Below are 57,671 nucleotides of genomic sequence, written 5' to 3'. Positions count from 1 at the left end.
CGCCGCCGCCGCGGTGTCGCATGCAGCCAGCGCCGCGCGCGCCAGATCCTGGGCGTGCACCGGCTGACGCAGGCCGCGCCCGGCCGGCAATGGAAACAAGCGCGTGCGCATGGCGCGCTGCGCGATCGGCGTAAGGCTCTTGTCCAGACCCGCGCCGTAGACCAGGGTCGGTCGCAATACGGTCCAATCGCTGCCGTGCCGCGAGCAGGCGGCGGCCAGCATGGCTTCGCTATCGCGCAAGCTTTGCGCCAGTTCGCGCTCGGCGGGAACGTCCGACGCGCGCTTGCTTTCCGCGCTCATCGAACTGGTGGCGATGATGCGCGGCGCGTGCGGCAGATCGGCGCGACTCAACCACGCGGCCAGCAACGACAACGGTCCAAAGCTGAAAATGGCCGAGACGGACGGCACGGCCGGCACTTCGCCGGGAAGGCTCCCGGTCATCCAGGTCACGCCGGCGCTGTCCTCGTGCGGCAGGCGGCTTAAGGCCACCACCGGTTCGTCGCGTGCGCTCAGCAGCGGCAGCAGATAGTGCCCGACCTGACTGCTCGCACCGAAGACCAGTACGGTCATCCACCGCCCTGCATGCGCACCGTCAGCTGCTGTACGCGCTGATCGTTCGGCATCAGCTTGCGCCCCTGTTCCAGCGACAAGGCCGCGTTATTGCGGTCCCCGCTATCGAGCTGCTGCTCGGCCTGGTCCAGCCATGCGTCGGCCAGCCGCTGGCGCGAGCGCAGCAAGCCGGCATCGCCCGGCGAAAGATTGCTAAGCGCATCGAACAGATTGCCGGCCTTGTTGAGGTTGCCGGCATTGAGTGCCTGGTTGAACTGCTGCTGCACGCGGCCGGACAGCCCCTGCAAACCCGCCAACGCGGCCTGATTGTTGCCATCGATGGCCAGTGCGCCGCGATAAAGGTCATAAGCGCAATCGCCCGGCGGCGACATGATGTCGCCGCGCTGCTCGGCCAACTGCGCCCGCTGCACCATGTTGGCAACCTGCGACTGCTGCTGTGGCGACAAGGTGATCGTCGCCGTGGTGGCCACGGTATCGCCATTGGCGCCTTGCACGGGATTGCCGCCTTGCACCGGTGCGACAGGCTGGCCCAGTCGCGCGCGCGCGGCGACCAGGTCCGCCGAACCGGGGGCCAGCGCCTGCGCCTGGTCGAGCAAGCGCCTGGCCTGGTCGGTATCGCCACTGTCGGTGGCGGCATTGGCTTGCACGATCAAGGCTTCGGCCACCTGACCCAGGCCGGCCTTGGCCTGCGCGTTGTTCGGGTCGATCGCCAGCGCCGCCTTGAAATGCGCCAGCGCCGTGTCGTCGCCATCGCCCACGACCCGGCCGGCACGCAGAGCGTCGTTGCCTTGATTGATGGCATCGTTCAGTGCACCGGAAGCCTGCGCCTGCAGCGCCGACAGCGATGCGCGCAGCGCCGGCAACTGTGAATAGTTGGGGAGCAGCGCGGCCAGACGATCCACGCCTGCCGACGCGGTGGCCAGATCGTTCGCCGTCAGCGCTTTCTGGATCTGCGCCGCCATCGCGTCGCCCGCCTGGTCCATGCCATGGCGCGCCACGGCATTGTCCGGATCGGCCGTCAGCACGCGCTGGTACAGCGCCGCCGCGCCGTCCGCACCATCGAGCTTGCCGTCGCTCAATGCCTGCTGCGCCTGCGCGATGAGGTTGGCCGTTTCGCCCGACGCGACCTGCGCCTTGGCAATGGCCTGGCTCAGGCGATCGACATCGCTGCCGCCGCCCAGCAATTCGCGCGCATTGGTCAACGCCTGTTCGGCGTCATCCAGATGTCCGGCCTGCAAGGCGGCGTCGGCGCGTGCGATCTCCGCGCGCCCCACGTCGTTCAGACCTTGCCGCGCACTGTCGTTATCCGGTTCGAGCGCACGCGCCGCTTCGAACAGCTCGCGCGCGCTGGTGCCGTCGGTGCCATCCAGGTGGCCTTGCTGCAAAGCGACCTGGGCGCGATGCAGCACATCGTCGAAATCCGTGCGCGGCACCAGGCCGCGCAGGCGATTCTGGTTGAGCCACAACCCTGCGATGACCGCCAGCAACGCCACGATCAGCAACGGCATCAGCCAGCCCGGACCGCTCTTCTTGGGTTTGCGCGGCGCAGGGCGGCGGTACCCCGGATCGACCTTCATCCGCGGCAGATCGTCATGGGATTCTGCCGACGGGCGAGGGCGGTCCAGATGATCCAGATCGCCCAGCTTGGGTTCGGTACGGCCTGAATATCCGGGGTCGTTGAGATCGCGATTTCCGCTCATGGCTCGTGAGCTGTCAGGTGAAGGCATGGAGCTTAACATCGCCCCACGCGGCCGCGCTGACGACAGGAAGTTGCGTTCAACTGGCGGCAAGGACAAGGCGCGCGCCACGTGCGCCAGCATCTGGGCCTGGGCCTTGCCCTTGGCCCTTGCTCTTTAGGCTTTTCTGAAAATGCGCACAAAGGGCGCTGCGCTTTCCGGGCCCCGCAGGCGGCGAGTGGACTGGGGACGATAAGGCTCACTGGAGCATCGGCATGGATGCCGATGCCAAATTCGTCAGGGCAGGATGCCCGGTCAGCAAGCCCGGCCCCGACTCACGCCTCGGCGGGCAAGGCAGCCGCTACCCAGCCCCCACCCTGCGCGCCTCCACGACATTGGGCAGTGCCACCAGCCGGTCCAGCAACGCCGACAACTGCTCGAAGTCGCGCACGCGCAACGTGTAGCGCATCTCGACCTCCCCCGTCCGCGCAAACAGCCGGCTGGAGGAAGCGATGATGCCTACGCTGGCATTGCTGATCACCCCCACGACATCCTTTTGCAAACCCTTGCGGTCATAGCCATTGAGCTGGATCGTCACCTCGTACGCCTGTGCTGCGGCTTGCCCCCAGCTCACCTCAATCACCCGATCAGGGTCGCGCCGCGCCAACCGCGCCAGGCTGGTGCAATTGGCGCGATGCACCGATACGCCGCGCGTACGCGTGATGAAACCGCGCACCGGGTCGCCCGGCAGTGGCTGGCAGCAACGCGCCAACACCGTCAGCAGGTTACCCACGCCTTCGATGCTGATCGCGCTGTGATCGAACACCGTCGGCCGGGCGGCCAGCGGTACGCTGGGCGGCTCCGGCGGCCATTGCGATTCCTGCAGCACGCGCGCCACCTGGCCGGGGCTTATTTCGCCGAGCGCGAGCGCAATCAGCAGTTCGTCGTGCGTCTGCAGATTGAACAATGCCGGCAACTTCGCCATCTCCGCATCCGGCATCGCCAGGCGTTTGAGTTCGCGCTCGAACAACGCGCGCCCGGCGGCAAGATTGGCCTCGTGCGCGCTGCGGCGGAACCATGCGCGCACCTTGTCGCGCGCGCGGCTGGTGTTGAGATAGCCATGGTGCACCGACAGCCAGTCGCGGCTGGGCTCGGCAACCTTGGCGGTGAGGATTTCCACGCGGTCGCCGCTGTGCGGCTGGTGCGTCAAGGGCACGATGCGGCCGTTGACCTTGGCGCCGCGGCAACGGTGCCCCACCTCGGTGTGCACGTGGTAGGCAAAATCGAGCACCGTCGCGCCATGCGGCAGATCGATGACCTCGCCGCGCGGCGTGAGCACGTAGACGCGGTCTTCCAGCAGTTCGGTCTGCAACTCTGCGGCAAGTTCTCCTTCGTCGCCGCGCGGCTCCAGCAACTTGCGCATCCAGGCGATCTTCGCCTCGAAATCCGCGTCGCCGCTGCCGCCTTCCTTGTAGCGCCAGTGCGCCGCCACGCCCAGCTCGTTGGCGTGGTGCATGTCGTGCGTGCGGATCTGCACTTCCAGCGTCTTGCCATGCGGTCCGATGACCGCCGTGTGCAGCGAGCGATAGCCGTTGCTCTTGGGCCGCGCGACGTAGTCGTCGAACTCGCCCGGCAGGTGCGGCCATAACGCATGCACCACGCCAAGCGCGCCGTAGCAATCGGCGACCGAATCCACCAGCACGCGCACGGCGCGGATGTCGTAGAGATCGGAGAACTCCAGCGCCTTGCGCTGCATTTTCTTCCAGATCGAAAAGATGTGCTTGGGCCGCCCGGCCAGATCCGCACGGATGCCCTCGCGGAGCAAGGCCTCGCCCAGTTCACCCAAGGTTTCGCGAATGAAAACCTCGCGGTCGCCGCGGCGCTCGTCCAGCAGCTTGGCGATACGCTTGTAGGTATCGGGCTGCAGATAACGAAAGGCCAGATCTTCCAGCTCCCATTTCAGCTGCCAGATACCGAGCCGGTTGGCCAGCGGCGAATGGATGTCGCGCGTGAGCCGGGCCAGCTCCTGCCGTTCGTTCTCCGGCAGCGTGGCGGCCGCCCGCATCCGCGCCAACTGGCGCGCCAGCAGGATGAACACCACACGCAGGTCGCGGATGATCGCCAGCAGCAACCGCCGCAGCCCTTCGGAGCCGCCCTCAGGCGGCCGCTGCGCGTGCAGCGCCCACACGCGCTCGGCCGCCATCTGGCCGGCGACCAGGCGCTGTAATTCGTCCCCCAGTGCCGGGCCGCGCTGCTCCCACACGGGCGGGTGGCGGTGGGCGATGTCGAACCACAGCGCCGCCGCCTGCGTGTTTGCGTCGCAGCCGAGCATGGCCAGCAGATCGAGCACGTCGCCGCACTCGCGTTCGTTCACCCCATTGTGCGCGCACACCGCCAGCACGTCGGCCAGCGAGGCGGGCAGCGAGCCCGCACGCGACTGCCACGCCGCGAAGTGCCCGGCAGCGGTGGTGGTGGCGTGAACCATGTTGCGTGTTCCCTTGGTGTCGCGGCATGCGCATCATGCCGGGCGGACGACCAGCATAACGCCAGCCGGCGGCCACGGGGGTAGGCTCAGCGTATGGCTTCCAAGGCCCTGGCCAGCCGCTTGGCCGACACGGGCTCGGGTGTTTTCAATTCCTGTGCAAACAGCGAGACGCGCCATTCCTCGATCAGCCAGCGCAACTCCTCCAGGTCTTCGCTGCCGGCGGCACGATGCTTGAGGTATTGGCGCCAATACGGCAACACCTGCAGCATGCGCTGCTGGTCTTTGCCCGGGTCCTGGCGCAGTCGTTCGGCGCGCAGGCGCATGGCTTTGAGGTAGCGGGGGAAATGCGCAAGCCGCGCGGTCGAAAGCTCGCGCAGGAAGCCGGGCGCCAGCAGGCCATAGAGCTGTTCGTTGAGATCGTCGTAACTGGCGCGCGCAAAACCCATCAGCGGCGGCTGCAACCATGGCTTGAGATCGGCCTGCGCCTCGATCACCGGTTCGGCCAGCTTGAGGCGTTCGACCGCCGCGCCGAACAGCTCGCGCGCGGCATGCGCGCGCAGTGCCTCGAAGGCCGCCGCGCTGCGCACGTTCATGTCGTGGATGGCCAGCAGATCGATAAAGCCGCCTTCGACCAGGTCCTCGCGCAGGCCATCGATGCTGCCCAGTGGGGCGTACTTCAGCGACAGCGCATTGGCGATCGGCAGGCGCCTGCGCGCCTGTTTCATGTCGCTGGACAAGGCATGGCGCAACAGCCGCTCCACACCCTTGAGGTGCACGGCCGTCGCTTCGTCGCGGCGTTCGAACACGCGCAGCGCCACCGCGTCGCCGAGGTCGACCAGGGCGGGAAAGGCGAGCAGGCCGCCCTCGGAACGCACTTGCTCGGGGATCTGCTCGAAGTCCCAGGCGGTGACGTCTTCGCGGGTAAGCTCGATATCGGTCTTGCGCGAGAACGCCTCGCGCGCCTGGCCTTCCCATTGTGCGCGCAGCGCGGCAAGATCGCGTCCGCTGCCGAGCGTGCGGCCGTTTTCATCGTGCAATCGGTAGCGCATCGCAAAGTGCGGCGCCAGCGCCACGCTGGCGAAGTCGTCCGCACCGATCTCCACGCCGGTGGTACGCCGCAGGAACGCGGCGAGTGCCTTGTGCAACGACTCCTCGCGCGGCGTTTCCGCCTCGACGAAGGCGCGCGCGAAATCGGGCGCGGGCACGAAATTGCGGCGCAGGGTCTTGGGCAGGCCGCGAATCAATTCCGCCACTTTTTCGCCGAGCAAGCCGGGCACCAGCCACTCGCAGCGCGGGGCGGGCAGTGCGTTGAGCATGGCCAGCGGCAGGTGCAGCGTCACGCCATCGGCATCGTCGCCGGGCACGAACCGGTATTCCAGCCGATAGCGTTGCGGCGGCAGCTGCAGCGCGGCGGGAAACGCCTTGGGATCGAGCCCCGCGCCGCCCACCATCACATCGTCGATCGACCAGCGCAGGGCCGCCTGCTCGGCCGGACGCGCACGGCGGTACCAGGCATCCAGTGCACGGCTGCTGGCGATCTCTTGCGGCATTTTCCCGCGGAAAAAATCCACCAGTTCGTCTTCGTGACGGATCAGCCCCTCGCGCCGCTGGCGCGCCTCGATGCCGCGCGCGTCGTCGAGCACGCGCTGGTTGGCGCGCACGAAATCGGCGCGTGCATCGATGTCGCAGCGCGCCAGCGCCTCGCGCAGAAAGATGTCATGCGCCTGGGCGGGATCTTGCTGCTGGAAGGTCACCGGCCGGCGCTCGGCCAGCACCAGGCCGAACAGGCTGACTTGCTCGTAAGCGACCACGGTGCCGCGCTTTTTCGACCAGTGCGCATCGCGACAGCTACGGCGCAGCAGTTGCGCGGCCTGCTGCTCGATCCACAGCGGCTCGATGCGCGCGCACATCATGCCCCACACGCGGCCGCCGACGTCGAGAATCTGCGCGGCGAAGACCCAGTTCGGCGGGGTCTTGACCAAGGCCGAGCCGGGAAACACCTGAAAGCGGCGCTCGCGCGTACCGCGGTAAATGCCTTTTTCATCCTTGTGGCCCACTTGCGTGGGCAGCCCGGCGAGCAGGCTGCGGTGGATGGCCTCGTACTGCCGCTCACCCTCATCGCGGCTCCCGTCCCCCTCGGGAAGGAGGGTTGGGGCGAGAGGCCCGGGTTCATCCGCACGTTGGCCCGGGCGACGTTTACGCGGCGCTTTGACCGCGGCACTCGATCCGCCGCGCAAGGGTGCGCCCTGATCCGGACTTTCTCCCTGGGACGCTGGCGAAAAGCGCCAACCAAGCTCCTGCACCACCAGCAGCAACTGCCGATGCAATTCGCGCCATTCGCGCATGCGCAGAAAACTGAGGAAGTGCCGCGAGCACCAGTCGCGCAGCTTCGACTGCGTCAGTTCCTCGTGCGCGCGGTCATACTCGCGCCACAGATTCAACACTCCCACGATGTCGGACTTCGGATCGGCGAAGGCCGCATGCGCCGCGTCGGCCTGCTGGCGCGCGTCGGCGGGACGCTCGCGCGGATCCTGGATGCTGAGGAAAGCCACCACCACCAATAGCTCGCGCAAACTGCCCAACGCTTGCGCCTCGACCAGCATGCGCGCCAGTTGCACGTCGATCGGCAACCGCGCAAGCGAGCGGCCGATCGCGGTGAGCGCGCGCGCATCGTCGATCGCGCCGATCTCGGCCAGGCGGCGGTAACCGTCGGCGACCACGCGCGGATCGGGCGATTCGAGGAACGGAAAGTCGTCCACCTCGCCCAATTGCAGCGACAGCATGCGCAGGATCACATTGGCGAGCGAGGAGCGCAGCAGTTCCGGATCGGTATACGCGGCACGTGCGGCGTAATCGGCCTCATCGAAAAGGCGGTAGCAGATGCCCGGACCCACGCGCCCGCAGCGTCCCTTGCGCTGATCGGCGGCCGCCTGCGCGATCGGTTCCACGTGCAAGCGCTCAAGCTGGCTGCGCTGGCTGTAGCGCTTCACGCGCGCGGTGCCGGTGTCGATCACGTAGCGGATGCGCGGCACGGTCAAGGAGGTTTCGGCCACGTTGGTGGCCAGCACCACGCGCCGCTTCGGACCCGGCTTGAACACGCGATCCTGATCGGTGGCGGACAGGCGCGCATACAGCGGCAGGATTTCCGTCTCGCGGTACTGCCGCCGCGACAGCAACAGATGCGCATCGCGTATCTCGCGCTCGCCGGGCAGAAACACCAGCACGTCGCCGCGCGGGTCCTCGTGGGTGATTTCATCGAGCACCGCGGCGATGTGCTCGGCGCTGCCCTGCTGCAGGTCGCCGCTACGCTGGCCGCGGCGCGCTGCCGTGTCCTCCACCGAACGCCAGCGCACCTCCACCGGATAGGCACGCCCTTCCACCGATACCACCGGCGCGTTGCCAAAGTGCTCGGCGAAGCGCGCGGTGTCGATGGTGGCGGAGGTGACGATGATTTTAAGATCCGGCCGCTTCGCCGCCAGCCGCTTCAGGTAGCCAAGCAGGAAATCGATGTTGAGGCTGCGCTCGTGCGCCTCGTCGATGATGAGGGTGTCGTAGGCCGACAGCCACGGATCGCCCTGCGTTTCGGCGAGCAGAATGCCGTCGGTCATGAATTTGACCAGGCTCTGCTCGGATACCTGATCGGTGAAGCGCACCTGGAAGCCGACCTTGTCGCCCAGTTGCGTACCCAGCTCCTCCGCCACGCGGCGCGCCACCGAGCGCGCAGCGAGACGGCGCGGCTGGGTGCAGCCGATCAGCCCCGCCTCGCCGCGTCCGGCGGCCAGACACAACTTGGGCAGCTGCGTGGTCTTGCCCGAGCCGGTTTCACCGGCGATCACCACCACCTGGTGATCGCCAATCAGCTTGACGATGTCCTCCGCGCGCGCGGTGATCGGCAGCGATTCGTCGAGCCGGATCGGCGGCTTGGCCTGCGCGCGCCGTTGCCGCCGCGCGGCGGAGAGGGCGATGTCGGTGGCCAGCGCCTCCAGCTTGTTGCCATCGGGACGGCGCGACAAACCGCGCCAGCGGCCGAGCAGGCGGCCAAAATCGCGGCTGGAAACCAGTTCCAGCGATTGGCGCAGTGCGCGCAGGCGGGTTTCCGGGGAAACGGGCGACGTGGGGGGAATCGAATCATTCATGCAGACGCCCATGATAGCCGCAGGACCTGGCCATCACCGCCCCCGCCGATCTCCAGCGCCACCCGCGCGCCGCGATGGAAGGTGACCGGCGGTGCGCGATCGAGCTGCCGACCGGGTCACCGGCCGCTTGAAGAAACCGCCTGCATGCTGCCCTCGCTACAGAAAGCATCCTGTGGCGACGCCGCCGCCTTTGCCGCCCGCGCCGGGGAAGGAACCGCCCGTGTCCGCGCGATGGGCGGCCAGGCGCATGCGCGCCTGGCGCGGGCATGCCCGATCCCAAATGGACGTCCAAACGAATCGGGCGTCCCCGCCTGCATCGAAAACGGCGGCGCCATTGGAACCTCATCTCGTCGTGACGACAGTACGCCGCATGCAGCGCCGCATCACGCGACATCGACAGGCGTGCACGCTTGTTCCGTTGCGGCGGCGCCTCGCGCACCGGAGGAAAGGCGAGCCGCCGGCACCGCTGCCCTGTGTACCGGAGCCATCGATCGACCAGGCCCCTGCCCCGACGCCGTGTCGCCGCCATCGGCGGCCCGCCGCCGTTTCCCGCCCCCGGCCGCGCCACCCCTGACCTCGTGCTGACCGCTCCCATCGCAATTTATTGAGCCCGCTACCATTAATTGGTTAAGCTCCCCGGGCTTCATGTGCCTCGAAAGAGGCCATCCTGACGGGGATTTTCTTGAGCGCCACACCCACCCAACCCAAAACCTGGCCGTCGATTTTCACCGCCATCCTGCTGGCTCTGGTGGTCGCCGCGCTGAATATCGGCCTGTGGTGGTGGAGCAATCTCCCGAACGGTCCGGAAGACTGGCACGGCCAGTTCAACGGCTTGTCGGTATCGCTCTACCAGCGCTACCAGAGCCCCTTCACGTTCGATTTCCCCAGCGACCAGGAGATCGACAGCGACCTGAAGCTGCTGCGCCGCTATACCGGCCGCATCCGCACCTATTCGATGCAGGAAAACCCCCAGGTCATTCGCCTGGCCCAAAAAGAGGGCCTTAAGGTCATGGCCGGGGCGCAGATCGACACGCGCCTGGACAACAACGAACGGGAGATGGATACGCTGATCGCCATGTCGCGCCGCTATCCGGACACCATCGAGCGCGTGATCGTGGGCAATGAAACGCTGTTTCGCCATGACCTGCCGATCGACAAGGTGATCGCCTACCTCGACCGCGCCCGCGCGCATATCCGCCAGCCTGTGTCGATCGCCGAGCCGGAGTACATCTGGCTGAAATACCCCCAGCTTGCCGACCACGTGGATTTCATCACCATCCACCTGTTCCCGTTCTGGAACGGCATCGCGGTCTCGCAGGACCCCCGGCAGGGCGCGGTCAGGGCGGCCGAAGACAGCTACACGATGATCCGCGAGCGCTTTCCGACCAAGCATGTGGTGGTCGGCGAAATCGGCTGGCCCTCCAATGGCGACCGCCACCAGCACGCCTATCCCTCCGTATCCAACGAAGCAATTTTCGACCGCGAATGGCTGATCTGGGCCAAGGCCCACAACGTCGATTACTACCTGCTGGAAGCGTTCGACCAGCCCTGGAAGGAAAACCTCGGCGAAGGCCGCACCGGCGCGTACTGGGGCATCTTCAACGCCGACCGCCAGCTGAAGTTCCCGTTCACCGGCCCGGTGATCGAAGACACCAGCTGGCCGTGGAAAGCGCTGGCCGCCAGCCTGCTGGCGCTGGTGCCGATGATCTGGTTCGGCATCGGCTTCCGGCGCTTCCGCCTGCTGGGCCGGCTGTTCTTCGCCATGCTGATCCAGCTGGCCTGCGGCCTGATCGTGTGGTCGGTGACCCTGCCCTTCAATTTCTACCTCGACTGGATCGACTGGAGCATGCTGGCGCTGCTGTTCCCGGCGCAGGTGGCGATCCTGTCGATCCTGCTGATCAACGGCTTCGAATTCACCGAGGTGCTGTGGCGCCGCAGCTGGATTCGCCACGCGGGCATGCTTGAGCCCGATCCGGTCGAGAAGCAGCCCTTCGTATCCATCCACCTGGCCTGCTACAACGAGCCGCCGGAGATGGTGATCGTGACGCTCGATTCGCTGGCCGCGCTCGACTACCAGAACTACGAAGTGCTGGTGATCGACAACAACACCAAAGACCCGGCGATCTGGAAACCGGTGCAGGAATACTGCGAAAAGCTCGGTACGCGCTTTCGCTTCTTCCACCTGGAGCCCTGGCCGGGCTTCAAGGCCGGCGCGCTCAACTTCGGCCTGAAAGAGACCGATGCGCGCGCCGAGGTCGTGGCGGTGATCGACGCCGACTACGTCGTGCGCGCGGACTGGCTGGCCGCCCTCACCGGCTATTTCCACGATCCGAAGGTAGCCGTAGTGCAGTGCCCGCAGGCGCACCGCGATTTCGAGCACAACCGCTTCCGCCGCATGACCGCGTGGGAATACGACGGCTTCTTCCGCATCGGCATGCATCACCGCAACGAGCGCAACGCCATCATCCAGCACGGCACCATGACGATGGTGCGCCGTACCGCGCTGGAAGGCACCGGCGGCTGGTCGGAGTGGACCATCTGCGAAGACGCCGAACTGGGCCTGCGCCTGATGCACGCCGGCTACGAGCTGGTCTACGTCGATGAACTGATGGGCAAGGGCCTCACCCCCGCCGATTTCAAGGCGTACAAGAGCCAGCGCTACCGCTGGGCCTTCGGCGCGATGCAGATCCTCAAGGGCCGCTGGAACTGGATGGTGAAGAAAGGTCCGCTGAGCAGCGGCCAGCGCTTCCACTTCCTCACCGGCTGGTTCAGCTGGTTCGCCGATGCGCTGCACCTGATCTTCACGCTGATGGCGATCTTCTGGACCGCGGGCATGGTCGGCCTGCCGCAGACCTTCAGCCTGCCGATGGAGCTGTTCCTGGTGCCGGTGATCGGGTTCTTCTTCGCCAAGGCGATCTTTGGCTTCGTGCTGTACCGCGCGCGCGTGCCATGCAACTGGTACGACACCATCATGGCGTCGCTGGCCAGCATGAGCTTGAGCCACGCGATCGCGCGCGGCATCCTGCACGGCCTCACCCGCCAGAAAACCTCGTTCGTGGTGACCGCCAAGAGCCGGCGCCTGGGCGGCAGCAACTTCGCCGCGTTCGCGCCGGTGCGCGAAGAGTTGCTGATGTTCTGCGCGCTGATGCTGTGCATTATCGGCATGTCGATGAGCCCCTTCTCACGGTTCATCGAAGGCCAGTTGTGGATCTTCATCCTGGCCGCACAGTCGATCCCGTATTTTTCGGCCATGGTCGGTGCGTGGATCGCGCACAGCTCGGGCGACGCGCCGGGCTGAGGCCCTCGCCATCCTCAGGACACCCTCTTGCGCATGCGAGAGGGCATATCGCCCCGAGTAAGCCTGGATACCTTTCGCCGCTCCCCGCGATCGGCTTCGCCCGGCGCGCACCTGAAAACCACAGGATGCCCAAGGGCGAACGACCCGCCCGGAAATAAGCGCAGACTTAAAGATGCTCTGATTTATTCTTCGCAGGTGTCACCCGCACCATAAATTGACTAGATGGGGTGATGTCCAGAAGGCCCCCTGCGAAGAATAAATCAGAACATCCTTAATACACGGTCCACGCGCAACTCGCTAAGCTGCACCTTGCGATGCCGACACGAGGATGGAACCCCGACGCATGCGCCGGATGTACCGCTACAACCTGGCTGTGCTGTTGCTGCTCCCCACGCTGAGCCACGCCGGGGTGCAATTGGTCGTGGATGGCGTGGACGATCCGCTCAAGGCCGCCGTCGTCGCTGGCGTCAGCCTGTCGCAATACGCCGCCCGCGAGGCGAGCGAGGCGCAGGTTCGCCGCCTCTACGAGCGTGCCGACGCCCAGGTGCAAACGGCGCTGCAGCCCTATGGCTACTACGACGCTCGCGTCACCGGCAAACTCGAACAGGTCGGCAAGGATTGGCGCGTCACGCTGCACGTCATCCCCGGCCAGCCGGTGAAGGTCGCCTCGGTGCAGATCCAGCTCGATGACGCCGCCGCAAGGCTCGCGCCGATCCGCACCGCGCGCCGCGGCATCGAAAAGCTCAAGGGCCAGCGGCTGGACGACAACGCCTACGACAGCGCACGCGATGCGCTGAGCCAGGCCCTTACCGCCCATGGCTTCCTCGACGCGCGCCTCACCGTGCACCGGGTAGAGGTCTACCGCGCCGAACACACCGCCGATATCCATCTGGCCTGGGTGGTCGGACGCCGTTACAAATACGGCAAGGTGCACTTCGAAGGGTCGCAGTTCAAGGAAAGCTTTCTCGATCGCTACGTGCCCTTCAAATCCGGCGATTATTTCGATCAGAACCAGTTGCTGAAATTCCAGCAGGCGCTCAATGGCGCGGACTATTTCTCAATGGTCAACGTGATGCCGCAAATGGACAGCGCCAAGAACGGCATCGTCGATATCGACGTCGAACTGGCGCCGGCCAAGCGCACCATCTACACCGCCGGGCTGTTCGTCGGCACCGATACCGGCATCGGCGTTCGCGGCGGTATCGAAAAACGCTGGGTGAACAAGTACGGGCACAAGTGGAAAAACGACCTGGTGCTGGCGCAGCGGCTGAAAATGGCCTCTACGCAATACACCATCCCCCTGCCCGGCGACAACGAGCGCAGCCTCAACGTTGGCGCGACCTATCGCGACGCCAACACCGTCACCTCGCAATCGCGCACACTGGAGCTGGTGGCCAACGAAAGCGAGCTGTGGCACAACTGGGTGCGCACGGTCGGCCTGCATGCACTGTCAGGCACCTTCTCGGTCGGCAAAACCCCCGACGAGCCGGAAAGCACGCCGGGCGTCGAACATGGCAGCAGCACGCTGGTTTATGCCGAAGGCTCGCTCACGCGCAAGCAGGCGGACGACCTCGACTTCGTGCGGCGCGGCTGGTCGCTCAACTTCACCGTACTCAGCACCGCCGACGAGTTGCTTTCGTCGGCACGTTTCAGCCAAGTCACCGCCGACGCCAGATGGATCCGCGCGTTCTGGCGCAACAACCGTTTGATCCTGCGTGGCAGCTACGGCCATACCTGGACCAACGACTTTGCCTCGCTACCGCCGCAGCTGCGCTTCTTCGCCGGCGGCGACCAGTCGATCCGCGGCTATGCGTTCCAATCTGTCGGCCCGGAAAACAGCTATGGCCGCGTGATCGGCGGCACCAACCTGGCGATCGCCAGCGCCACGCTGGAGCATTACTTCACCCCACGCTGGGGCGTCGCCACCTTCATCGATGCCGGCAACGCATTCAATGGCACCAACGTGCAGCCCAAGGTCGGCGCCGGTATTGGCGTACGCTGGCGCTCGCCGGTCGGCTTGATCCGGGTCGACGTAGGCACGCCCGTCAACGATGCGCAACGCCATGGCGTGGAACTGCATCTGGTGATCGGGCCGGACCTGTGAGGCACATGTGAACAGCACACCCGCACCCGCTCCTCGACGCCGCCGCTGGCTACGCGCCATCGCGCTGCTGGCGCTGGCGACGCTGGTATTGCTCTGCGGCGGCGCAGCCTGGCTGCTGTGCACCGGTGCAGGCCTGCGTTTTGCCTTGGCGCGCGCGCAGGACGCCACGCATGGCGCGCTTGAGGCGCAACAAGCGCAGGGGCGCCTCATCGGACCGTTGGACATCGGCTCGCTGCGCTACAGCGATGGCGAAGGCACCGACGTCGCCATCGCCCACCTGCACCTGGATTGGCATCTCGCCACACTGCTCTTCAAACGCCTGCACGTCACCCAGCTGCGCGTGGACCGCATCGACGTCATGCTACCCACGTCGCAGGCACCGTCGTCATCGGGCAGCTTGTCGCTGAAGCCGCCGCTGGCGCTGGTGCTGGACGACGTACACGTCGGACCGGTGACGGTCATGCGCAATCATCAACCCCTGTTCGCCTCCGACCAGCTCGACCTCGCCGGCCGTTGGACCCGTGCCGGCATCGCCGTGGACCGGCTGGCACTGCGCGCGCCCGATGGCTATGTGCATTTGGATGGCCAACTCGGCATCGGCCGGCGCTATCGCGGCAAGGGGCATGCACAAGCGGCGTGGAAGGTCGGCGGCATCGACTACGCCGGCGACATCACCGCGCAAGGCGACGGGCGCAAGGCGCAGTTGCAACTGTCCTTGACCGAGCCGATGCTGGCGCAATTGCAGCTCAGCATCGACCAGCGCAAGGACAACTCGTGGAGCGGCAAACTCGACGTACCGGCGTTCAACCCCCAGGCGCTGCTCGGCGATAGTTCAATCACCCGCCTTGGCGCAAACCTGCAAGGCAGCGGCGATGACCATGCCGGCAGTATTTCCGGCTCGCTGGCGCTCAACGACTATCGCCTGCTGCTGCAGCCGTTGCAGGCGCAACTCGACCATGACTTCAACACGCTGACCCTGCAACGGTTGCAGGTTGCATCGCCGCAGATCAAAGGCACGATCGATGCCACCGGAAGCGTGCAACTGGATGCCCATCCCATCAGCGCCGATCTCGCCATCGACTGGAACGGCCTCGAACTGCCCGCGAGCCTGGTCGGTCAAACGCTGGACAGCCAGGGGCACCTCATCGCCAAGGGCAGCGCCGAGCGCTATCACGCCGAAGGCGACATCGCGATCGGGCCGCCGGGCAAACCGGCCAAGCTCGCCTTGAATCTCGATGGCACGCCGCGGCAGATCCAGCTGCGCACGCTCGATTTGCTGCAACCGCAAGGGCGTCTCGCGGCAAGCGGCGAGCTGACATTGCAACCGCTATGGGGCTGGCACTTCCAAGCCACCGCCAGCAAGTTCGACCCGGGCCAATTGTTTGCCGCCTGGCCGGGCCTGCTGGACGCGGACTTTGCCACCGAGGGCCTGCTGAGCAAGGACAAACCCGATGTGACACTCGATCTGCGCAAGCTTGAGGGTACGCTGCGCCAACGACGCCTGCACGGCAGCGGGCACCTGCACCTGTCGCCGAACGAGGTGGTGGACGGCGCGCTGGAACTTGCCTCCGGCAACAGCAGCGTAAAGGTCGTCGCACGTGCAGGCGAACGCAACGATGCCGACGTCACCTTGGCGATCGCATCCCTGGGCGACTGGCTGCCGCAAGCCGGCGGGCAACTGGATGGACGCTTTCAAGTCCGCGGCGCGTTTCCAAAACTTTCCGTCGACGGCAACCTGCAGGGCCGGGCACTGGCGTGGCAGGGGCAGAACGCAGGCCGGTTGCAACTGCAAGCCAACATTCCGGACATCACCACCCCGGGTGGAAAACTTGCACTGGATGCTTCCAGCGTCGAACTGGGCGGTCTCGCCTTTGATCAGATTCGGGTGAACGGCCAGGGCACCGCCGCGCAGCACCAACTCACACTGCAGGCACAGGGCCGGCCGCTCTCCGCTTCGCTCGCGCTGAGCGGCTCGCTGAAAGATGCGAACTGGAACGGCACGCTCTCGGCGCTCACGCTCGACCTGCAAGGCCTGCCGCGCTGGCGGCTGCAACAGGCCACGCGGCTGGGCTGGAACCAGGGCGCCGCAAGTCTCGGTTCGCTCTGCCTTACCGCCGGTGACCCCTCGCTATGCGTCAGCGGCACGCAGGACAAAACCGGCAACATCGACGCCAGCTACCAGTTGCATGCGGTGCCGCTGACGCTGGTGATGGATGCGCTGGGCAACGCCGACATTCCCGTCAGCGCCGAGGGTACGCTGCAAGGCCAGGGCAAGCTCCATCGCAACGCCGCCGGCACACTCACCGGCAACGCAACGATCACTTCGCAGCAAGGCCGCATCATCTACCGCGAACATCCCAATCAACCCGCACTCACCTACGACAACCTCGCCGTGAATGCGACGCTCGCGCCGGGTCATCAACAGGTCACGGTGCATGCGGGCATCGACGGCAGCGGCCAGGTGGATGGCCAGGCTACCGTCAGCGGCGCTCAGCAAGCGCTCGCCGGTCAACTCCGCCTGCATCTGGACAACCTGTCCTTCATCGAACTTTTCACTGACGAAGTGGCAAACGTGAAAGGCCGTCTGGACGGCAATTTCCGTTTGGACGGCAGCCTGCAGGAACCGGCCATTACTGGCCAGGCCAGCGTGATCGACTTCGCGGCGGAAGTGCCCGACGCGGGTCTCAAGCTAACCCAGGGCCGCGTGACGATCAGCGCCGCCAACACGCGCGAGCTGCGCATCGATGGCAGCGTGCAGTCGGGCAAGGGTTCGGTCACGCTTGCCGGCGTGGCGGGCCTGGATGCGCAGACGCCCACCACGCTCACCCTGAAAGGCAGCCAGTTCACCGCCGTTGACATTCCCGCCGCGAAAGTCATTGTTTCGCCCGATGTGTCGGTGCGCCGCGATGCGCAGGGGATCAACGCCACCGGTTCGGTCAAGCTGGACTCGGCCGACGTCAATCTCGACAAATTGCCGGGCAGCGGCGTCAACAAAGCCTCGCCCGATATCGTGATCGTCGATCAGCCCCAGCAGCCGGCCAGCGGCAACGCGATGCCGATCAATGCCTCGATCAGGGTTGACCTGGGCCAGCACACTCACCTGGCAGGCATGGGACTGGACGGACATTTGAGCGGCGTATTGACCGTCAACGAACGGCCCGGCCGCCAGACCACCGGACAAGGTCAGATCAGCGTCAGCGGCACCTACAAAGCCTATGGCCAGAACCTCAAGATCCAGCAAGGACAATTGCTGTTTGCCAGCACGCCGATCGACAACCCCGGCCTCAACATCAAGGCCGTGCGCAGCCTCACGCCCAACGCCACCATCGATCAGGGCCAGCAGGTCGGCCTGCAAATTTCAGGCACCGCGCAACGGCCGGTGTTGACGGTGTTTTCCAATCCGCCGATGGAACAGTCCGACGCGCTCTCCTACCTCGTCACCGGCAAACCGCTGTCGCAGGTGAAAGGCGGCGAAGGCAATACGGTCAATGCCGCCGCGCAGGCGCTGGGCTCGGCCACCGGCAACTATCTTGCCAAGAACGTGGGCAGCAAACTGGGCATCAGCGACATCGGCGTGTCCAGCAGCGACGCACTCAACGGCAATTCCGCCTTCACGGTGGGCAAGTATCTGTCTCCGCGGCTTTATCTCAGCTACGGCGTGGGGCTGTTCGAACCGGGCCAGGTCATCACCTTGCGCTATCGCTTAAGCAAGCGCTGGAACTTCGAAGCCCAGAACGCCACGGATTTCAACCGCGCCAGCCTCAACTACCGTATCGAAAAGTGATCGGCCGCGCTCCGCTCATGCTTTGTGCACCGCGCATGTACAGGCTTGCGCGTGATAACGGCCCGTAAGTTCCACCGTGCCATGCTCGCCGTACATGTCGTGCGGCCGGGCCCAGTCGCCAAGGCTGTGATGCGGGCCGTGTTCCGCCCGGCCCTTCGGCGCGATGTCGAAGAAACCGTAGATGCCGAGAAAACGCTCGCAACCACGGCCGAAGGCGGCATAGGTCTGGAAAATCTGACCGTCTTCGTCGCGGTAGAACACGCTGTCGCCTGAAAGATCCTCCAGGCCTGGATCGCATTCGCGGAAGTTGTAGAACGCCGTTTTCGTGCGCACCTGCTCCGGCGTGAACGACACGTTGAAGTCGTAGTTGAAATCGCTGCGATAGGAGGACACAAACGGGAATTGCCAACCCATGCGCTGGCGCAGCACTTCGATTTCCTCGATCGGCGCGCGGGCGATGGCGACGTAGGAAAGATCGTGATGCTGCATATGCGTCAGAATCCCTTGCACATGATCCACCTCCAGCGCGCAGCCCACACAGTGATGCTGTTGCCCCGGCGACAGCATGTAGTGTTTGACGAACAGCTGGCTGCGTCCGCCGAAGAGATCGGACAAGGTCAGCGTTCCTGCCGGACCATCGAATTGGTAATGCTTGTCGATCCTCACCCATGGCAGGGCGCGCTGTGCGGCACTGAGCTCATCGCCGCGACGCATGTGTTCCTTTTCTTTGACCATTAAGGCGCGGCGTGCTTCCAACCATGCTTCGCGCGAAACCACTTGGTGATTCATACCTGTCTCCGATGGAATCCATGTCAAGGTCGAACGCTATATGTCGATCACTCCGCCGCCACCGCGTGCTCGTCCATGCCCGGCTGCCGCATGCGCAACAGCGCCGCGCCCAGCAGCGCACCCAGCGCAGCGAAACAGGCGCCGGCCAGAAATGCCCATTGATAACCGCCGGTCAGTGCAAAGCTTTGCGCAACGCCCGCGCCCAGCAGCACCTGCGTACGCGCCGCGGCGAGACTGGCCAGCACCGCCAACCCCAGCGAACCGCCCATCATGAACGCGGTGTTGACCACGCCCGAAGCCAGTCCCGATTCGGACGGCCCCACGTCGTTCATCGCCGCCAGCAACACGGGATTGAAAGCGATGCCCGCGCCAAGCCCCAGCAGCACCATGCCAGGCAGGATGTCGGGAAGAAAATGCCCCGCCACCGGCGCACGAGCAAACAACAACAGGCCAAAGGCTGCCATCGCCAAACCCGCCGTCAATGGGCGACGGATGCCAAACCGCATCACCAGCTTCGCCGACAAGCCCAGCGAGAACACCGCCATGATCAGATTGGCCGGCAGGAACGCCAGCCCCACTTCCAGCGGCCCATAACCGAGCACCAGTTGCATGTACAACGCCGAGAGGAAGAACCAGGCAAACATCGCCGCCGCCCACAGCACGCCCACCACGTTCGACACCGCCAGGTTGCGCAAACGGAACAAGCGCAACGGCATCAGCGGCACGCGCACGCGCGTTTCGATCCACAGGAACGTCAGCAGCAAACCCAGCGCCACCGCCAGCTCGCCCAGCGTGCGCGGCGACAGCCATCCGCGCTGGCTGCCGTTGATCACGGCATAGACCGCCAACATCAGCGCTGCCGTCACGGTGATGGCGCCACATACATCGAGGTGGCGCGAGGCCGCGGTGCCGGACGCGGCCGGCAGCAAACGCAGCGACATCGCCATCACTACCGCGCCGATCGGCAGGTTTACCAGAAACACCCAGTGCCAGCTCAACGTGCTGGTCAGCAAACCGCCGAGCATCGCGCCTAGGCTTCCGCCACCCGCGCAGACAAAGCCGTAGACGCCCATCGCCTTGGCGCGCTCGGCCGATTCGGTGAACAGGTCCATGATCAGCGACAGCGCCACCGCCGTCACCACCGCTCCGCCCAACCCCTGCACGCTGCGCGCCACTACCAATGCCAACTGCGTCGTGGACAAGCCACAGGCGAGCGAGGTCAGCGTGAACAGCGCGATGCCGAGCAGAAACAGGCGCCGATGGCCATAGAGATCGCCCAGCCTGCCGCCCAGCAGCAGGAAGCCGCCGTAAGTGAGCATGTACGCATTGACCACCCACGCCAGCGCGGTATCGCCGAATTGCAGATCGGTCTTGATCGAAGGCAGCGCGACGTTAACGATGGTCGTATCCAGCACGATCATCAATACGCCCAGGCACAGCACGATAAAGGCCAGCCAGCGGCGATCCGGGTGTATCGCCACGTGCGCTGCGGAAACGTTGGTCATCATCTCTCCTGTTATGGGTTTGCCGCGCGTCCTGCCCTAACGTCGAACGAGCGACGCCGGAATCGACATACCCCGGCGCGCCGGCTGGCGCAAGAAATGGCATGCTGCGCTGCGGTTTGACAGCCTCGATTTAGATCGATTCAAATGACTGATTACGCGCGTTCCTACCGGTCGTGCCCGGCACGACCCCCACAGGGGTGACAGATGTATCAGGCACCAGGCAACTCCACCGGGCGTTTTCGCCTGAATCTGCTGTTGGCGGCCCTCGCCTGCTTCACCACCGCAGTGTGCGCCGATCAGAACGACACGTTTTACAGCTCCTTCGAAGCCGGCGAGCCCGCACCGCTTGCTGCCCATACGGGTGACGCATTCGCCATCGAGGTCGCCGGCGGCCCCTCGGCCGCCGATGCGTACACCGCCAAGCCCGGCGTCGGTTTCACGGGGTTGCATTCGCTGCACTATCACGGCGACGCCGGCGGCAAGCAAGAGGCCGCCATTTTCGATGTGGATCTACCGGTTTCGGCCGATACGCAGCTTTCGTATCTGTTGTTCCCCTGCATCGTTGCCAACGATCTGCGCGATCCGTCGACCTACGTGTCGGTGGACCTGGTGTTCGACGACGGCAGCCGCCTTTCGGCCACGGAAGCGCGCGATCAGCATCGCATCCCTGCCAACGCCCATGCGCTGGGTGCCAGCCGCACCGTCTACGTCAATCAATGGAACAAGCTGTCGATCGATCTCGGGCGCGTCGCGGCCGGCCGTCGCATTCGGCACATCGTGCTCGTGCACAACGGCCCTGCGGCGCATATCGAGGGCTTCCTCGACGATCTGCGCATCGGCCCGGCACCGCAGGTTTCGGACCAGCATCCCAGTGACGATGTCTATACGCTGCGCGGCACCAACTCCGGCTTCGTGTTTTCGCGCGGCAACAATGTACCGGCCGTCACCTTGCCGCACGGCTTCAATTTCTGGGCGCCCGTGACCGACGCGGGTTCGGATTGGATGTACCAGTACCAGCAGCGCAACGACGCCAACAACCGCCCGCGCATCGAAGCCTTCTCGCTTTCGCACGAACCCAGCCCGTGGATGGGCGACCGCCAGACCTTCCAGCTGATGCCCGCCGCTGTGGCCAGCGGCGCGCCAAGTGCCAACCGCGCCGCGCGCGCGCTGAGTTTCAGCCACGCCAACGAAATTGCGCACGCGCACTACTACAAGGTGCGCTTCGACGACGGCATCGTCGGCGAAATGACGCCCACCGATCATGCCGCCGCGTTGCGCTTCACCTTTCCGGGCAAACGCGGCCAGCTGGTGTTTGACAACCGCACCAATGACGGCGGCATCACGCTCGATCCCGCGCATCGCGGTTTCAGCGGCTATTCCGACGTAAAAAGCGATCTCTCCACCGGTGCGACGCGGCTGTTCTTCTATGCAACCGTCGATCAACCCGTCACCGAAAGCGGCCGCCTGACCGGCGAAGGCCGCGACAAGGTCACCGCGTGGTTCGGCTTCGATACGTCGAAAAACAAAACGGTGAATGTGCGCATCGCCACGTCGCTGATCAGCCTCGACCAGGCCAAGCGCAATCTCGCCATGGAAATAGGCCCGCACGAAAGCTTCGACGACGTGCGCAACAAGGCGCAGCAGATCTGGGACAAGCAGCTGGGCATCGTGAAAGTGCAAGGTGCCAGCCATGGAGAACTAGTCACGCTTTATTCCAACCTGTATCGCTTGCTGATGTATCCCAACTCGGCGTATGAAAACACCGGCACCGTCGACAAGCCGGTGTATCAATACGCCAGCCCGTTCTCGCCTGAAACCGGCACCGATACGCCCACGCATACCGGCGCGCGCATCATGGATGGCAAGGTGTTCGTCAATAACGGTTTCTGGGACACTTATCGCACGGCCTGGCCGGCCTACGTACTGCTGATGCCGCAGCAGGCCGGCGTGATGATCGACGGTTTCGTGCAGGAATACCGCGACGGCGGCTGGATTGCGCGCTGGTCTTCGCCCGGCTACGCGGACCTGATGGTCGGCACCAGTGCGGACGTCGCGTTCGCCGATGCATGGCTCAAGGGCGTGCATAACTTCGACGTGCGTTCGTTCTACCAAGCCGCGCTCAAGGACGCCACGGTGGTCAGTCCGCTGGCCGGCACCGGGCGCAAGGGCCTGCAGCGTTCGATCTTCAACGGCTACACCGACGACGGCGTGAAGGAAGGGCTCTCCTGGTCGATGGACGGCTATATCGCCGACTTCGCCATCGGCAACCTTGCGCAGGCTCTATCTACGCAACACCCAAGCAGCGACCCCTATGGCGCGCAATACGCAACAGATGCGCGCTACTTCCTCGATCGCGCGCTGGATTACACGAATCTCTTCAATGCCGGCATCGGCTTTTTCGTCGGCCGCGACGCCAGCGGCAAGTGGCGCTACACCAAGCAGAATTTCGACCCGCTGCGCTGGGGCGACGACTACACCGAAACCGATGCCTGGAACATGGCCTTCCACGCGCCGCAGGACGGCGCCGGGCTCGCCGCGCTCTACGGCGGACGCGCGGCGCTGGCCGCCAAGCTGGACCAGTTCTTCGCCACGCCCGGCATCTATCACGTCGGCGGCTACGGCGAGCCGATCCACGAAATGCGCGAAGCGCAGGCCGTGCGCATGGGCCAATACGGCCACAGCAATCAGCCCTCGCATCACATCATCTACATGTACGACTATGCGGGCGAACCGTGGAAGGCGCAAGACAAAGTGCGCGACGTGCTCTCGCGGCTCTACCTGGGCAGCGACATCGGCCAGGGCTACCTGGGTGACGAAGACAACGGCGAGATGTCCGGCTGGTGGCTGTTCAGCGCGGCCGGCTTCTATCCGCTGCGCATGGGCACGCCCGAGTACGTGATCGGCGCGCCGTATTTCCCGCACATGGACATCACGCTGGAAAACGGCAAGCACATCCTGATCAACGCACCTGAAGTGAGCGACACCAACCGCTATATCCAGAGCCTGCGCGTCAACGGCCAGCCCTGGCACAAGGTCACCTTGCCGCATGCCTTGCTGGCGCAGGGTGCGACGCTGGACTTCACCATGGGGCCCAAGCCGTCCCAGTGGGGCAGCGACGAACAAGCATTGCCGCCCTCGCTTACCCGCGATGGCAAGCCCGCACCGATGCACGACCTGGCCGGCCCGGGTCAAGGCACGGCCGGCAGCGAACCTTCGATCGCCGATGTCGAGGCGTTGTTCGACCACACCAGCGATACCCAAGCGCAGCTGCCTGGCGTGCCGTCCACCGTGAGCTGGCAGTTCCCGCAACCGCACGCGGTGGCGATGTATACGCTCACCTCGGCGGCGCACGCGCCGGCGCCTTCCGGCTGGACGCTTGAGGCATCCGACGACGGTCAACACTGGACGGTGCTGGATACGCGCAAGGCCGAACGCTTCCCGTGGGCGCGGCAGACGCGGGCGTTCGAGATCCGCCAGGCGGGCGCGTATCGCTATTACCGGTTCCAGTTCGACAACGGGTCGCCGACGGCCCTGGCGGAAATCGGCTTGCTGGGCCACTGACGCGGCGCCGATCCCGGCTTCGACCCGCGCCTCCACGTCGTTCCGGCGAAAACCGGTTGGCGTAGCCCAAAAGTCATGCTCACAACCCCTTCGCCGGGGACTATGGTGGGGAACTGTTTCCCCACATAGGTGATGGCCATGCAACGGCTTAAGAGGATTATCACAGCGACGGTACTGGGAAGTGCCACCACCCTGATGGCGGTGCCTGCCGTATTGGGCGCGAATGCGGGCAGCCAGGTTCCGCCGGGACCCGCCATCGGCATCGACCTGGCCGGCATCGACCATGCGATCAAGCCGGGCGACGATTTCTTCGGCTACGCCAACGGCACCTGGTTGAAAACGGCGCAGATCCCCGCCGACCGCTCCAGCACCGGCACCTTCCTGCAGGTGTACGAACAGGCCGAGAAACACACCGCCGAACTGATCAAGAACATCGGCAGCGCGCACGCGGCGCCCGGTTCCAACGAACGGAAGATCGCCGACTATTACGCCGCGGTCATGGACACGGCCAACATCGAAAAACGCGGCCTGGCCTCGATCAAGCCGCAGCTAGAGCAGATCGACGCGATCAAGACGCGCGACGATCTGGCTACCGTGCTCGGCAGCGAACAGCGCGCCGACGTCGATCCGATCAATAACACCAATTTCCACACCGAACACCTGTTTGGCCTGTTTGTGACGCAAGGCCTGGAAGACCCTGCGCATAACATGGCATATCTGCTGCAGGGTGGCATCGCGATGCCCAGCCGCGAGTACTACCTCTCGCAGGACGCGCAGATGGCCGCATTCCGGGCCAAGTACCAGACCTACGTCACGTCGCTGCTGAAACTGGCCGGCACACCCGACGCCGACGCGCAGGCCAAGGCGATCATCGCGCTGGAAACCAAGATCGCAAAGGCGCAGGAGAGCCTGGTCGACAGCCAAGACGTGCACAAGGCGAACAATGTCTGGAGCATGAGCGACTTCGCGCACAAAGCGCCCGGCCTGGACTGGACCGCCTATTTCAAGGCCGCGGGCCTGGGCGATCAGCAACACATCGACGTGTGGCAACCATCGGCAACGACCGGCATCGCCGCGCTGGTGTCGAGCGAACCGATCCAGACCTGGAAAGACTTGCTGCGCTACCACCTGCTCGACAGCAGCGCACCGCTGCTGCCCAAGGCTTACGACGAACTCAACTTCAACTTCTACGGCACCACGCTGCAAGGCACACCCAAGCAGCAGGAACGCTGGAAGCGCGGCGTGGCCATCACCAATGTCGATCTGGGCGATGCGGTAGGCCAGATTTACATCAAGCACTACTTCCCCGCTTCGTCCAAGGCCAAGGTGCAGGCGCTGGTGAAAAACATCATCGCCGCCTTCGCCGAGCGCATCGACACGCTCGCCTGGATGACGCCCGCCACGCGTGCCAAGGCCAAGGAGAAGATCGCTACCTTGCGGGTGGGCGTGGGCTATCCGGAAAGCTGGCGCGATTACGCCTCGCTTGAGATCAAGCGCGACGATCCGCTCGGCAATCATCGCCGCGCGGAACTGTTCGAATACCGGCACCAGCTCGCCAAGCTGAACCAGCCGGTCGATCGCGGCGAGTGGTGGATGACGCCGCAGACCGTCAACGCGGTGAATCTGCCGTTGCAGAATGCGCTCAATTTCCCGGCCGCGATCCTGCAACCGCCGTTCTTCGACCCCCGCTCGGACGATGCCGCGAACTATGGCGCGATCGGCGCGATCATCGGTCACGAAATAAGCCACAGCTTCGACAACACCGGCGCCGATTTCGACGCGCAGGGCAAGATGGAAAACTGGTGGACGCCCGAGGACGCCGCGCACTTTCAGGCTGCCACGCAGAAGCTGGTCAAGCAGTACGACCAATACGTGGCACTGCCGGGCCTGCATGTAAACGGCCAGCAGACGCTTGGAGAAAACATCGCCGACGTGTCGGGCCTCACTGCCGCGTTTGCCGCTTACCATAAGTCGCTCGACGGCAAGCCTGCACCGGTGATCGATGGCTTGACCGGCGACCAGCGCTTCTTCCTTGCATTTGGACAGGCATGGCGCTCGAAGATCCGCGATGCCGCCTTGCGCCAACGCCTGGCCACCGACGTACACGCACCCGCCAACTTCCGCGCGCAGACCGTGCGCAATATCGACGGCTGGTACGATGCGTTCAACGTAAAGCCGGGCGAAAAGCTTTATCTGGCGCCCGATGAGCGCGTGAAGATCTGGTAAGCCTGCGATCCGCGAAACGTACGGGCCGCACCGTCACCGGTGCGGCCTTTTTGCTTACGCGCTCGTCAACGATGTGGCGCCATCATGCGATGCCCAATCCATCGATCCCGGTGATGGCCTTGCCATCGAACCCGGCGATATCGGCGAAGTGCCGGCCGCGCTCGGCGTAATCGTGGAACTGGTCGAAACTCGGGGCACCCGGCGACAGCAGCACGACGCCGCCTGGTGGCGTGATGGTGCGTGCCATCTCGATCGCGTCGTCAAGCTTGTCGACATCGCCCCGTGGCACGGACGACCTGCCCGCACGTAAAGCCGCCGCGATGCGCGGGCCGTTGGCGCCCTGCGTGACCACGCGCAACGTCGCGCGTCCCGCAACCGACTGCACGAACGGCGACCAATCCAGACCGCGGTCGTGACCGCCCACGATCACCGTCACCTCGCGACCATGCAGACTGTCGAGCGCGGCCAGGGTCGCCAGCGGCGTAGTGCTGATGGAATCGTTGACCCACTGCAAACCATCGCGTTCGCCCAAGGGCTGCAAGCGGTGCGGCAAGGCGCGAAAATGGGCAAGCGCAGGCGCCGCCGCCACCGCATCGAAACCCATGATATCCAACGCCGCGAGCGCCGCGCAGGCATTCAACGCGTTATGCGCGCCGGGAACGGAAAGCTTGTCCAGCGCAAACACGCCCGTCTCGCCGCGCCGGATAAATCCCTCGGCGACATGCCAGCCATCCGGATGGCCGAACAGCCGGCGACGCGGATGCGACGCGGTTTTTTCCAGCAAGCCGGACTGCTCGGCGTTGACCAGCAATTGGTTTGCCGCTTGGGCCAGCTTCAGCTTGTCGGCGACATAGCGTTCGCGCGAACCGTGCCAGTCCAGATGCTCCTCGTACAGGCTGGTGACCACACCCAGCTCCAGCGCACCGGCTTCGCCGGTCTGGAAACTGGAAAGCTCGATCGCCCATAGATCGGCCTGCCGATCGAGCAGTTCGAGCAAGGGCAATCCAATATTTCCCGCCAGCGCGGTGCGCACGCCTAAATCACGTGCCAGGTGCGCGAGCAATGCCGTGGTGGTGCTTTTGCCTTTGGTACCGGTAATGGCAACCACGCGTGCCTGCGAATTTTCCGCAAACCACAACGCGGTGCCGGAGGTGAATCGCGTGCCTTGGGCCTGCGCGGTGACGATGGCCGGCTTATAGGCGGAGATGCCGGGCGACTTGATCACTACATCGTAAGCGCTCAGCGCAACGGCATCCGGTTCGTGCGCATACACGCGCAAGGCGGGGTCCAACGCCTGCGCGTCGGCCGCCTCGGCCTGGCCGCAGTACAACGCAAGCGAAAGTTCCGGAACGCGCAGGCGCAAGGCGTGGATCGCGGCGCGGCCTTCGCGCCCGAAGCCCCAGATCGCCACGCGCTGCCCGGCAAGCTCGGCGATGCGCATGTCAGCCGACGGCCGCGAGCGCCGGCTGCAGGCGGTCTGGCACGCGATGATCGCCGGCCGGCTGCAACCAGGGTTCCAGTGCCAGTTCGGCTACCTCGAGCTGCGGCAGGATCTCGTTGCCAAAGCGCGCCACCAGGGCATCTTCCTGCCATTCCGGCCGCTGGCTCAGTGCGTACATCGCCGCACGCGCCTCGGCGCCTTCGCCCACGCACTCGAACGGTTTGTGGTCGCGGTATTCCAGCAGGGCATCGAAGCCGGCCGTCTGCGTTTCGTCATCGAGCAGGTTGCGGCCGAAGATCGCCAGCAGGCGCGGCTTGGGCAGGAACGGCGCCAGCGCCAGGAATACGAAGTGGCATTTCGGGCACTCGCCGCACCAGCGGTCGGCCGGCCTGGGACCGAGCAGTTTGAAATTGCGATTGCAACTGGAGAACACGTCGAAGTACGGCGTGAGTTTGGCGAACGCGCGCGTAATGGCCAATTCGGAATACGGCCGCAGCAGCGAGCAGTAATGCAGATCGGCGGCCACATGCGTGTACAGCCAGTCGCCCAGCGCCCGCTCGAAGGCGTAGCCCTTGCTCCATTGGTGGTTTACCTGCTGGCCGTCGTATTCGAGCGTGGCCGCGGAGGCGGAACGTTCGTTGGCGAAGGCGATGCTGTCGTAGCCGTAAAGAATCGCCGCGACCGCGAGTACCGCCGAATTCACCGCCGTCACGGGGATATGCCCGTTCCAGGCGCCGAGCCGGTTCAGTTCGAACAGGCCCGGCGCCAGTTCGCGTTGAATGTTGAGCGTGGGAAGCCCCGTGCGTTCGGCGCACGTGGCGATCAATGGCGAATTGCCCACCCACACGGCGGTCGCCGCGCCACCGGCCTGTTTGATCGCTTCGACCGCGACCAGCGAATCCTTGCCGCCGCCGATGGGCACCAGGGTGCGCGGCGGCAGATGCAGCGCCGAAGCCAGCACCATGCCCGAAGGTTCGCCCGAGCGTGGGAACGCGATGCGTCCGCGCAGGTCCAGGCCGTTGCGGTAGGCAAATTCGGCCAGGCCATGCAGGTACAGGGCATCGAGCAGATCGGCCGTGGCATCGTCCAGCGGCCCGCTGCAAAGCTCGATCTTCGGCGGCACGCCGGCCTTGTAATAGCTGACGCCGGCGATCAGATGCAGCAGCGTCAACGCCGCTTCGAAAGCGTGCTTGCGCTCGGCGGTAACGGCGGGGGCGGCCGGAAAACGCACGCGCTCGATCAGTTCCTCGCCCTGGTCGAAGGCATACACCAGCTCCGCGACGCCGTCGGCGTAACTGCAGCGCACGAAGCGGAAGACCTGAGTCAGGCGGGGTTGGATCGGGTTGGTCACTCGCAAAGCTCCGGATCTGTTTCTAACGTGTTGCAATGGCGGCCCCTCACCCCCGCCCGTTCCTCGGGGGGGGTAGCGGGAGGAACCGCGTCGCGCTGTGCCCCCTCTCCCCTCCGGGGAGAGGGCCGGGAGTGAAAGGTCGCTCCTGCCAGAGCCTCCAAAATCACCCCAAGCACTGCTTCGGTATTTTTCAATACATCATTGTTCCAGAAACGCAGCACACGGTAACCCATTCCTTCAAGTCGATACGTACGATCGGCATCCTTTGCCATCATTTCCACATGTTGTCCGCCGTCGAGCTCCAGAATCAGGCAGTATCCGGACAGATGAAATCGACGATATAGCGATCGATTCCATGTTGGCGGCAGAATTTCCATCCCAAGCAATGGCGATTGCGCAAATGGCGCCAGAGCAAGCGCTCGGCATCGGCCATATTCCGCCGCAGCTTCCTCATCCGATCCACGTGCAAACGTTTCATCCTTGCGACTCCGCGCTTTTCCCCTTCTCCCCCTCCGGGGAGAAGGCCGGGATGAGGGGATAACCTTGCGAGAAGGCATCCTCAAACCGGCTTCGATTTTCCTTCATCGCAAGATTGTCCCCTCACCCTCCCCTCTCCCCGAAGAGGAGAGGAAAGAGCGCGGCGTCACTCCAGGATGATCTCTTGCGCCTCGTCCCGCAGATTGTACGGCGAGGACATCACTTTCCCGTAGGCGCCGGCCTGGGCGATCAACACCACGTCGCCCTCTTTGGCCTCGGGCAGGCGGCGATCGGAGCCGATCACGTCGCCGCTTTCGCAAATCGGGCCCACCACCTGGTACAGCGCCGTCGCCGGCTCGTCCAGGCGGGTGAGATTGACGATTTCATGCCAGGCGTCGTACAGCGCGGGACGGATCAGGCTGTTCATGCCGGTGTCCACGCCCAGGTAACGCCAGCTGCCCTTGCCCTTCTGTTGCGTGACGCGGGCAAGCAGCACGCCGGCATCGGCCACCAGGTAGCGGCCGGGCTCCATCCACAGCTGGTAGTGCGGGTAGGCCGCCTTGACCTTGCGCAGCACCTCGTCCAGCGCGGCGATGTCCAGCCGTGCTTCGCCCGGATGCGAAGGCACGCCCAGACCCCCGCCGATGTCGAGGAACGCCACGCTGCCGATACGTTCGGCGAGACTGGCCAGCTGGCCGTACACCTCGCCCCAGTGCTTGTCGTCGAGGATGCCCGAGCCCAGGTGCGCGTGCAGGCCGCGCACGGTGACATGATGCGCGTCGGCCAGACGCAGGAATGCGTCGATCTGGTCCACCGGCAAGCCGAATTTGCTACCGCTGCCGCCGGTACGCACTTTTTCGTGATGCCCCAGCCCACGTCCGAGATCCACGCGCAGCACGATGTCGCGTCCGCGGAAAACCTCGCCCCAGTGTTCCAGCGGATAGAGCGAATCGAGCGAGACGGTGGCGCGGGTGCCCAGCGCCCATGCGTAGTCCTCGCGCGGCGCGAAATTGGGCGTGAACAACAGCGGTGCCGACTCGGGAACCGCGGCCATCACGGCCTTCAATTCGCCCGGCGAGACGCATTCGAAACCGAAGCCCTCTTCGGCCAGTGCGCGCAGGATGGCCGGATGCGTGTTTGCCTTGACCGCGTAATGCAGCCGGTCCACGGCCGCCAGCGTTTTCAGATTGCGCGCCTGCTGACGCACCGTGGGCAGGTGATACACGTAGCGTGGCGTGGCCTGGGTGCCCAGTTGCAGCAGCCGATCGCGGCACGCCGTGCGCCACCAGGCGTCGCCCGCGGGCGCCGCTTCGCCGCTGCCGTACAGGCTTTGCCAGCTGGAGCCGAACAGGGCGCTGTCGTCGGTGCGCAACGCGCCGGCGGCGATCAGCATGTCGTGCAGGCGTGGGATCAGCTCGTCCACCACGCTCTCATCCACCACGAAGGTGAGGTTGAGGTTGTTGGACGATTGCGAGATCAGGTGCACGCGCAACTGGCCAAATTCCGCCAGCACGCCCGACAAGGTATGCAGCATGGAGCGCATGCCGCGCCCGACCAGGGTGATGGCCGCGCACGGCGCGATGACTTTCACGCGGCACACCTTCGCCAGGTCGCTGGCCAGCGCGGCGACCGCATCGGAATCGAGCAGGTTTTCGGTGGGATCGAGCGACACGGTGACGTTGGTCTCGGCCGAACTGATCAAATCCACCGACAGCCCGTGTTGCTTGAATTGCGCGAACACGTCGGCCAGGAAGCCGACCTGCTGCCACATGCCCACCGACTCCATCGATATCAGCGTGATGCCCTTGCGCGCACTGATCGCTTTGACGCTTGGCGCGTGTTCGCGCACTTCGGGCCCGATCACCGTGCCCTCGAGTTCGGGCCGGTTGGTGTCCTTGATCAGCATCGGTACGCGCGGCTCGCGCAGTGGCGAGAGGCAGCGCGGATGCAGCACCTTGGCGCCGGTGGAGGCGATTTCCTGCGCCTCTTCGTAATCGAGCTTCTGCAACAGGCGCGCACCGGGCACCTGGCGCGGATTGGCGGTGAACATGCCGGCGACGTCGGTCCAGATCTCCACCCGCTGCGCTTTCAGCAACGCGCCGAAATAGGAGGCCGACGTATCCGAACCGCCGCGGCCGAGCAGCACCGTGCGCCCCTGCGCTTCGCGCGCGATGAAGCCCTGGGTGATGAACACCTCGCCTTGCGCGGCCAGCCTTTGGTTCAAGCTGGGGTCGGGTTTGGCCTCGACCATCGCCGACAGCAACTTGGTGCGCTCGTTCTGGTTGGGCAGCGCCACCGCCGCCAGGCAATCGCGCGCATCCAGCCACCGCGTGGGCAGGCCGCTGTGACTGAGAAATGCCGAACCCAATGCGCTGGACATCAGCTCGCCATGGGCCTGCACCAGCGCCGACCATGCCAGCTCGCCCAGCACCGCCGGACCTTCATCGGCCAGCCGTGCCAATTCGCTCAAGCGCGCCGCGAGGGTGTCGGGAACGGCCAGCTGCATGTGATCGAGCAGGTCGTAGTGACGTTGCGCGATCGCCTTGGCAGCCTCGATTCGTTTGCCTTTGTCTTCCTGTGCGCACAATTGTTTGAGTGCGTCGGTGATGCCGGTGAGCGCGGACACGACCACCAGCACGCGCGCGCCTTCGGCACGGCGGCTGGCGACCAGCTCACGGATGTTCTGCCAACGTGGCAAGGTGGCGACACTGGTGCCGCCGAACTTCATCACGATCCAGGGAGCGCCGGCGGAAAGCGGCGCGGAGGCGTTGGAGGTCACGGTTTCTCTGTCAGCGTTGCGGGGAAAACATTCCTGCCAGTGTTGCGCTGCATCAGCCGGAATGCAACCGCTGATTGGTACTAAGGGTTTGGACGGCTAAATGCCCCTGCGCATCTTGCCGCAGACAGCTCCTCCCCCTGCTTCGCAGGGGGAGGTTGGGAGGGGGTGCTCTTAAAACTTGCATCGAGGCAAGATTGCTTTACCCCTCCCCAGCCCTCCCCTGCGCGCAGGGGAGGGAGCAGTGCTCGGATTTATTCGACCATGACGGGAATCTTGCCGATCTTCGCCTGCCACTCGCGCGGACCGGTCTTGTGTACCGAGGTGCCGGCCGAATCCACCGCCACGGTCACGGGCATGTCCTGGACCTCGAATTCGTAGATGGCCTCCATCCCCAGGTCTTCGAACGCCAGCACGCGGCTGGCCTTGATCGCCTTGGAGACCAGGTAGGCGGCACCGCCGACGGCCATCAGGTACACCGACTGGTGCCGCTTGATGGCCTCGATCGCCGCCGGTCCGCGCTCGGCCTTGCCGACCATGCCCAGAAGGCCGGTCTGCGCCAGCACCTGTTCGGTGAATTTGTCCATGCGCGTGGCCGTGGTCGGGCCGGCCGGGCCTACCACCTCGTCGCGCACCGGATCGACCGGGCCAACGTAGTAGATGAAGCGGCCGCGGAAATCCACCGGCAACGGCTCGCCTTTGTTCAGCATGTCGACCATGCGCTTATGCGCAGCGTCGCGGCCGGTAAGCAGCTTGCCGTTGAGCAGCAGTACCTCGCCGGGTTTCCAGCCGGCGACGTCCTCGCGCGTCAACGTGTCGAGGTTGACGCGACGGCCCTTGGACGCGTCGTAGGTGAGCTTGGGCCAATCTTCCAGCGAAGGCGGATCGAGCATCACGGGGCCCGAGCCGTCCAGCGTGAAATGCGCGTGGCGCGTGGCGGCGCAATTGGGAATCATCGCCACTGGCAGGTTGGCGGCATGGGTCGGGTAATCCTTCACTTTGACGTCGAGCACGGTGGTCAGCCCACCCAGGCCCTGCGCGCCGATGCCCAGCGCGTTGACCTTTTCGTACAGCTCGATGCGCAACTCCTCGGCGCGATTACGCGGGCCGCGCGCGATCAGGTCCTGGATGTCGATCTCTTCCATCAGCGCCTCTTTCGCCAGCAGCATGGCCTTTTCGGCGGTGCCGCCGATGCCGATGCCCAGCATGCCCGGCGGGCACCAGCCGGCGCCCATGGTCGGCACGGTCTTGAGCACCCAGTCGACGATGGAGTCGGAGGGGTTGAGCATGACGAACTTGGATTTTGCCTCCGAACCGCCGCCCTTGGCCGCGACGATCACATCGACGGTATCGCCCGGCACGATGGAGACGTTGATCACCGCCGGCGTGTTGTCCTTGGTGTTGGCGCGCTTGCCGGCCGGATCGGCCAGCACGCTGGCGCGCAATGTGTTGTCGGGGTGGTTGTAGGCACGGCGCACGCCCTCGTTGACCATGTCCTCCAGGCTCATCGTCGCATCCCAGCGCACGTTCATGCCCACCTTCAGGAACACCGTCACGATGCCGGTGTCCTGGCACAGCGGACGATGGCCTTCGGCGGCCATGCGCGAATTGATCAGGATCTGCGCCATCGCATCCTTGGCGGCCGGCGACGCTTCGCGCTCGTAGGCTTTGGCGAGGTTGGTGATGTAGTCGACGGGGTGGTAGTAGCTGATGTACTGGAGTGCGTCGGCAACGGACTGGATCAGGTCGTCTTGTTTGATGAGGGTCATGGCGGCTGCTTGGACTGGAGGGACGAGACCCGGCGAGCCTTGCACCCGCGGGACGTAACCTCCTTATTGTGCCCCATTGGGCCCTGCCGTTAAAAAAACGGCCGCGCCAGGCGGCCGCAAAGATGGGGCTTAACCCCTTGAATCAGAAGCGATATTCGGCTTGGAGCGAGTACATGCCGATGCGGGTGCTGTAACTGTTATCGGCGTTAGGCGCGCGATAGGTGTCGTAGGCAAGGCCCAGGCTGAACGACTTGTTGACGTTGTAGCCGCCGCCGACGCCGAAGTATTCGCCCGTGGCGACTTCCCAGCCGCGGTAATTGGACGGCTGGCCGGACACATTCGTATAGCGCTCTTCATAGCTGGTACGTGCGCGGAACCAGCCCAGGCGACCGCCGACGTACCAATGCTCAGCGATGTTGTAGTTAAGGTTGGCGCCAAGCAGCCAGCCGCGCGTCTTCACCTGCTGGCGGTCGATGGAGCCGTCCGGAAACGCGGCGCGCGCGGTGGCGTTGCCAAGGTAGCCATAACCGGCCTCGACGCCGTAATCGACCACGCTGTTCCAGCGATAACCCGCGCGCAGCGCGCCGGCCTTGCCGGTCTTGCTGAAGCTGTTGTCATAACCGGTAAAGGGGTTATCGACCTGATAGTGGGACGCGCCGAGATTGGTGTTGACGAACGCATTGCCATCGGCAAGGGCGACGGACGAAACCGTACCAAGCGCCATGGCCATAGCGACTGTTGCGAACTTCCGCATGTTGAGTACTTCCTTATTGAGGGTGGGGAAATCGACCGCCCGACCTGATGGCATGCCAGCGATGCCGTCGCGAGCTTTGAAAAAAGCCGCGAAAAGGTACCCAATTGCGCGCCCGGCGCATAAAGGCATTTCCTACATGGTTGTAGGTCGGCGCTTACGCAAAATGCGTTCGCGAATTTTCCTCACCGCGTACAGACTTAGGCCTACAGCGATGGACTACCTTTACTGACACAACAGTGCGCACAACCGGACGAAGCGCACGAGCCATTTTCCGACAACGAAGCGGCTCCAAGTGCTGATTTTTTCAGCGCGGAATGATTTATCCGACATCTGTCGATAGTCATCGTATTAGACGGCTGATCAGCGTCTTCCCCTACCTGAAATCAGCGAATACCTACATGACGTGCGGACACTTCCCCGCCCGGCGATAGCGTTATACGCTGGTCCAAGCGGTGTGACGGCAGTCATCAGGGGAGACGGACGCCGCCGCGGGGAAAGAATTCTCTTCACGTTAAATGCCTACCGGTCTTGCCGGAGCAGGCCTGGCCGCGTGCATCGCTTGGCACGCACCACGTCGATTCGGCCAACCGCTTCGCCTCGCAAAGGAGATACACCATGTTCGCGAAGTTGCACCGCACATCGCTTTCGTTGTCTCTGGGTTTGTTGTTGGCCGGCTTGAGCGCCGGCGCCGTGGCGGCCACCGCAACGCCTGCCGTCGATACAGGTGCGGCGGCGTCCAACCAGGTCGTCAACGTTACGCTGGTACTTAAGTTGCGCAATCAGGCTGCGTTGGAGAATTTCATCAAGCAGACCGTGACGCCGGGCAATCCCAATTATCAGCGGTTCCTCACCACCAGCCAGTTCGCGGCGCAATACGGCGCCACGGACGAGGCGATCGCACGCGTGCAATCGGTACTCAAGCAGCAAGGCATCACCAGCGAAGTGCTGCCCAGCCATCTGGCGATTCGCACCAGCGGCACGCTGCGCCAGTACAACCAGTTGTTCCAGACCTCGGTGCACAACTTCGTGTCGCGCCAGGACGGGCACAGCTTCCACAAGCCGGTTTCGGCGCCGCAGATTCCTTCGGCCATCGCCGACGTGGTGGATGCAGCCAGCGGCCTGAGCAATGAGCTGATCTATCGTCCGCATCACGTCTCCTCGTCGGCATTTACCTCACTTGCCGCGCAACATCCCAAGACCAGCGCACTGGCGTTCGGCGCGGGCGGATCGAGCAGCAATCCCACCGCCACAGGCATACCCGGCGAATACACGGTGGGCGACGTGGCCAATTTCTACGACATCAATCCGCTCTATAAGCGCGGCGTCGTGGGCAAGGGCTCCACCGTCGCCATCGTGACGCTGTCGAACTTCTATCCCTCCGACGCGCAAACCTATTGGAACGATATCGGCCTGGCGACCAAGCCCAACCGCATCACGCAGGTGCATGTAGATGGCGGCGGGGCCATTGACGGCGGCAGCGGTGAAACGTCCATCGACGTGGAACAGTCCGGCGGCATCGCGCCCTTCGCCAACATCATCGTGTACGACGCGCCGAATGCCGGCAACGGCTTTGTCGATGCGTTCGCGCAAGCCGTGTCGGACAACGTCGCCGATAGCATCTCCACCAGCTGGGGCTCGCCGGAAATCTTCAATTTCGCCGCACTCAACATCGACGGCGCCAGCGATACCGATACCCGGGACGTGGGCGATCTGCGCGCGTTCCACGCGATCTTCCTGGAAGCGGCGGCGCAGGGCCAGTCGCTGTTCGCCGCCGCAGGCGACTCCGGTGCGTACGATACCGTGCGCTCGCTGGGAACCGGCACCGCGGCGGGCGACTTCAGCGCACCGCTGACGGTGGATTCGCCGGCCTCCGATCCATACATCACCGCAGCCGGCGGCACCACCACACCGTACAGCTTTGCCTTCGGCACCGGCCCGGTGCAGTCCATCACCCAGGAAAGCGTCTGGGGCTGGGATTACATCCAGAACTATTTCAACACCTACATCGGCCCCAACGTGATCGACCTGTTCTCCACGGGCGGCGGCGGCGGCGTGAGCGTGTATTGGCATACGCCGTTCTATCAGGATTTCACCTTCGGCGTTCGCAGCAGCGAGGCAAAGCAGTCGCTGGTCTACATCGATCCCAGCGCGGGCCCGACCACGTTGCTGAAACTGCCGTCCCATTTCGCCGGCCGCAACGTGCCGGACGTGGCACTGAATGCCGACCCTGAAACCGGCTACATCTATGTCGCCACCTCCGATGGCGGCGTGATTGCCGGCGAAGGCGGCACCAGCTTCGTGGCGCCGCAGCTCAACGGCATCACGGCATTGCTCAAGCAAAGCACGGGGCATCGCGTAGGCCTGTGGAATCCGCAGATCTATGCGCTGCAGAACTTCTTCGGCTACGGCCGCTTCTCGGCCTTCAACAGCGTACGCGCCGGCGACAACTGGTTCTACTACGGCTCGCCGCACTACAACCCGGGTGCGGGCATCGGCACGCTGGACGTGGCCAATCTGGATACGTTCCTGCGCAGCGGATTCTGATCCTGGCCTGCTGGCTTGAACAACCGGCCCGCACGTCTCGCGTGCGGGCCGGTTTCTTTTGGGCCATACGCAAACGCGCCGCAACCGCTACGATGGATGGCTCGCAACGACGGATGCCACCATGCCTACCAAGCGCCGCTTCATGCAGCTGGACGTGTTTTCCAACCAGCCTTTGCAAGGCAATCCGCTGGCGGTAGTGATCGACGGCGATGGTCTTTGCGATGACACCATGCGCGCTTTCGCGCGCTGGACGAATCTGTCGGAAACCACTTTCCTGCTGCCGCCCACCTCGCCGCAAGCCGATTACCGCGTGCGCATCTTCACGCCACGCCAGGAATTGCCATTTGCCGGCCATCCCAGCGTGGGCAGTGCGTATGCGGCGATCGAAGCCGGGCTGGTGCCGCCCGGTAAACATGCCTTGATCCAGGAATGCGCCGCTGGCCTGCTGCCGATTCGGGTCGATGGCGACGGCGCCGGACGCAGCATCCACGTGCAGGCGCCGCCCGCGCACGTGCACCGCGTCGAGGACGATGTACGCGCCTTGCTCGGCCGCGCGTTGCAGGTTGTGCTGGAAGAGGCGCAGTTGCGTCTTATCGACAACGGACCGCGCTGGCTGATCTGCGACTTGCGCGATGCGGCGCATGTGCGCGGCCTCACGCCCGATCTGCCGGCCATCGCCGGCCTCTGCCGAAACCTGCGCGCGGTCGGCGTGAGCGTGTTCGGTGCCCAACAGGCGCTCGACGCCGCCATGGCGGTGCGCGCGTTCTGTCCAGCCGACGACATCCCGGAAGATCCGGTCACCGGCAGCGCCAATGCAGCGATCATGGCCTTTCTCACCGAACGCGGCGCGCACCGCTACGGCGCGCGCTATCGCGCCAGCCAGGGGCGCGAGATGCAGCGCGACGGCTACGTGGACGTCGCGCGCGATCCGGCCAGCGGCGCCATCACCATCGGCGGCGAATGCGTCATCGCCATCCGCGGCGAACTGGAACTGTAAGCGCGCCAAGCATGGCGGCCACGCCGGCGTTTAGAAACCGGGGCGGGGGCAACCGCTTGCGCCGGACGCTTGCCCTGGCCCAGCGCGATTGCCATGCTCTGGGTTTACGACCGAAGGAACCTTGCCATGACATCACCGGTTGCCGACTACCAGCGCAGCCTTCGTTTGCGGGACGCCGCGCTGGTCGTCATCGGCGGCATCATCGGCGGCGGCATCTTCCTCAATCCGTACATCGTCGCGCAGCGCACCGAATCGGGACTTGCTTTGCTGCTGATGTGGATCGGCGCGGGCGTACTGACGCTGATCGGCGCGCTCTGCTACGCCGAACTGGGTGCGCGCCGCCCGCACGCCGGGGGCAGCTACGTCTACTTGCGCGAAGCCTTCGGACCGCTGGCCGGCTTCCTGTTCGGCTGGACCATGTTGCTGGTGATTTATTCCGGCTCCACCGCCGCCGTGGCGACCATCTTCGCCAAATACGCCGCATCCGTGTTCGACCTGCCGACCGCGACGGCGGCGCCGCTGGCGGTGGGCGCACTGGTGCTGGTCGCGGGCATCAATCTGTTCGGCCTGAAGTTCGGCACGCACATGCAGAACCTGTTCACGCTGCTCAAGCTGCTGGCGGTCGCGGTGCTGGTGGTGTGCGGGCTGTTCCTGGCGGGCGCGGGCAGCACCCCGGTGCTGGCACAGGATCCGGCGCGGCAACACGTGGGTTTCATGTCCGCCTCGCTGCCGGTGCTGTTCGCCTATTCGGGCTTCACCTATCTCAACAACCTTGCCGGTGAAGTACGCGAACCGCAACGCACGCTGCCGCGCGCACTCACACTGGGCATGACAGGCGTGATCGTGGCCTACGCGCTGGTCAACATCGCCTACCTCGCCGTGCTCGGCCACGATGGCCTGGCGGCCAGCCAGACGCCGGCGGCGGACGTGATGGACAAGGTGTTTGGCAGCGCGGGGGCCAAGCTGATCGCAGTGGGCATCGCCATCTCCACCTTCGGCTTCTGCAACATCACCCTGGTGGCCGGCGCGCGCGTGCTGCAAGTGATGGGCGAGGACGGGCTGTTTTTCGCCAGCGTGGGGCGGCTGCATCCGCGCCATCACACGCCCAATCTCGCCTTGCTGCTGCTCACCGGCTGGTCGATCGTGCTGGTGCTGTCGGGCAGCTACGGCCAGTTGCTCGATTACGCCACCTTCGGCGACTGGCTCGCCTGCGCAGTGGGTGTGGCCACCTTGTTCTGGTATCGGCGCCGGCAGCGGGGCGAGGTGTCGTTCCGGGTACCGGGCTATCCGCTACTGCCCTTGATCTTCATCGCCACCATCGGCCTGGTGGTGGTGCAGAGCTTGCGTACCAGCCTGGTCAATACCGGTATCGGGCTGGCCATCATGGCGGCGGGCATCCCGGTTTACCTGGTCTGGCGGCGCCTGTTCCGGCCTGCGCACCCCTGACGCTGACAAGCCCTAACAGGCTGTTGATAAGCCGCCTGTTAAAACCGCGCATGGGCGGCCTGCCGCCAAGCAAGCGCAACCGCGCCTGTTTAGCCTCCATCCAGACACCGGCCCGCCGCGCCGGAAACGTCCGGGCAAGCACGTTCCCGGCCGCCTGATAATTTCCTGCGGCAATGCCACAATGGGCAGATAGGTACCAAGGAGAATTCATCGATGGCGCAAGACCACGCCGCGCCGGCACCTCGCAAGGCCGACAAGGCTGCCCTCGCCCCTGTCGTCAGTGGCGGCGGGATCGATCTGCTGATCAACGGCGAGCACTTCAACCACACCGGCGATCCGGACCTGCCGCTGCTCTGGTACCTGCGCGACGTACTGCGCCTGGATGGCACCAAATACGGCGGCGAACACGGTGAAGGCGGTGCGGACCTGGTGCTGGTCGATGGCAAGGCCGTCTCGGCCATCGGCGTGCCGATGAGCAAGCTGCAGGGCCGGAAGGTGGTCACCGTGGAAGGACTGGCCGATGCCAAAGGCACGCTGCATCCGCTGCAGCAGGCGTTCATCGACGAAGACGCCATCGGCTGCGGCTACTGCACGCCTGGCTGGCTGATCGCCTCGATGGATTTGCTGACGCGGCATAAGGATCCTTCGGACAGCGACATCGACACCCTGCCCAACCTTTGCCGCTGCGGCTGCCAGACGCGCGTGCGCAAGGCGGTCAAGCGCGCCGCCGCGGCCATGAAGCAAGGAGCCAAGGCATGAGCGGCGCAGTGGAACTGTCGCGCCGCCGCTTTCTGCAAGTGCTGGCCGGCACCGCCGGCGCGCTGATCGTAGGCGTGCGCACCGCACTGGCCAACGAACCGCCGATACCGCTGGACATGCTCGGCGATACCCTCTACGGCCTGGGCCTATACGTACGCATCGACGCCGACGGCGACGTGCTGATCGGCGCGCGCGATCCGGATACCGGCACCGGCGTGAACACCGCCTTGCCGCGCATCATCGCCGACGAGCTGGATGCCGACTGGCGGCGCGTGCGCGTAGTGCCGCTGGGCCTTGGCGTGGTCAATGGCAACGGCGAACCGCGCTGGCTCTATGGCCAGCAGGTGGGCGGCACCGGCAACTCCATCCCGCGTGCGTGGCACGACCTTCGCGCCGCCGGCGCGCTGGCGCGCTGGCTGCTGGTGCAGGCCGCCGCGCAGCAACTGGGTGTACCGGCCGATCGCCTGCGCACGGAAAAGAGCGTGGTGATCGCGCCCGATGGCCGCCAACTTACCTATGGCTCGCTTGCCGCGGCAGCCTCCAAGATCGCGCCGCCGCCGAATCTCCCCGCGCTGAAAACACCCGATCGCTACACCCTGATCGGCCAGCCGGCCGGCGACGTCGATGCGCACGCGATCGTGACGGGCCAGACGCCCTACTCGCTCGACCAGCATGTCGGCGACGCCGTGGTGGCCGTGCTCGCACATTGCCCGTGGCCGGACGGACGCCTCGCCGAGAGAGACTTCAGCGCCGCGATGGGCATCAAGGGCGTGCTGAAGGTGATCGAACTCAAGCCCGATCCGGCATTGCCGCCCGGGCAAACCGTGATCGCGCCCGTTGTCGCGGTGATCGCCGACACCACCTGGGCCGCGCTGCAAGGCCGGCGCGCGCTGAAACTGACGTGGAAGCCGGGCCCCAGCGGCAGTGAAAGCACCGCCGCGCTGGAACAACAGGCCACCGCGCTGCTCGCCAGCGACAGCGCGCCGACCACGCGCGTGCGCGACGACGGCGACGTGCAGAAAGCGCGCCGCAAAGCCGCGCGCCACGTCGATGCCACCTACTATCAACCGTGGCTGGCACACGCCACCAGCGAACCGATGAACTGCCTGGTGCGACTGGACAAGACCAGCGCCACGCTCTACGTGCCCACGCAATCGCCACAACAGGCATGGACGGTGGTGCAGCATCTTACCGGCCTGCTGCCCGAGCAGATCGACATCCGCGTGCCGCGCATCGGCGGCGGCTACGGCCGCCGGCTCGATCATGACTACGTCGCCGAAGCGGTGCTGCTGGCCCAGGCCATCGACAAGCCGCTGCGCCTGTTCTGGACGCGCGACGAAGACCTTACGCACGACTACTACCGCTCCGGCTGCGTACACCAGCTCAGCGCCATCATCGACAGCAAGCGCCGTATCCTGGCATGGAACCAGCGCGTGGCCAGCGCCTCGGCGCAGAGTGGCCGCGGCGTGTCGAGCGACCGGTTATGGACGTCCGAAGTGGACGTCAACCAGCTGCCGGCGGGCCTGGTACCCAACTATCGCAGCGACTGGTTCAGCCTGGCCTCGTCCTTGCCGCGCGGCCCGCATCGCGGCATGCCGCATCTCACCAATGCGTTTGCGGTCGATTGCTTCATCGATGAGATCGCGCACGCGCTCAAAGAAGATCCGCTGGACACGCGCCTGCGCCTGATCGGCGATGCACGCCTGGTCCCACTGCAAGGTGGCGGCGCGATCGACACCGCGCGCCTGGCCAACGTGCTCAAGCTGGTGGCCGACCGCATCAATTGGAAGGACTGGCTGCGCTCGGTCAACGGTCTGGGGATCGCCTGCTGGTACATGGATGGCGCCTACGTGGCGCACGCCATCGAAGTCTCGCTGCAGGGCGAGAAACTCACCATCGAGCGCGTGGCATGCGCGGTCGACGTCGGCCGGGTGATCAACCCCATGGGTCTGGAGGGCCAGGTGGCCGGGGCGACACTGGACGCCCTCGCCACCGCCATGAACCTTGCCATCACCACCAAAGACGGCAAAGTGCAGCAAAACAGCTGGAAAGACTATCCGCTCGCCGGCATGGCGCAACTGCCCAAGGCGGTGGAAGTAATCGTGGTGCCGGGTGAAGACGACCCGACCGGCGCCAGCTTCCTGGCCATGCCCACGGCGGCGCCCGCGCTGGCCAATGCGGTGTTCCGCGTCAGCGCCACGCGCGTGCGACGCCTGCCGCTGATGAAAGAGTTCATGCGCTTGCAATGATCTTTGCCGGGTCGGTGCGGCATCGGCTCATTCCCGCACTGGCGGAAATGAGCCATACCCGACGCCGCCCCTGCTCCATCAATGAAACTGATCGCTTGCCGGCACCCACGAACTGGAAGACGGTGCCGGCAGGCGCACGGTTTTGACCGTCTCCGATGGCGGACAATGGGGCGGCATCGGACCGCCGCTGACGCGCGCGGCCGCGCATTCGGCGCTGTTATCCAGATTCACCGGTGCGCTGGGCGCTTGCTGGGTCGCCGCGGGCGCCATGACAGGTATCGAGGCATTTTTCGAAGGAAGATTCAGCCGATCGTAAATCGCCTTCGGCAGCGGCGGCGGCGGCGGATCGGGATTGCTGCAGCCAAACAGCGCCGACGGCAGCAGCGGCATCACCGTGCATTTGATGCGCACGCCCTGCGGCAGATTGAAGGTGTGACTCACCGTGGTTTTCTCGACCGCGTGACGCAAGGCCGTATCCACCGAGCTCTCGCCCTTGGGCGTCCAGTACTGGTCGAACACGGTCGGGCGATACTTCGGCAGATGGATGTTGTGCGACATGATCTCCGTGTCGCCGCGCGGCGTGAGCTGAATATAGGTGCCGTTGGGATTGCCCGGCGCGCCACCGCTCTGCGTTGCGGGCGTGCTGCCCGTACCCGCCGCGGGCGAAGGCTCGCCGTTCTGCGCGCTGTTGTTCTGCGCAGGCTGGTTGGCCCCGTTGGGCTGCCCGGGATTGCCCGTCTCGCTGCCCTGTGGCGTGGCGTTGGGGGCGGTGCTCGCGCTGTTTTGGGTTTCGTTCGACGGCGCCGGCAACGGCGAAGGCGAGGGACTCGATTCGGGCGACGGCGTTGCCGCGGAGGTTTTCTCGCTGGCCGCCGATTCCGGCGCCTTGCTCGGCGATGTGGCGGGCGGCACAGGTGTGATCGACGGCGAGGGATTCAACTGCGGCTGCAGCGACGCCTCGGGCAATGCCGGCGTCGTCGCGGGTGTCGCGGCCGGCGGCGTGACCGGTGCCGCCGGCGCGGGTGTGGGCGGCGCGGCCGGCGTGACCGGCGTCGGCGCCAGCTGCACCTCTTGCGGACGAAGCTCCGGCGTCACTATCTGCGGCGCGATACGCGGCGTGATTGGCTGAACCTGCTGCAGATCCGACGGCTGCAGGTTGACCGTAGGCGCGGTCTTGGCCGGCATCGGCACCGGCGGCATCGATTCCACCGGCGTCGATGGCGGCGCGGCGGGCGCGGGAGCCGGCGCGACCGCGACGACATTGGGCGCCGATACCGGCTGCAGCGATGGCTTTTCCACCGCTACCTGCGGCGGCGTGACCGTCGGCGGCGTTTGCGCCATCTGCGTGGGCAGCGCCACCGAAGGCAGCGGCGGCATCGGCTTGGTGCCTTCGGCCTGCGGCTTGGGTGGCGGTACGGGCTGGAACTGCGGCGGCACCGGCTGCGCGGCCGTCACCGCCTGCAACGACAAGGCCGGTGGCGGCATGCCGACCGGCTTGGGTTGCGCGATCTGCACCGGCAACGCCTTGGGCAACGTCACCGGCGGCAGCGGCGCGGCCACGGGATGCGGCTTTTCGGCAGCGGCAATCTTGGTCGGCGCGACCACCGGCGTCTTGGCCGGTGCCGGGACAGGCGGCTGCCGCGTCACGGCCACCGGCGCCGCCGTCGAGGCTTCATGGGTAACGTGCACGGCCTGCTCGCTGTTGCCGCGGTGCGTGGGGCCGTGTTCTTTCGGCGGCACGCCGCGCACGGGCGGCGGCGGTGGCGGGATCGGCTTGTTGGTGATGATGCGCACCAGCAGCGGCGAACCCTTCGGCTCCGGCGGCGGTGGCGGCAAGTCATAGGGCGAGCCCAGGATCGCGCCGAGCATAAAGATCACATGCACCACCAGCGCACCGAACACGGCGATCACTTTCAGCAGGCGATCGCGCGGACGGTCGCGGATCTTGCGCCGGTAAACGATCGCCCACGTCGCCGCGTCGCGCGGCGACTTGATCATGAGAACTGGCTTGGGCGGGGCGGGCGGGCCCGATGGCGAGGATGACATTCCATCAGTTTAACGGCGCGACGACATTTCTTGATGGCGGTTCGACGCCCTCGTCACGCCGACGCCCGCGCCCATCGCCAAGCGGCGCCACGGCGCTCAATGCACCGCCGCGGGACGCGCGTGTTTGCCCGCATCGACCGCGCGCGTGGGCGTATCCACCGGACAGCCGTAAGGCAAGGGCTTGCCTGCCCTGTAGTCGGCGATGCAGGTGGCCACGTCCGGCGCCTTGGGCTTGGGCGCGTTCTTGATCAACGCTGCCGGCGCCATGTCCAAGCGCTCGTCGCCATCGGTGGGTGGTGGCGGCGGCGGTGGATCGGCGCCGCCGCAACCGCCGCGGAGCGCTGCAAAGGAGATGGCGCAACGGATGCGCACGCCCAGCGGCAACTGAATGGTCTTGGACACGGTGGTTTTCTCCACCGCCCTCTGCAACACATCGTCGATGCCGTCGCCGCCTTTGCGCCAATACGGATCGAGCTTGGTCGGCTTGTATTGGACCGGATCCTGGTCGCGCATGATCTGCGTATCGCCCTGCGGCGCGCGTTGCACATAGTCGGGCGCAGGCGCCGCGGGCGCGCTGGATGCGTTGGCCGGCAGGATGATCCGCCCGGTGCGGTCGAACAGTTTCGTCGGCGCGGACGTGGCGGGCGCGGGCAGCGCTACCGACGCGGGGGCTGGCACCGTCGCCGGCATATGCACGGTCATCGCGTTCTTCGTCACCGGCTCGCGCGAAGGACTCGGCAGTGGCGGCACGACCAGCGGCGGCGGCGCGGCGACGCCCTTGGACGAGGCATGAAAGATCAGGCGTACCTGCATGGCGCTCTGCGCCTGCGCCGACGCCGCGCCGCGCTGATGCGCCGAGGGCTTCATCTCGTGCCATAGCACCACGACAAACACGACATGCAGCGCCAGCGCGACCGCCAGCGCCATCCACAGACGGCGGTGATCGGGCGGCGATTTGCGCCAGCGCAGCTGATGCAGCATGGCGCGGGTGGGCCCATCGAGCGGGGCCAGGCCGCGTTCCTTGTCAGGGGGCGGCGAAAACCAGCGGTGATGCTCGGTGTGGGGCACGCGTTCGATAAGCCGTCCTCATTCGGTGGCCGGGCCACGGCATGCAGGCAGCGCGGCAGATGGGATGCCTCATGGACCTTTGACAGGCCCGGCGGTTCCGCCCGCTCACACCGCGTTAACGTCTTCGCACTGCAACTTGACCATTCCCGGCAATCAGAGAAGGCTAGTTGCGCGGCCCAGCGCCGCCTTCCGCCATGACCGCCCCCCTGCGTCCCGCACGCGAAGGACGACCATGACGGCCCGCCACCAGCGCGGCCGCATGCGTCTTGGCCGCGCCTCATCAGAGGAGGGTCGCATCGTGTCCTACAACACGGAAAATATCCGCAACATCGCCCTCGCCGGCCATGCCGGCGTCGGCAAGACCACGCTGTTCGAAGCCCTGCTGCAAGCCGGCGGGGTGATCCAGACCACCGGATCGGTCGAGCGCGGCACCACCCAGTCAGATACCGACGCGCAGGAAAAGGCGCGCGGCCATTCCATCGACAGTTGCATCGCCGGCATCGACCGCGGCAACTGCCACATCAACGCGATCGACACCGCCGGCTACCCGGATTTTCGCGGCTGCACGCTTTCTGCGTTCGCCGCGGTGGAAACCGTCGCGGTGGTGGTCAACGCCGCCAACGGCGTGGAGCACGGCACGCGCCGCATCATGGAGCACGCACGCGAGCGCGGCCTGGCACGCCTGCTGGTGGTCAACAAGATCGACAACGAAGGCGTGGACCTGGCCGGTCTGGTCGCCATGCTGCGCGAGGAATTCGGCTGCGAATGCCTGCCGGTGAACCTGCCCGCCGACAACGCCGCGCGCGTGCTCGACTGCTTTTTCCATCACGAGGGCACAACCGATTTTTCATCGCTGGCCGACGCGCACCAGCATATCCTTGACCAGGTGGTGGAGATCAACGAAGCCACCATGGGCGCGTACCTGGATGCCGGCGAAGAAGCGTTGACGCCGCAGCAACTGCACGACGCGTTCGAGCAATGCCTGCGCGAAGGCCATCTGGTACCGATCTGCTTCGTCAGCGCGCGCACCGGTGCGGGCGTGCAGGAACTCCTGGACATCGCCGAGCGCCTGCTGCCCAACCCTGGCGAAGCCAATCCGCCGCCGTTCCGCAATACCGAGAAGATGCACATTTCCGTCGATCCCAATCCCGCCTCGCACGTGATCGCCGATGTGTTCAAGGTGATCAACGATCCGTTCGTGGGCAAGCTGAGCGTGTTCCGCGTGTGGCAGGGCACGATCCGCCGCGACAGCCAGCTATACGTGGACGACAGCCGCAAGGCGTTCAAGGTCGGGCATCTGTTCCGCCTCAACGGCAAGACGTATACGGAAATCGACCAGGCCATTCCCGGCGACATCGCCGCGGTGGCCAAGGTGGAGGAAATTCATTTCGACGCCGTGCTGCACGATTCGCACGACGAAGGCAGCATCCATCTCGAACCGCTGCATTTTCCGCAGCCGATGTTCGGGCTCGCGCTGGAACCCAAGCACAAGGGACAGGAGCAGAAACTATCGCAGGCCCTCTCGCGCCTGACCGAGGAAGATCCGTGCTTTCGCATGGAACACCACAAAGAACTCAATGAAACGGTGGTGCGCGGGCTATCGGATCTGCATGTGAAGATCATGCTTGAACGCATGAAGGACCGCTACGGCGTGGAAGTGATCACGCATCCGCCGCGCATCGCCTATCGCGAAACCATTGCCGGTTCCGCCGAAGGGCACCACCGCCACAAAAAGCAAACCGGCGGCGCGGGCCAGTTCGGCGAGGTGTTTCTGCGCGTGGATCCGCTTGAACGCGGCGCCGGCTTCGAATTCATCGACGCCGTGAAGGGCGGCGTGATCCCCAACCAGTTTTTGCCCGCGATCGAAAAAGGCGTGCGCCAGGCCATGGAAATGGGCGCGGTGGCCGGCTATCCGCTGCAGGATCTGCGCGTGACCGTGTATGACGGCAAATACCATCCGGTCGATTCCAAGGAAGTGGCCTTTGTCAGTGCCGGCAAGAAAGCCTTCCTCGACGCGATCAACAAGGCACGGCCGATCGTGCTGGAACCGATCGTCGACGTGGAAGTGTCGATTCCGGAAGTGAGCGTGGGCGACGTCACCGGCGGCCTTGCCGGCAAGCGTGCGCGCATCATGGGCACCGACGCGCGGCGCGGCGGCGAGCTGGTGATCAAGGCGCAGGCCCCGCTGGCCGAACTCACCGACTATCCCACCGAACTGAAAGCCATGACCGGCGGCCGCGGCCGCTACAGCCTGGACTTAAGTCACTACGAACCCGTTCCACCTCCGGTCCAGCGGAAACTGAGCGAACAGTGGAAGCCTAAGCTCGACGAAGACTGACATGCCGCCCGCCCTGCCTGACGGTCGGGTGGCAACGCAACCGCCTGGCCGCAACTTCTTGTGCCGATCGACGCCCGCGTAACCGGCGATGCCATCGCCACGCGACGCTTTACTCATCATCAACCACACACATACGGAGGGCCGCATGAGTCGCGCCTTCGTCAAAGACGACCATGATGGCGATGCCACCGAAGCCTTGCCCGAACTACCGCTGAGCGATCATCCCAACTACGCCACGCCGCATGGCGCGGCCATGCTGCGCCAGCGCCTGGCCACGGCGCTGGCGCGCCGCGATGCGCTCAAGGACGAAACCACGCTTGACCAGCAACGGGAACTGGCCGCGCTGGAACGGCAACTGCGCTGGTTGACCGCGCGCGCGGCCAGCGTGATCGAGATGGATCCGAGCAAACAGCCGCACGATCGCGTGGCTTTTGGCGCCATTGTCACCGTGGACAGTCCCGAGGGCGAACGGCGCTGGCAGATCGTGGGCGAAGACGAAGCCGATGCCGAGCACGGCCTGGTCAGTTATGTGTCGCCGCTGGCGCAGGCGCTGCTCGGCGCGCGCGTAGGCGATGAGGTGCGCTGGGCGCGCCCGGCCGGCGACATGACTATCGAGGTGCTGCGCATCGATTACGCGTGACGCGCTTTCGTCGCTCGCGTAGGCGCGCTGCGAAGCGACGCTGGCGTCACGCTCCGCACGATCGAACCAAAGCGGTCAAACCAAAGCGGCACTCAAGCCGCCAGCGCCCGGATGAACGCCGTGCCGATGGAACGTGATCAGCGCTTGGGCTTGAGCAACGTGCCTGTGCATTTGGGCGAGCCGCACAGGCAAACCCACAGCTTCTTAAGACGGGCGGTGTGCGGCACTTCCAGCACGATGCCATAGTCGTAGGTAAGCTCCTCGCCCGGCTTGATGTTGCGCCTGGCTTGGATCAGCACCCGGTCCTTGCGCGGGTCGCCCGCTTCGTTTTCCTCCACCAGCGCCTCGCAGTTGGGGTTGCAGCTGTGATTGATCCAGCGTGCGATGTTGCCCTTGCGGTTGGCGTCGATGATGTAGTCATCGTTCAAGGTGAACAGGAACGTGTGCCCGGTTTCGCCGCCGTCGCCATACATGTCGTCGGCTTCGTCGTGGGTCATCAAAGTACCCTTGTATTCGATGATTTCCTCACCCTTCTTGATGGGAGCGACAGCGAATACGCCATTGCCATGGATGGGAGAGCGGCGAGCAACGATGCGACGGGTCATGGATGTTTGCGACATGAGTGACGTAACCGCTAATGATGCCCGTTCCGCATGACGATGGGAACCGCGATGGCATCGAAGGCGCAAAGCGTTTCGTGCGCGCACGCTATTTTGCTCTTGGCCCCTCCTTCTGTTTGCAGGGGGAGGCTGGGAGAGGGTGGCGCTCTTGCTTCACATGACGGGCTTCACCCCACCCCAACCCTCCCCTGCTGCACGCAGGGGAGGGGGCAGGTTGCGGCGAGATGAAACGCTGCGCCTTTGATTTGCGCCCGCACTGGTATAACTCTTTCTGTTTCAAACGTTTCGCGTGCTGCGCGGCCGCGTTCCACTGACATCATTCCCTGATATATTCAAACAATCGTTTGAGGTGACTCCATGAAACGACTACTCCACGGACTGGCCCTCGTCGTACTGGCTGGCGTTCTGGCTGCCTGCGGACCGCAGCGCCAGAGCGTGTTTCCGCCCACCATCTCCATCCAGCAGATGAAAGTGATGCAAGACGGCACCTGGCGGCTCACCTTGCGTATCCAGAACAACAGCTACACCGGCATGGACTTCCAGACGATCGAAGGCCAGTTGCAGGTCGCGCAGGGCATTCCCGTGCGCGTGCACGCCAAGTTCGACCTGGACATCCCCTCCTTTGCCGGCGACGTGCTGCAGATCGACATCTTGCCCACCACCGCCATGAGCCAGGCCCTGCAGGCGATCGCCGGCAAGGGCAGCGCCGGCTCCCTGGCTTACGCGGTCAACGGCACCGTGCACGGCACGCCCAATCTCGAAGACCACCCGGACAACAAGAATCCGCGTGACTTCCCGTTCCGCAGCAACGATTTCCTCTCGCCGGTCCCCGGTATCGCCAACACCTACCGCTGACCGCTCCACCGCACACGTCCCACGAAGGATCCACGCCATGACGCTTTACAAGGCCCCTCTCGACGACCAGCGCTTCGCACTCTTCGACGTGCTCGGCGCCGAAGCTGTTCTCACCACGTTGCAGGGCGGCGAGGGGCATACCCGCGACCTGCTCGACGCCGTGCTCGAGGAAGCGGGCAAGCTCAGCGAGCAGGTGCTGGCGCCGACCAATGCGCCGGGCGATGAAGAAGGTTGCCATTACGACAAGGCCAACCGCAGCGTCACCACGCCCAAGGGCTTCAAGGAAGCCTTCCGCCAGTTCGCCGACGGCGGCTGGGCGGGACTGACCATGGCCGAGGAGTTCGGCGGCCAGTCGCTGCCCTCGGTGATCGGCGTGGCCACCACGGAACTGTTCCAGTCGGGCAACCTGTCCTGGAGCCTGTATCCGCTGCTTTCCGAAGGCGCCTGCCATGCGCTGGAACTGCACGGCACGGACGAGCAGAAACACGCTTACCTCAAGCCGATCGTGGCTGGCCAGTGGACCGGCACCATGTGCCTGACCGAGCCGCAGGCCGGTTCGGATCTGGGCCTTTTGAAAACGCGTGCGGAGCCGGGCGCCAACGGCAGCTATTGGATCACCGGCACCAAGATCTTCATCAGCGCCGGCGATCACGACCTGGCCGAAAACATCATCCATCTGGTGCTGGCGCGCCTGCCTGACGCACCGGCCGGCAGCCGCGGCATTTCGATGTTCATCGTGCCCAAGTTCAAGCTGAAGGCCGACGGTACGCCGGGTGAGCGCAACAATGTCTACGCCGGCGCCATCGAGCACAAGATGGGCATCCGCGGCTCGGCTACCTGCGTGATGAACTTCGACGAAGCCGAGGGTTACCTGATCGGCCAACCGCACAAAGGCCTGGCGGCGATGTTCACCATGATGAACGCCGCGCGCCTGTCGGTAGGCGTGCAAGGCCTGGCGCTGTCCGAACGCGCCTGGCAGAACAGTCTCCATTACGCGCGAGAACGCCTGCAATCGCGTGCGTTGTCAGGTCCGAAGTTCCCCGACAAGCCCGCCGACAACCTGCTGGTACAACCGGACGTGCGCCGCATGCTGCTGACCCAGCGCGCGTTCGTGGAGGGCTCGCGCGCGCTGCTGCTGTATTCGGCGTTGCAGACCGACATCGAAGCACGCGGCGCGGACCAGGCCACGCGCGAGCACGCCGGCGAACTGCTGGCATTCCTGATTCCGATCGCCAAGGGCGTAGTGACCGAACTGGCGCAGGAGTGCACCAAGGAAGCGCTGCAGATCTACGGCGGTCACGGCTTCATTGTCGAGAACGGCGTGGAGCAGTTCGTGCGCGACGCGCGCATCATCACCTTGTACGAAGGTACCACCGGCATCCAGGCGGCCGACCTGCTCGGGCGCAAGATCCTCCAGCTCAAGGGCGTGGGTTTGCAGCATTTTCTCGCCGAGATCGGCGCGTTCTGCAAGGAGCACGCACAAGACCAGGCGCTGCGTCCGTACATCGCACCGCTGGGCGCGATGGCCAAGGAATGGGGCGAACTTACCCTCAAGCTCGCGCAGCGCATCCAGGGCAACCCGGAAGAGCTGGGTGCCGCCGCCAACGACTATCTCTACTACAGCGGCTACATCACCCTCGCCTATTTCTGGGCGCGCGCGGTGGCCGCGGTGGAAAAGAGCGCGCAGCAGCCCGCATTCAAGCAGGCCAAGCGCGACACGGCGGCGTTCTACTTCGCACGCATCTTGCCGCGCACGCATTTGCACAAAGCGGCAATCGAGGCGGGCGTGGAGACTTTGCCGGCGATTGCCTGACGCGGCGTACTTGCAGCATGCGAAACAAAACGCCCGGTCGATCCGGGCGTTTTGTTCTTTAGCGCACCGCACCATCGCTCCCAGCTGATGCGCGACGTCTTGGCGGAAGCTCTCCACGCCTCTGTGCAGGCCCGACGAACTGCCTTGTGACCTTTCGGCATCACGGCGTGCCCTGGCCGCCCAATGCCGCTACCCTAGGGCCAATCGTGTAAACAGGCCCTAGACCGGCTTATCCAACGGGGAGTTACCATGAAGTTCAGTCGTGCCGCGATCGCGTGGCGCGGGGCCAGGCCCGCGCTCCTGAGTCTGCTGCTTACCTTGAGCGGCGTTGCCATGGCCACGGATGCGCCCGCACAGCAGTACCCCAATTATCCCAGCGAAACACCCGCCACCTTCACGCCGGTCACCAGCAGCTACGACTACGTCGAGCGCGACGTGATGATTCCGATGCGCGACGGCGTGAAGCTGTACACGGTGATCCTGATCCCCAAAGGCGCGCACCACGCGGGCATCGTGATGACGCGCACGCCCTACAGCGCCAAGGAACTCACTCATCACGTGATGAGCGGCCACCTCGGCCCGATGCTGGAAGGCTACGACAACGCCACCGATGTGATCGTCGAGGACGGCTATATCCGCGTGATCCAGGATATCCGCGGCAAATACGGCTCCGAAGGCGACTACGTGATGAACCGGCCGGTGCACGGCCCGCTCAATCCCACCCCGGTCGATGACGCCACCGATACCTACGACACCATCGACTGGCTGGTGAAGAACGTTCCCGAATCGAACGGCAAGGTCGGCACCATCGGCATTTCCTACGATGGCTTCGAACCGCTGATGTCGCTGATCAATCCGCATCCGGCGCTGAAAGTCGCGGTGCCGATGAACCCGATGGTGGACGGCTGGATGGGCGATGACTGGTTCCATCATGGTGCATTTCGCCAGCAGAACATCTCCTACATCTACGAACAGAGCGCCAGCCGCGACAACAGCTACAAGTGGTGGACCAATTATCACGACGAATACGACCTGTTCATGCAGGCCGGCTCGGCCGGCGAACTGGGCCGCCAGTACGGCATGCAGCAGCTTGGTTTCTGGAACAAGATCACTGCGCATCCGGCCTACGATGCATTCTGGAGCGAACAGGCGGTCGACAAGGTGCTCGCCGCGCAGCCGCTGAAAGTGCCGGTAATGCTGGTGCACAGCCTGTGGGACCAGGAAGACATCTACGGCGCGCTGGCCGTCTATCGCGCGATCAAGCCCAAAGACAAGAACGGCGACATGGTGAAGCTGGTGATGGGCCCGTGGCATCACGGCCAGGAAATCGAGGAAGGCAGTTCGCTCGGCGCGATCCGCTTCGGCAGCGACACCGCCAAGTACTTCCGCGAACACATCCTGCGGCCGTACCTGGCGCAGTATCTGAAAGACGGTGCGCCCAAGGCCGACATTGCGCCGGTAACCGCGTTCCAGACCGGCACCAATCAGTGGCAGCGCCTGCAGCGTTGGCCGCTGGCCTGCGAAGAAGGCTGCCCGGCAAAAAGCCGGCCGCTGTACCTGCAAGCGGACAACAAGCTTAGCTTCAGCGCGCCCTCCTCCGGTGCGCCTTATGATCAATATGTCTCCGATCCGGCGCATCCTGTACCTTTCCGCGCACGGCCGATCCAGCCGATCGGCTACGACAACGGCCTGACCTGGCCGCAGTGGCTGGTGGATGACCAGCGCGAAGCGTCGGGCCGCACCGACGTGGTCACCTACGTCTCGGACGTGCTGACCGAGCCGCTGACCATCGCCGGCGCGCCCGTCGTGCATCTGGTGGCGTCCACCAGCGGCACCGACAGCGACTGGGTGGTGAAGCTGATCGACGTGTATCCGGACCAGGTCGCCGAACAGCCGGAAATGGGCGGCTACCAACTGGCGGTGTCGATGGATATTTTTCGCGGCCGCTACCGCGAAGGCTTCGACAATCCCAAGCCCCTGGCCGCCAACAAGGCGCTCGCGTATCGCTTCGACCTGCCGGCGGCGAACCATGTGTTCCTGCCCGGCCATCGCGTGATGGTGCAGGTGCAATCGAGCTGGTTCCCGCTATACGACCGCAATCCGCAGACCTTCGTACCGAATATTTTCTGGGCCAAGGCCAGCGATTATCAGAAAGCGACGCAGCGCATCTATCACGCACCGGGACAGGCGAGCTACATCGACTTGCCGGTGATCGAAAACTGACGCGTCATCGTTCCTTTGCGCCCTCCTCGCGAGGGCGCAAACCTCGTGCGAGCATCCCGAGGGACTTCCACTCGCGCCCCGCTTGGGTGTAGAACCGATGCCATCCGTTCTCTATCGATCGGCCGAGGCATGAGCGAGAACCGTTTTCTCATTCGCCTTGCCGAGGATGACGATGATTTCATTCTCGGCCTGGTCCCACGTTTCGTGGACTTTTCCCTGCCGTCATGGCGCAAGCGGCACGAATGCATCGAGGGTATCCGCAAGGATCTCAGTCGCCACCTCGATGAGCAGCCCATCAACAGCTACGTGTTCGTGGCCGAAAATGGCGACCGCGAACGCGTCGGCTTCATCCATCTGCAAAAAACGCAGGATTTCTTCAACGGGCGACCGAACTGCCACATTTCCGATCTGGCCGTCGCGCCGCGCCACGAGCACCAGGGCGTGGGCAAGGCATTGATCGAGCACGCGGAAAACTGGGCGCGCGAGCACCAATGCCACTTGGTGACGCTGGCGGTGTTTCCCGGCAACGAACGCGCCCGCGCGATCTACGAAGCGGCCGGCTACCACATCGACCTCGTGCGCATGGCCAAACCCACTCACTGACGGCATTGGCGCCCGCGCGCCGGTCGGACATGCCTTCTGTCACTGTTGCCGGTGCCGCGGATGCGATGTGCTGGCGGCTCGGGTATCGATGGGGCAGGCCATGCAAGGGGAAGGTTCGGGGTTTTCCATGACGCGCCGCGATCTGTTGCGCATGATCGGCGTCAGCGCGGGCACCGCGGCGATGTATCAGGCGATGAGCACCCTTGGCCTGGCCGCCGAATCGCCGTATAGGGGCACGCCCCTGCTGCACGGCGCGCCGCGCGGCACTTCGGTGCTGATCCTGGGCGCGGGACTTGCCGGCATGGTCGCCGCGTATGAATTGCGCCAGGCCGGCTATACGGTGCAGGTGCTGGAATACAACGCGCGCCCGGGCGGCCGCAACTGGACGATCCGCGGTGGCGACCGCTACACCGAACTGGGCGGCGACACCCAGCATTGCCGGTTCGATCATGGGCAATACATCAATCCCGGTCCCTGGCGCATTCCCTATCACCATCGCGGCCTGCTCGATTACTGCAAAAAACTGGGCGTGCCGCTGGAACCGTTCGTGCAGGTCAATCACAACGCGTACCTGCACAACAGCCACGCCTTCGGCGGCAAGCCGCAACGCTATCGCAGCATCAACGCCGATTACCGCGGTCACATCGCCGAACTGCTCGCCAAAGTCACGCAGCAAGGCAAACTCGATGCACCGGTCGGCAAGGACGATCAGGCGACACTGCTCGATTCGCTGCGCCAGTGGGGTGCGCTGGACAAGAACTACGCCTACGTCCGTGGACCTTCCGCCAGCAATCGCCGCGGTTACGACAAACCGCCCGGCGGCGGCCTGTCCGCCAAGCCGGTGGATTCGCAACCGCTGCAACTGCACGACGTACTCGATTCCCATCTTTGGCGTGGCCTCACCGACAGCGAAATGTTCGAATTCCAGCCCGTGATGTTCCAGCCCATCGGGGGCATGGGCCGCATCGGCGAAGCCTTCGGCCACGCACTGGATGGGTTGATCCGCTACAACGCCAAGGTCACCGCCATCCATCAGGACGAACGCGGCGTCACGGCCACCTATGAAGACGCACGCCATCCCGGCCGTGCGCGCACCGCGCACGGCGACTGGTGCATCTGCACGATTCCGCTTTCCATTCTCAGCCAGATCCCGATGAACGTCAGCGCCGCCATGACCGAGGCGATCGGCGCGATTCCGTATGCGGCGACGGTGAAGATCGGCCTGCAATTCAAGCGCCGTTTCTGGGAGGAAGACGAGGACATCTATGGCGGCATCACGTCCACGGATTTGCCGATCAACAACATCAGCTATCCCAGCAGCGACTTCAACAGCGGCGGCAAGGGCGTGCTGCTGGGCGGTTACCTATGGGGACTGAACGCCTACCAGTTCACGGCCATGACGCCCGCCGAACGCGTGCGCAGGGCGGTGCAATACGGCAGCCAGATCCATCCGCAATACGCCTCGGAATTCGAAAACGGCGTGGCCGTAGCCTGGCATCGCGTGCCGTTTACGCTGGGCTGCTTTGCGGCCTGGTCGGATGAGGCGCGCAACAAGCACTATGAAAACCTTTGCCAGATCGACGGCCGCATCGCGCTGGCGGGCGAGCATGCCTCCTACTTGCCGGCCTGGCAGGAAGGCGCCGTGACGTCCGCGCTGGACGTCATCGGCCGCATTCACCAGCGCGTGGTCGGGGGTGCGGCATGAAGCGCGCCATGCTTGGCCTGCTCTGCGCGGCATCGCTCATGGCTTGCATGACATCGATCCATGCACAGACATCCGACAACGCGCTCTATACGCCCGACACGTTGCACAGCGCCAACGGCGAGGCGATCTTCCACGCCATCTGCCAGGGTTGCCACATGCCCGATGCGAAGGGCGCGGTCGGCGCCGGCCGGTATCCGCCCTTGACCGGCAATCCGCACCTGGCTTCGGCACAGTACATGGCGGCGACGATCCTGTTCGGCCGGCACGACATGCCTTCGTTCAAGACCTCGGCAGAACCCCACCATGGTTTCTTCGGCAACACCGAACTCAGCGACGCGCAGATCGCGCAAGTCATCCATTACATCCGCACACATTTTGGCAACCACTACCTCGACAGCATCACCGCCGATGAAGTGACCGCGATGCATCCGCAGGACAAACCGTCGCCACCCAAGCCGTGATCGGCATGGCGTGAAACAACCGGCGCGCGATCAAAAGCTGCGCCCGTCGATCTGCACGCGTTTAAGTCCACTGACATCCACGCCTTCCAGGCAGCGCACGTTGATCGATGCCATGGCCTTGCCGCCGGGCCCGGTACCGAAGCTCAACGGCGCGCATCCGCATTGCGGGCAAAAGTGGTGATGAATGGCGTGCTTGTTGAAGGTGTATTGGGCCATGTTGGATTCGGGCGTCTTCAACACCACCTGCTCGCGCGGCACGAACCACATCAGGAAGCCCTTGCGGCTGCAGTGCGAGCAATTGCACTCCATCGCCTGCGTCAGCTCCCCTTCGACCTCGAACGCGATGCGTCCGCAATGACAGCTGCCTTCGTAGCGCATAAGCGGCTCCCGGCTGGTGAGGTACCGCCCATAGTAAGCCTGTCGCGCTGCGGCGTAATCGCACAATAAAAAGCCGCCCGAGGGCGGCTCAGACTGCTGACAAACCCCAACCATCGCGTTGGGGTTTGTCGTTTAATGGGCCATGCTGAAGATACCGACGCCGGCCCAACAGCATCTGGAGATGGTGACACTCGAGATGCTGGTTCCCCAGGACCACCTGTTGC

35 protein-coding genes (1 of these 35 running past the window's edge) are annotated in these 57,671 nt (G+C 65.0%); 18 read left to right on the top strand and 17 right to left on the bottom strand.

Annotation, left to right across the window (positions count from 1 at the left end):
- The 4 genes from VME63_RS15325 to hrpA form a co-directional block, all read right to left on the bottom strand.
- Positions 1 to 570, bottom strand: partial view of an SDR family oxidoreductase gene (locus tag VME63_RS15325; RefSeq protein WP_325434221.1) — the 5' portion only. 270 nt of this gene lie to the left of the window's left edge; only the first 570 of its 840 coding nucleotides appear in the window; it begins with the start codon at positions 568 to 570; its stop codon lies beyond the left edge, outside the window.
- Positions 567 to 2,270, bottom strand: coding sequence for a hypothetical protein (locus VME63_RS15320; RefSeq protein ID WP_325434220.1), 1,704 nt, complete (start codon positions 2,268 to 2,270; stop codon positions 567 to 569). Before VME63_RS15320 ends, VME63_RS15325 begins: the two co-directional genes overlap by 4 nt.
- A 337-nt stretch (positions 2,271 to 2,607) precedes the next feature.
- The gene (locus tag VME63_RS15315; protein WP_325434219.1) at positions 2,608 to 4,731 is read right to left on the bottom strand and encodes a bifunctional (p)ppGpp synthetase/guanosine-3',5'-bis(diphosphate) 3'-pyrophosphohydrolase; all 2,124 of its coding nucleotides are present in this window, start codon (positions 4,729 to 4,731) and stop codon (positions 2,608 to 2,610) included.
- Positions 4,732 to 4,817: 86 nt separating this feature from the next.
- Entirely contained in the window at positions 4,818 to 8,867 is a 4,050-nt protein-coding gene (gene hrpA, locus VME63_RS15310) for an ATP-dependent RNA helicase HrpA (RefSeq protein WP_325434218.1), read from the bottom strand.
- Positions 8,868 to 9,549: 682 nt separating this feature from the next.
- Between hrpA and VME63_RS15305 the strand changes: the two genes are divergently transcribed.
- The 3 genes from VME63_RS15305 (at position 9,550) to VME63_RS15295 (ending at position 18,053) form a co-directional block, all read left to right on the top strand.
- A complete protein-coding gene (locus VME63_RS15305) occupies positions 9,550 to 12,165 on the top strand; it encodes a glycosyltransferase family 2 protein (RefSeq protein ID WP_325434217.1) in 2,616 nt (871 codons plus the stop codon).
- 343 nt (positions 12,166 to 12,508) lie between these two features.
- Positions 12,509 to 14,269: an autotransporter assembly complex family protein gene (locus tag VME63_RS15300; RefSeq protein ID WP_325434216.1), complete on the top strand. Its 1,761-nt coding sequence runs from the start codon at positions 12,509 to 12,511 to the stop codon at positions 14,267 to 14,269.
- A 7-nt stretch (positions 14,270 to 14,276) separates the two neighbouring features.
- Complete coding sequence (locus VME63_RS15295) at positions 14,277 to 18,053, top strand: translocation/assembly module TamB domain-containing protein (RefSeq protein ID WP_325434215.1); 3,777 nt, start codon at positions 14,277 to 14,279, stop codon at positions 18,051 to 18,053.
- Between the two features lie 15 nt (positions 18,054 to 18,068).
- Here VME63_RS15295 and VME63_RS15290 read toward each other — a convergent pair whose 3' ends face one another.
- Both VME63_RS15290 and VME63_RS15285 read right to left on the bottom strand, forming a co-directional pair.
- Entirely contained in the window at positions 18,069 to 18,842 is a 774-nt protein-coding gene (locus tag VME63_RS15290) for a thioredoxin family protein (RefSeq protein WP_325434214.1), read from the bottom strand.
- Between the two features lie 47 nt (positions 18,843 to 18,889).
- A complete protein-coding gene (locus VME63_RS15285) occupies positions 18,890 to 20,347 on the bottom strand; it encodes a DHA2 family efflux MFS transporter permease subunit (RefSeq protein ID WP_325434213.1) in 1,458 nt (485 codons plus the stop codon).
- A 204-nt stretch (positions 20,348 to 20,551) separates the two neighbouring features.
- Here VME63_RS15285 and VME63_RS15280 point away from each other — a divergent pair, with 204 nt between their 5' ends.
- Together VME63_RS15280 and VME63_RS15275 are read left to right on the top strand one after the other, a co-directional pair.
- Entirely contained in the window at positions 20,552 to 23,908 is a 3,357-nt protein-coding gene (locus VME63_RS15280; protein WP_325434212.1) for a GH92 family glycosyl hydrolase, read from the top strand.
- A 138-nt stretch (positions 23,909 to 24,046) separates the two neighbouring features.
- Entirely contained in the window at positions 24,047 to 26,134 is a 2,088-nt protein-coding gene (locus VME63_RS15275) for a M13 family metallopeptidase (protein WP_325434211.1), read from the top strand.
- Between the two features lie 82 nt (positions 26,135 to 26,216).
- On the opposite strand, the gene murD is transcribed toward VME63_RS15275, so the two are convergent.
- From murD to VME63_RS15240, 7 genes are all read right to left on the bottom strand, one after another.
- Positions 26,217 to 27,575: a UDP-N-acetylmuramoyl-L-alanine--D-glutamate ligase gene (gene murD, locus VME63_RS15270; protein ID WP_325434210.1), complete on the bottom strand. Its 1,359-nt coding sequence runs from the start codon at positions 27,573 to 27,575 to the stop codon at positions 26,217 to 26,219.
- A 1-nt stretch (position 27,576) separates the two neighbouring features.
- Positions 27,577 to 28,926 (bottom strand): UDP-N-acetyl-alpha-D-muramoyl-L-alanyl-L-glutamate epimerase, encoded by a 1,350-nt coding sequence (murL, locus tag VME63_RS15265; protein ID WP_325434209.1) that lies wholly within the window; start codon positions 28,924 to 28,926, stop codon positions 27,577 to 27,579.
- Entirely contained in the window at positions 28,923 to 29,198 is a 276-nt protein-coding gene (locus tag VME63_RS15260; RefSeq protein WP_325434250.1) for a DUF559 domain-containing protein, read from the bottom strand. Before VME63_RS15260 ends, murL begins: the two co-directional genes overlap by 4 nt.
- A gap of 35 nt (positions 29,199 to 29,233) precedes the next feature.
- A complete protein-coding gene (locus tag VME63_RS15255; RefSeq protein WP_325434208.1) occupies positions 29,234 to 29,404 on the bottom strand; it encodes an endonuclease domain-containing protein in 171 nt (56 codons plus the stop codon).
- 165 nt (positions 29,405 to 29,569) lie between these two features.
- Positions 29,570 to 32,182: a bifunctional aspartate kinase/diaminopimelate decarboxylase gene (locus VME63_RS15250; protein ID WP_325434207.1), complete on the bottom strand. Its 2,613-nt coding sequence runs from the start codon at positions 32,180 to 32,182 to the stop codon at positions 29,570 to 29,572.
- A gap of 251 nt (positions 32,183 to 32,433) precedes the next feature.
- Positions 32,434 to 33,948: a fumarate hydratase gene (locus VME63_RS15245; RefSeq protein ID WP_325434206.1), complete on the bottom strand. Its 1,515-nt coding sequence runs from the start codon at positions 33,946 to 33,948 to the stop codon at positions 32,434 to 32,436.
- A 142-nt stretch (positions 33,949 to 34,090) separates the two neighbouring features.
- A complete protein-coding gene (locus VME63_RS15240) occupies positions 34,091 to 34,702 on the bottom strand; it encodes an outer membrane beta-barrel protein (protein ID WP_325434205.1) in 612 nt (203 codons plus the stop codon).
- A gap of 615 nt (positions 34,703 to 35,317) precedes the next feature.
- Between VME63_RS15240 and VME63_RS15235 the strand changes: the two genes are divergently transcribed.
- The 5 genes from VME63_RS15235 (at position 35,318) to VME63_RS15215 (ending at position 42,697) form a co-directional block, all read left to right on the top strand.
- Positions 35,318 to 37,246: a S53 family serine peptidase gene (locus VME63_RS15235; RefSeq protein ID WP_325434204.1), complete on the top strand. Its 1,929-nt coding sequence runs from the start codon at positions 35,318 to 35,320 to the stop codon at positions 37,244 to 37,246.
- Positions 37,247 to 37,367: 121 nt separating this feature from the next.
- Positions 37,368 to 38,243 (top strand): PhzF family phenazine biosynthesis protein, encoded by an 876-nt coding sequence (locus tag VME63_RS15230; RefSeq protein ID WP_325434203.1) that lies wholly within the window; start codon positions 37,368 to 37,370, stop codon positions 38,241 to 38,243.
- A gap of 126 nt (positions 38,244 to 38,369) precedes the next feature.
- Positions 38,370 to 39,689, top strand: coding sequence for an APC family permease (locus tag VME63_RS15225; protein ID WP_325434202.1), 1,320 nt, complete (start codon positions 38,370 to 38,372; stop codon positions 39,687 to 39,689).
- 213 nt (positions 39,690 to 39,902) lie between these two features.
- On the top strand, positions 39,903 to 40,448 hold the full coding sequence (locus VME63_RS15220) for a (2Fe-2S)-binding protein (protein ID WP_325434201.1): 546 nt from the start codon (positions 39,903 to 39,905) through the stop codon (positions 40,446 to 40,448).
- Positions 40,445 to 42,697 carry a xanthine dehydrogenase family protein molybdopterin-binding subunit gene (locus tag VME63_RS15215; RefSeq protein ID WP_325434200.1) on the top strand — a complete coding sequence of 751 codons (2,253 nt, stop codon included), beginning with the start codon at positions 40,445 to 40,447 and terminating at the stop codon, positions 42,695 to 42,697. The genes VME63_RS15220 and VME63_RS15215 overlap by 4 nt, the downstream gene beginning before the upstream one ends.
- 78 nt (positions 42,698 to 42,775) lie before the next feature.
- On the opposite strand, the gene VME63_RS15210 is transcribed toward VME63_RS15215, so the two are convergent.
- Together VME63_RS15210 and VME63_RS15205 are read right to left on the bottom strand one after the other, a co-directional pair.
- The gene (locus VME63_RS15210; protein ID WP_325434199.1) at positions 42,776 to 44,695 is read right to left on the bottom strand and encodes a hypothetical protein; all 1,920 of its coding nucleotides are present in this window, start codon (positions 44,693 to 44,695) and stop codon (positions 42,776 to 42,778) included.
- A 144-nt stretch (positions 44,696 to 44,839) separates the two neighbouring features.
- Positions 44,840 to 45,811: a hypothetical protein gene (locus VME63_RS15205; protein WP_325434198.1), complete on the bottom strand. Its 972-nt coding sequence runs from the start codon at positions 45,809 to 45,811 to the stop codon at positions 44,840 to 44,842.
- Positions 45,812 to 46,109: 298 nt separating this feature from the next.
- Here VME63_RS15205 and fusA point away from each other — a divergent pair, with 298 nt between their 5' ends.
- The gene (gene fusA, locus VME63_RS15200; RefSeq protein ID WP_325434197.1) at positions 46,110 to 48,149 is read left to right on the top strand and encodes an elongation factor G; all 2,040 of its coding nucleotides are present in this window, start codon (positions 46,110 to 46,112) and stop codon (positions 48,147 to 48,149) included.
- A gap of 145 nt (positions 48,150 to 48,294) precedes the next feature.
- Positions 48,295 to 48,789 (top strand): GreA/GreB family elongation factor, encoded by a 495-nt coding sequence (locus VME63_RS15195; RefSeq protein WP_325434196.1) that lies wholly within the window; start codon positions 48,295 to 48,297, stop codon positions 48,787 to 48,789.
- Between the two features lie 137 nt (positions 48,790 to 48,926).
- Here the strand turns inward: VME63_RS15195 and VME63_RS15190 are convergent, their stop codons facing one another.
- Positions 48,927 to 49,394 (bottom strand): SET domain-containing protein, encoded by a 468-nt coding sequence (locus VME63_RS15190; protein ID WP_325434195.1) that lies wholly within the window; start codon positions 49,392 to 49,394, stop codon positions 48,927 to 48,929.
- A 372-nt stretch (positions 49,395 to 49,766) separates the two neighbouring features.
- Here VME63_RS15190 and VME63_RS15185 point away from each other — a divergent pair, with 372 nt between their 5' ends.
- From VME63_RS15185 to VME63_RS15160, 6 genes are all read left to right on the top strand, one after another.
- Positions 49,767 to 50,264 (top strand): hypothetical protein, encoded by a 498-nt coding sequence (locus tag VME63_RS15185; protein ID WP_325434194.1) that lies wholly within the window; start codon positions 49,767 to 49,769, stop codon positions 50,262 to 50,264.
- Between the two features lie 37 nt (positions 50,265 to 50,301).
- Positions 50,302 to 52,077: an acyl-CoA dehydrogenase C-terminal domain-containing protein gene (locus VME63_RS15180; protein WP_325434193.1), complete on the top strand. Its 1,776-nt coding sequence runs from the start codon at positions 50,302 to 50,304 to the stop codon at positions 52,075 to 52,077.
- 249 nt (positions 52,078 to 52,326) lie between these two features.
- Entirely contained in the window at positions 52,327 to 54,300 is a 1,974-nt protein-coding gene (locus tag VME63_RS15175; RefSeq protein WP_325434192.1) for a CocE/NonD family hydrolase, read from the top strand.
- Positions 54,301 to 54,429: 129 nt separating this feature from the next.
- Positions 54,430 to 54,903: a GNAT family N-acetyltransferase gene (locus VME63_RS15170; protein ID WP_325434191.1), complete on the top strand. Its 474-nt coding sequence runs from the start codon at positions 54,430 to 54,432 to the stop codon at positions 54,901 to 54,903.
- 100 nt (positions 54,904 to 55,003) lie between these two features.
- Positions 55,004 to 56,608 carry a flavin monoamine oxidase family protein gene (locus VME63_RS15165; protein WP_325434190.1) on the top strand — a complete coding sequence of 535 codons (1,605 nt, stop codon included), beginning with the start codon at positions 55,004 to 55,006 and terminating at the stop codon, positions 56,606 to 56,608.
- Positions 56,605 to 57,069 (top strand): cytochrome c, encoded by a 465-nt coding sequence (locus VME63_RS15160; protein ID WP_325434189.1) that lies wholly within the window; start codon positions 56,605 to 56,607, stop codon positions 57,067 to 57,069. The genes VME63_RS15165 and VME63_RS15160 overlap by 4 nt, the downstream gene beginning before the upstream one ends.
- A gap of 30 nt (positions 57,070 to 57,099) precedes the next feature.
- Here VME63_RS15160 and VME63_RS15155 read toward each other — a convergent pair whose 3' ends face one another.
- A complete protein-coding gene (locus VME63_RS15155) occupies positions 57,100 to 57,447 on the bottom strand; it encodes a GFA family protein (protein ID WP_325434188.1) in 348 nt (115 codons plus the stop codon).
- Between the last annotated feature and the right edge of the window lie 224 nt (positions 57,448 to 57,671).

Origin of the sequence: Dyella sp. (assembly GCF_035503745.1) — a bacterium.
Lineage (GTDB): Bacteria > Pseudomonadota > Gammaproteobacteria > Xanthomonadales > Rhodanobacteraceae > Dyella_B.
Note: the sequence above shows the minus strand (reverse complement) of the source record. Positions and strands in the feature narration are given on the sequence as shown.

Bases quoted from the DNA above. Each gene is read 5' to 3' on its own strand.
- VME63_RS15180 (WP_325434193.1), top strand. From the start codon at position 50,302: ATGACGCTTTACAAGGCCCCTCTCGACGACCAGCGCTTCGCACTCTTC.
- VME63_RS15235 (WP_325434204.1), top strand. From the start codon at position 35,318: ATGTTCGCGAAGTTGCACCGCACATCGCTTTCGTTGTCTCTGGGTTTG.
- VME63_RS15210 (WP_325434199.1), bottom strand. From the start codon at position 44,695: ATGATCAAGTCGCCGCGCGACGCGGCGACGTGGGCGATCGTTTACCGG.
- VME63_RS15160 (WP_325434189.1), top strand. From the start codon at position 56,605: ATGAAGCGCGCCATGCTTGGCCTGCTCTGCGCGGCATCGCTCATGGCT.
- murD (WP_325434210.1), bottom strand. From the start codon at position 27,575: ATGCGCATCGCCGAGCTTGCCGGGCAGCGCGTGGCGATCTGGGGCTTC.
- VME63_RS15165 (WP_325434190.1), top strand. From the start codon at position 55,004: ATGCAAGGGGAAGGTTCGGGGTTTTCCATGACGCGCCGCGATCTGTTG.
- VME63_RS15240 (WP_325434205.1), bottom strand. From the start codon at position 34,702: ATGCGGAAGTTCGCAACAGTCGCTATGGCCATGGCGCTTGGTACGGTT.
- VME63_RS15225 (WP_325434202.1), top strand. From the start codon at position 38,370: ATGACATCACCGGTTGCCGACTACCAGCGCAGCCTTCGTTTGCGGGAC.
- VME63_RS15195 (WP_325434196.1), top strand. From the start codon at position 48,295: ATGAGTCGCGCCTTCGTCAAAGACGACCATGATGGCGATGCCACCGAA.
- VME63_RS15245 (WP_325434206.1), bottom strand. From the start codon at position 33,948: ATGACCCTCATCAAACAAGACGACCTGATCCAGTCCGTTGCCGACGCA.
- VME63_RS15300 (WP_325434216.1), top strand. From the start codon at position 12,509: ATGCGCCGGATGTACCGCTACAACCTGGCTGTGCTGTTGCTGCTCCCC.
- VME63_RS15220 (WP_325434201.1), top strand. From the start codon at position 39,903: ATGGCGCAAGACCACGCCGCGCCGGCACCTCGCAAGGCCGACAAGGCT.
- VME63_RS15155 (WP_325434188.1), bottom strand. From the start codon at position 57,447: ATGCGCTACGAAGGCAGCTGTCATTGCGGACGCATCGCGTTCGAGGTC.
- VME63_RS15260 (WP_325434250.1), bottom strand. From the start codon at position 29,198: ATGGCAAAGGATGCCGATCGTACGTATCGACTTGAAGGAATGGGTTAC.
- VME63_RS15230 (WP_325434203.1), top strand. From the start codon at position 37,368: ATGCCTACCAAGCGCCGCTTCATGCAGCTGGACGTGTTTTCCAACCAG.
- VME63_RS15255 (WP_325434208.1), bottom strand. From the start codon at position 29,404: ATGAAACGTTTGCACGTGGATCGGATGAGGAAGCTGCGGCGGAATATG.
- VME63_RS15215 (WP_325434200.1), top strand. From the start codon at position 40,445: ATGAGCGGCGCAGTGGAACTGTCGCGCCGCCGCTTTCTGCAAGTGCTG.
- VME63_RS15285 (WP_325434213.1), bottom strand. From the start codon at position 20,347: ATGACCAACGTTTCCGCAGCGCACGTGGCGATACACCCGGATCGCCGC.
- VME63_RS15320 (WP_325434220.1), bottom strand. From the start codon at position 2,270: ATGAGCGGAAATCGCGATCTCAACGACCCCGGATATTCAGGCCGTACC.
- VME63_RS15280 (WP_325434212.1), top strand. From the start codon at position 20,552: ATGTATCAGGCACCAGGCAACTCCACCGGGCGTTTTCGCCTGAATCTG.
- VME63_RS15170 (WP_325434191.1), top strand. From the start codon at position 54,430: ATGAGCGAGAACCGTTTTCTCATTCGCCTTGCCGAGGATGACGATGAT.
- VME63_RS15175 (WP_325434192.1), top strand. From the start codon at position 52,327: ATGAAGTTCAGTCGTGCCGCGATCGCGTGGCGCGGGGCCAGGCCCGCG.
- VME63_RS15190 (WP_325434195.1), bottom strand. From the start codon at position 49,394: ATGACCCGTCGCATCGTTGCTCGCCGCTCTCCCATCCATGGCAATGGC.
- VME63_RS15315 (WP_325434219.1), bottom strand. From the start codon at position 4,731: ATGGTTCACGCCACCACCACCGCTGCCGGGCACTTCGCGGCGTGGCAG.
- VME63_RS15275 (WP_325434211.1), top strand. From the start codon at position 24,047: ATGCAACGGCTTAAGAGGATTATCACAGCGACGGTACTGGGAAGTGCC.
- VME63_RS15290 (WP_325434214.1), bottom strand. From the start codon at position 18,842: ATGAATCACCAAGTGGTTTCGCGCGAAGCATGGTTGGAAGCACGCCGC.
- VME63_RS15185 (WP_325434194.1), top strand. From the start codon at position 49,767: ATGAAACGACTACTCCACGGACTGGCCCTCGTCGTACTGGCTGGCGTT.
- hrpA (WP_325434218.1), bottom strand. From the start codon at position 8,867: ATGAATGATTCGATTCCCCCCACGTCGCCCGTTTCCCCGGAAACCCGC.